This window comes from Collinsella aerofaciens, assembly GCF_027679495.1.
Classification (GTDB): domain Bacteria; phylum Actinomycetota; class Coriobacteriia; order Coriobacteriales; family Coriobacteriaceae; genus Collinsella; species Collinsella aerofaciens_AK.
Map to the genome: position 1 here is coordinate 1 of NZ_JAQEKC010000019.1, position 48,190 is coordinate 48,190.

Genomic DNA, 48,190 nt, shown 5'->3' on the forward strand with positions numbered 1-48,190 from the left:
GAGAAGGGGGAGGCCTCGCGGCCTCCTCCTTTTTTGCGTTATATACACGTTGTACTTTGGGACCTAGTTCCCCCGTATGCGCTCTTACTGTTTGGCTGTATTTTGAGTCCTTCTAGTGTATTTGAGCGATAATTACTCGCATTGGCGTTAGGGAGGGCTTGATGTTTACCGTATTTGTCTTGGGCAATATTGCTTCGGGTAAGTCGACTGCCTGCCGCTATTTCGAATCTCGTGGCGCTATGCTAATCGATCTGGATGAGCTTGCAAAATCGCTGTATGTGCCGGGCTCTGATATCGTCAATGCTCTCGCGGATGAATTCGGTTGGGACATTTTGGATGAGGATGGCGGCATTCGCCGCAACATCCTCGCTTCTCGAGCTTTTGCTTCTCCTGATTCGGTCGCACGGCTCAATGGCATTGTGCATCCCGTTCTCATTGAACAGCTTTCGCTTAGGATTCTCGATCCGGTTTGTTGTACGGTTTCGTCTCCCCGTTATCCCTTTGCGGTGGTCGAGGTTTCTGCTCCGACTGGTTTTGAGGATGCATTTGGCTTGGCTGATGAAATTTTGGTCATCAGCGCCCCTTTGTCAGTTCGTCGCGAGCGCGCTATTCAACGTGGCATGGAGCCATCTGATTTCGATGCCCGTTCTGCTTGCCAGCCCGAAGAGTCTGCGCTGTGCAATCTCGCTACAACTGTGATTGACAATGCGGCAGGCGATAACTCGCTCTTTGAACAACTGGACGCATGGCTTGCGCGTCATGGCTTCGGGGATGTAGCGGATAGGGAGGAGACCGATGCCTAAGACACGTTTCTTTACGTGGTATCGCGTGGCGCCACTTGCCGTTATGTTTGTTTTCGGCCTTATTTCGCTCGTCTACTCGTATGCCCCTGCCGCCTTCTTTAAGCCTTTGTATCCAATTGACTACGAGGCGTACGTAAAGCAATCGAGCATTTCGCACAATCTTGATCCGTATCTAGTGTGTGCTGTCATAAAGTCGGAATCGAATTGGGATCCCGAGGCTGAGTCGAATCAAGGCGCACAGGGATTGATGCAGCTGATGCCCGAGACTGCCCAGGATATGATTGCCAAGGGTCTTGTCGATGGCAGCGAGTATTCAGCCGGCGACCTTAACGATCCCGCTACGAACATCGAGTTTGGCTGTGCGTATCTTTCGTATCTTCTAACGTATTTTAACGGGTCGACTGACAGTGCCATTGCCGCCTATAACGCCGGCATGGGCAATGTCGACGGATGGGCGCAGCAGAGCACGTCGCTTCATAATGCAATCACCTTTCCCGAGACGCAGGCGTATCTGATTCGTGTCAATAATGCCTGGGTTCGCTACAAGACCCTCTATCCCGATCGGTTCGTATAGGACTATGCCTGCCGCCTGCGTATACTGCAGATATATGAGTTAGGAGTATCCATGGCGGAATTTGAAGTTGAGCGTGTTGGAGGAGAGCTCAAACGTTTTGGCGTTGAGGGCTCTGAGGTGCCGTTTGAAGTCGTTTCTCCCTATGAGCCGGCTGGATCCCAGCCCAAGGCTATTGAGTCGCTTGTGCAAGGCGTGAGGGACGGAGATCGATACCAAGTTTTGCTGGGCGTGACTGGTTCGGGTAAGACCTTTACGATGGCTAAAACTATTGAGGCCTTGGGTAAGCCGACGCTTGTCATGGCTCCCAATAAAACGCTTGCCGCTCAGCTCGCGAGCGAGCTCAAGGAGTTTTTCCCCAATAACTCCGTAGTCTATTTCGTATCGTATTACGATTACTATCAGCCCGAGGCGTATGTGCCGCAAAGCGACACCTATATCGAAAAGGATTCTTCGATCAACGAAGAAGTCGAGATGCTGCGCCATCAGGCGACCGCCTCGCTGCTCTCTCGACGCGATGTGATCGTCGTTGCATCGGTCTCGTGTATCTATGGCATTGGCTCTCCAGAGGACTATGCGGGCCTAGCTCCAAACGTCGACAAGAAGGTGCCGCTCGAGCGCGATGACTTTATCCATGCACTTATCGACATTCAATATGATCGTAATGACTATGACCTGGCACGCGGCACGTTCCGCGTGCGCGGCGATGTTGTCGACGTGTATCCGCCTTATGCCGAGCATCCGTTGCGGTTTGAGTTTTTTGGCGACGAGGTCGAGTTGATTGCCGAGATCGATGAGGTCACCGGTGAGATGCTTCGTGAGTACGAGGCCATCCCCGTATGGCCGGCATCGCACTACGTGACCGAGAAGCCGAAGGTCAAGGCGGCTCTGAAATCGATCAGCGAAGAGTGCGAGAAGCGCGTCGCAGAGCTCAAGGCGACCGACAAGTTGCTCGAGGCGCAGCGTCTGCAGCAGCGCACCGATTATGATCTTGAGATGCTCGAGACGATGGGCTTTTGCAACGGCATCGAGAACTACTCGCGTCATCTGGACGGTCGCAAACCGGGCGAGCCGCCGTTTACCCTAATCGATTACTTTCCCAAGGATATGCTCTGCATCATCGATGAGAGCCATGTGACGGTGCCGCAGATTCGCGGCATGCACGAAGGTGACCGCTCACGTAAGGTTACGCTGGTGGAACACGGTTTTCGCCTGCCCTCGGCGCTCGATAACCGCCCGCTTCGTTTCGATGAGTTTGAGGCGAGGATTCCCCAGTTCATCTACGTCTCGGCTACGCCGGGCGACTATGAGTTGCGCGTGAGTCAAAACGACGTTGAGCAGATCATTCGTCCGACCGGCCTGCTTGATCCCAAGATCGACGTTCGTCCTGTCCGAGGCCAGATTGACGATCTTGAGGACGAGATTCGCGAGCGCGTGGCCCGCAAGGAGCGCGTGCTGGTGACCACGCTCACCAAGCGCATGGCCGAGGACCTGACCGACCATCTGCTTGATGCCGGCATTAAGGTCAACTACATGCACTCTGATACGGCGACAATGGACCGTGTCGAGATCCTGCGAACGCTGCGCGAAGGCAAGATCGATGTTCTCGTTGGCATCAACCTGCTTCGCGAGGGCTTGGATCTCCCCGAGGTCTCACTGGTGGCAATTCTCGATGCCGATAAGGAAGGCTTCTTGCGCAACCGCCGTTCGCTGATTCAGACGATTGGCCGTGCGGCCCGTAACGCCGATGGCGAAGTCATCATGTATGCAGACGTTGTGACCGATTCGATGAAAGAGGCCATCGAGGAGACGCAGCGCCGTCGTGAGATTCAGATGGCATATAACGAAGAACATGGCATTGTGCCCAAGACAGTGCGCAAGGCCATCAACGACATCTCAAGTTTTATTGCCGAGGCCGAAAAAACCGTGGGCTCCAAGGGACGCTCGAAGGGCGACTCTCTTGGCCATGGCGCATTCTATACGCCCGATGAGTCGGGCGAGGGCGGTGTGCCGGAAACGGTGGCGCCCGAGCAGACACTTGCGGAGCAGTTGGAAGAACTGCCGCATGACGAGCTTGTGCGGATCGTCGAAACCATGGAAGAGGATATGCGTAACGCTTCTGCCGCTATGGACTTTGAGGAGGCGGCGCGCCTGCGCGATGCCGTCGTTCAGATTCGGGCGATGCTCGAGGGTGCGTCTGAGGACGAGACGATCGAGCGCTTACGCTCGCAGGCCCGCAAGGGTTCCACGTTCGCATCGGGCAGAAAACGCCAGGGTGCACGGTTTAAGAAATAGCGAACAGGCCCCGAGTTCTCTGTGGAGCTCGGGGCCTATGTCTTTTGCGCGCTGGAATTTGTGCGTTAGAGGTCTGCGATCAGGGCTTCAGCACAACGGATGCCGTCGGTGGCCGCGCTCATGATGCCGCCGGCATATCCAGCTCCCTCACCACAAGGGTAGAGGCCCGGGGTCGACACGGCATGGCACGTTCGGTCTCGGGTAACAGTGACCGGTGAGCTCGAACGAGTCTCCACGCCGGTAAGAACGGCATCGGGACGGTCGTAGCCTCGTAGCTTTTTTCCGAGTAGGGGAAGTCCCAGGCGGAGCGACTCGACGATATGCTGCGGTAGGGCTTCGTCAATTGCCGTCCAGGTCACACCGAGCGGATAGGTGGGCTTTACCTTTCCGGGCGCCTTGCTGGCGCGTCCTGCGAGGAAATCTCCGACGAGTTGTGCCGGTGCGTTCCAGTTGGAACCGCCCAGGCGATAGGCGGCCGCCTCGCAGGCACGCTGGAGCTCGATGCCGGCGAGCGGGTCATCGTTGGGAAGGTCCTCAGGCGTGACGTTAACGAGCAGGGCGGCATTTGCGTTGCGTCCGTCGCGGGCATTGAGACTGGCCCCGTTGACGCACAGATGGCACGGTTCTGAAGAGGCGGCAACAACCTGTCCGCCGGGGCACATGCAAAACGAGAACACGCTGCGGCCGTTGGGAAGATGGGCAACAAGTTTGTAGGGGGCCGCCCCGAGCGCTGGATGTCCCGCCGAGGCTCCATATTGGGCTCTGTCGATGTCGCGTTGCGGATGCTCGATGCGAACGCCCATGGCAAAGGTCTTTTGTGCGAGGGCCACGTTGTGGTCCTTAAGGAGCTCAAAAATATCGCGAGCAGAATGCCCGCAGGCGAGGATGAGGTGCTTTGTCTCGATTGGCTCGTAAGCGGCGTCTTGGGACGATTGGACATCAATACCGGTGATGGCGCCAGACGCGTCGATGCGAATGTCGACGAGCTTCGTTCGATAACGGACGACACCTCCGAGCTGCTCGATGCGCTGGGATATAGCGGTGACAACCTTGGGAAGGATGTCGGAGCCAATGTGCGGCTTGGCATCCCACAGAATATCGCGGGGCGCACCCGCCTCGACGAAGGTTTCGAGGATAAGGCGATGGGCGGGATTTTTTGTTCCCGTATTGAGCTTGCCGTCCGAGAAGGTCCCCGCGCCGCCCAGACCAAACTGAATATTGCTCTCGGGGTCGAGGATGCGCTCCTTTAGAAAGAGGTCGATCGCCTGCGAGCGGCGAAATGCCGGGTCGCCGCGCTCGATAAGCAAGGGCTTAAGACCTGCTTTGGCGAGCGTGAGCGCAGCGAAAAGGCCGGCGCATCCGGCGCCGACAACGACAGGGCGTTCTTGAGGTGCGTCGGAGACGGGGGAGGGGAATGAAGGCTCATCGTCTTCTATCGCGCGTACGCGCGAGCGGTCACGCTCGGCAACGCTGTCGACCGCTTCTCGCTCGAGGTGGGGACTAGTCAGCTCAACACGAAAGCTCAGGATAAAATGGACGTCTCGTTTTTTGCGAGCGTCGATTGACTTGCGGTGGAGTTCGATGGACTTGATCTCGGAGTCCTTGCAACGTAGGATGCGCTTGGCGACTCGCTTGCCAACAATGAGGCAGGTATTTTCATCGCCGGCTTCATCGAGCGACACGTTGACTTGGGTGATTTCGATCATCGAGGTCTCCTTAGAGGCAAGAAAGAGGCCGTCCGGTATCCCAGACGGCCCGAATGCGTTTTTGATTATAGACTGCGCGGCTACAGGCTGCTTGCAGCGCGAATGCCCGAGAGCCATGCCCACGCAAGGTTAAAGCCTCCGCAATCGGCGTCGATGTCGAGCGCTTCGCCGCAGACGTAAAGCGGGGCGTCGACAACGCTGCGCGCGCGTAGGCTGGGTGTTGAGATGCTCTCGACAGATATGCCACCACGCGTGACCTGCGCCGAGCGCTCCTCGGCTGTTCCCTCGACGAGCAACTTAAAGTGCTTGAGGATCGAGACCAGGTGGATGACATCGTTGGAGCCTGGATGGCACTGCTCGAACGCTGTGCAGACGACGCGGGAGAGTTGCGGGGCGAGCATGCCGTCGAGCCAACGGGGATCGCGGGGCGAAAAGCAGCCGAGCAGCTCAACGCGCCGGTTGAGCATATCGAGCAGCTCGTCTTTGGAGAGGTCGGGGAAAACGTCGAGCAAGATCGTATCGCCGTGCTGGATACGACGGGAGAGGTTGAAGACAGCGACGCCCGAGATACCGAAGGTTCGAAACAGGACTTCACCGTCTTCGTGCCAGAGCTCATTATGATTGCGGGCGAGCGTCAAGCGGGCGCGGACGCGCAGGCCATCCAACGTCTTGAGTGCCGCCCGATCGCCGACGACCGTTGCCGATACGGGGCAGAGGATGGGGCGCAGCGAAGTGAGGGGGAGGCGAAACGTATCGGCGATACCGGTGGGGTTGCCACCCGTGGCGATAATTACGGTATGTGCCTGCAGGGCCTCGTTCTTGCGAGGGACATCGGCGAGCGCTTTCCGAAGCGAGCGGAGCTCCGATTTTCGGTCGTCGTGCTTTTTTGCCTTGAGTGCCCGCGCTGGACGGTCTATTTGGAGTGTCCAGCCTTCGGAAGCTTTGTGCGCCGAGGCAACGTTGGCTCCGCAGATTAAGGTGATACCTAGGCGGTCGCAAACGTTGAGAAGCGCGTCGCGCACCGATTCGGCGCGAAGGGAGCGCGGGTACAGTCGGCCTTCCTCGGAGGTTGTCATGATGCCCAGCGAGGAGAAGAAACCCATAAGCTCTTGTTCGGGTTGGGGGCCCATGACAGATTCGACGAATGCGGGGTGGTTATACCGCTGAGGATCAATCGATTCGTTGGAGAGGTTGCAGCGGCCGTTGCCGGTCGCAAGGAGCTTAAGGCCGCAGGCGACATCGCGCTCAACGATGCAGACGCTTTTGCCAGCACGTGCGGCCATAATGGCGGCGGCGAGGCCTGAAGCCCCGCCGCCGATTACCAGGACGTCATAGAAGGCGCTCGTGTTCACTTAGGCCTCGTCGGTCTCGTGCGGGGTAATAGCCTCGACGGCAGAGACTGCCTTGGGCAACATGCCATCGGGCAGCGCGGTCTCGACCTCGCCCTTATCGCAGGCCTCGGCGAGTGACGGATTGATGGGAAGCGTGCCCAAGATGTCGAGGTTATAGCGCTCTGCGACCTCGGGGAGCTTGCTCTTGCCAAAGACCTCGATCTTCTTGCCGCAGTCGGGGCACTCAATATAGCTCATGTTCTCGACGATGCCCAGAATGGGGACGTTCATCTTCTCGGCCATGTTGACCGCCTTGGCGACGATCATCGAGACCAGATCCTGCGGGCTCGTGACGATAACGATGCCGTCGACGGGCAGTGACTGGAAGACGGTGAGCGCGACGTCGCCTGTTCCCGGAGGCATGTCGACCAGCAGGTAGTCGATGGGGCCCCACGAGGTCTCGCTCCAGAACTGCCTAATGGCGCCTGCGATGACCGGACCGCGCCAAAGGACGGGGTCGGTCTCGTTTTGGAGCAGCAGGTTGGAGCTCATGACCTTGACGCCGTGCTCGGAGATTTCAGGCAGCATGAGGTTGCCAAGGGCATGGACGTGGCGTCCGCTCATACCGAACATCTTGGGGATAGAGGGACCGGTGATGTCGGCATCGAGGACGCCGACCTTGTGGCCGTGACGGGCAAGCTCGGTGGCGATGGCACCGGTGACAAACGACTTGCCGACACCGCCCTTGCCGGAAAGCACGGCGATGACGCGTTTGACCTCGGACAGCGTATTCTCCTCAAATTGCGACGGCGACGTTTGTCCGCCGGCGGCCTGTGCGTGCTCGCAACCCATGTATGACTCCTTTGTATATGTTGGGGCCGGGGCCCCGTGATGTGACACGAGCGTCATTGTACCCTCGTTTGCGAGCGGGAGTCATTTACGATGCATTTGGGCCGAGCGTGCTTGCAATACGATGGGTCCAAGCGAATGGGCGGGCTTACTGAACTTTGCTGGCGAACTCGAGGTATTGCATGCGCTGCAGCTTGTCGATCGTCGAGGCGTATGGGCTGTCTTCAGATTCCAAGTCGTAGCGCAGCCCGTCGGCACCAAGGTAGCCGGCGACATTGATGGTGGGCACATCTGACCTTGTTGCAAGCAGAGCCTTTTGATAGTCGGTGAGCGGGGCGCCGATCTTATTAAGGGTAATGGCTGCAACCTCGTTTGCCCCGACGGTGTCGTAGACGTTGAGCTCGGTATTGCCGGCGATTTCATAGTTAGCCCAGACAAAATATGTCGACTGATAGATACGGAAAGCGTGGCTTGCCGTATCTTCCTGAGGGTACAGCTCGTCGTTGAGAGCCGTTGCGGCGCTCGGCTGATGGTCGCCAAAAAAGACAAGGACAACCGGTCTGCCGATATTGCGGAGCTCGTTGATAAAGTACTCGAGGTCCCGGTCGGATGCGTTGATGCAAGTAAGATAGGTATTGAGCGCGCTATTGGCGCCCTCGCTGGCTCCCTCGACCCAATAGTTTGTCAACTCTTCGGCGGGAACGGTGCCATAGTCGTAGCCGCCGTGATTTTGCATCGTGACGTCAAAGATGAACTGCGGGGCTTCGTCGGTTCTAAGCAGGTCGAGTATCTTGTCGTAGGTGGCGTAGTCGCATACGCCGGCATGGTAACAGGGCGCACCTTCGAAATCGCCGATTGAAAGAAAGTCTCCAAAGCCCAGCTGCTGATAGATTTTATCTCGATGGTAGTTGACGGGGTTTTGCGGGTGCATAGCGGTAGCGGTATACCCAAGCTCTTTAAGGTCCTTTGCCAGGCTGTTGACGCCATTCATCTGATACAGCTGATAGGGGATTTTGCCTAATCCGACAAAGGCCGTTGTCGCTCCGGTCAAAAATTCGAATTCGGAGTTCGCCGTTCCGCCACCGGCGACCGAAGCGAGCATGGTGCCGCGAACAAGTGTGTCGGGAAGCGAGTTGTAGAATGCGGGGCCGGTGTACCCGGCCGCCTGGAGCTGCTCAAAGCACGAAAGGTCGCTAAAACTCTCATTCATGACGGCAACAATCGTCGGCTTGATTTCATTGAACTGGGCAACAGCCGCCGCGCGCTGCTCGCTCGAGCCATACGTGCTGTCGTAGGTGGCGGCGAGCTCCTGCTCGATGCTCTGCGCCTCATCGGGCGTATAGTCTTCGGGCTTCTCAATGGGCAACTCGTTGACCATTTCGGTGAACGAAGTGATAAAACCCTGAGACGCATACGTGGTGATGGGCTGCCAACGGTCAAATCCAAAATTCAGCGCCTGCTCCAAGTCGATGCTGGAAAAGCCCGAGAGCCCCACAACGGTCACTAGCAGAAAAGCGCAGAGGTTAGCGGCGATTGCGGGGAAGACATGGGTGGGCGTACGGAGCTTTCTCGGTCGGATAAGCGAAAGAAGCCCCAGGGAAATCTCCAGCAGGGCTAGAGAGGTTACGATTCCGGCGGTAAAGGTAAACTCGTATCCCTCGCTCACTTCCATTGCGGTGCCAAGGGCCAAGATATCGCTTGGCAGGATGGCCTCGCCTTTAAACGTTATGACGAAGTGCTCGGCAATGCCAAGGATGCAACAGGCGACGGGCACGAGGGCCATGACGCCTCCATGACGCTGTCCCAGCAAATAAAGGGAGAGCAGAACCGTCGCGAGCAGCCCGACGGAAAACCCGAATGAGTTGGCGGGAATGCGATAGAACGTTTCGTTGCAGGCAATTTCGAGTGAAACGAACGAGAGCGCTGAAACAGCGGCGATGACAAGGATGTCACGGCAAATACAGGCAACCGTTCCCGTCGCAAGATCGGTTTGGTCGATAAGTCCCGAAACCAAGGGCTCGACAAGAAGTATGACGGCGGCAGCACCGAGCGCCGAATAAGAAAGGACCCATAGGGAACTGTCCTCATTTACGAGCAATTGATTCGTAATCCATGCAGCTACCATGCCGAGCGGGATGAGGAGCGTCGCGCACCAAAAGACGCGGGCAATGGGTGGCTTTTCATTGTGTTTGATTGAAAAATACACGCGCACGACGACGGTGGCCACGATAAGGATGGCGATGAATATGGGCAGATTGGCCATGTCACTCGAAGTGATTTCAAGGGGGATATCTTCGGTCATGGACGTTCCTCTGTTACGGCAAATTAAGTCCAGTATTAGATTACTGTAACCTTTCCACGGCATTTCGAGAAACAAAGCGCCCGATACGCAAAGCTAAAGGTCTGCGAATCTTGTATTACGAACATCTGTGCGCGTCGAGTGCGCTAAACTCATCGACAGTATGATTCGATGCAATAGGAGGCAAGGAGCTTCCATGTCTGATTCTTCTATCGTTATTCGCGGCGCTCGTGAGCACAACCTCCGTGATATCGATGTTTCCATTCCGCGTGACCAACTCGTGGTCATTACCGGTCTTTCTGGCTCGGGCAAGAGTTCGCTGGCATTTGACACTATCTATGCCGAGGGCCAGCGTCGATACGTTGAGAGCCTTTCGAGCTATGCGCGCCAGTTCTTGGGCCAGATGGACAAACCCGACTTGGATTCAATCGACGGCCTTTCGCCGGCGGTGTCGATTGACCAAAAGACGACGTCTAAAAACCCTCGCTCGACGGTTGGCACCGTAACCGAGATTTATGACTATCTGCGCCTGCTGTTCGCCCGTGTGGGCACCCCGCACTGCCCCGAATGCGGCCGCGTCATTGAGCGTCAGACGACCGACCAGGTTGCCGACAAGGTCTTGGCGGCGGGGGAGGGCCGCCGCGCGTTTGTGCTGGCACCGGTGGTGCGCGGGCGAAAAGGCGAGTACACCAAACTGTTTGAGGACCTTCGCGCCGAGGGCTTTAGCCGCGTGCGTGTCGACGGTGAAGTGCGCTCGCTCGACGATCCGATCGATCTGGACAAGAAGTTCAAGCACGATATCGAGGTCGTGGTCGATCGCATCGTGATCCGTGAGAACTCTCTGGGCCGTATCGCCGAGTCTGTTGAGCAGGCGACCGCGCTGGCTCACGGCAATGTAAACGTGTACATGCTGCCCAATCGTGATGCTCCCGAGGGGACCGAGGGCGAGCTGCTGGAGTATTCGTTGGCCTTGGCGTGCCCGGAGCATGGTCACTCCATTGACGATCTTCAGCCGCGTGATTTTTCGTTCAACGCTCCCTATGGCGCATGTCCTGAGTGCGACGGCCTGGGCTTTAAGAAAACCGTTGATGCCGAGGCGCTGATCGAGGACCCCTCGAAGTCCATTGCCGACGGAGTCTTTGGTAGCCTGTTCGGCAATTCGAACTACTATCCGCAGATTTTTGCTGCGGTCTGCAAACACTTTAAGGTGAGCACCGATACGCCGTGGGAGGACTTGCCCCCTCGCGTGCGTCGTGCATTCTTGGATGGCCTGGGCGATACGAAGATCTCGGTCGACTACCAAAAGCTCGACGGACGTCGCAGCCAGTGGGATACCAAGTTTTCGGGCGTTCGCAACATTCTGTACGAACGCTATACCGAGACGACGAACGAGAACACCAAGGCGCGCTTGGAGAAGTACATTCGCGAGGAACCGTGCTCGAGCTGCCACGGCGCTCGTTTGCGCCCTGAGATGCTCGCCGTCACCGTGGGCGGCAAGTCCATTTACGAGGTTTGTTGCCTGTCGTGCCGTGAGTCGCTCGAGTTTTTTGAGGGCCTGGAGCTCACCGAGCGCCAACAGTTTATCGGCGGGCGCATCGTCAAGGAAATCCTGGAGCGCTTGCGTTTTCTGGTCGATGTTGGACTCGACTATCTGACGCTCGATCGTGCCTCGGCGACGCTTTCTGGTGGCGAGGCGCAGCGTATTCGCCTGGCAACGCAGATCGGCGCGGGTCTCATGGGCGTGCTCTATATTCTGGATGAGCCCTCGATCGGTCTTCATCAGCGTGACAACGAGCGCCTGATTAAGACGCTCGAGCGCCTGCGCGATATCGGCAATACCGTTATCGTCGTCGAACACGACGAGGATACAATCCGTGCCGCCGACTACGTGATCGACATGGGGCCCGGCGCCGGCGTCAACGGCGGACACGTAGTCGCGGCGGGAACGCCTGCCGATATCATGGCTTGTCCTGAGTCGATGACGGGCGCTTATCTGACCGGCAAACGAATGATCCGGGTGCCTGATGAACGGCGCAAGCCCGGTCGTGGCTGCCTTAAAATTACGGGCGCTCGAGCCAACAACCTCAAAAACGTTACCGCCAAGATCGAGTTTGGTACGCTTACGGTTGTTACCGGCGTGTCGGGATCGGGCAAGAGCTCCCTGGTTACCGACACCATTGCGCCTGCCCTTACGAATGCTATTCACCGTTCGACGCGCCCTGTGGGTCCGTATAAAAAAATCGAGGGCATCGAGTGTGTCGATAAGGTTATTGATATCGACCAGTCGCCGATTGGCCGCACGCCGCGTTCCAACCCTGCTACTTATATCGGCCTGTGGGATGATCTTCGCGCACTGTTTGCGAGTACGCCGGAGTCGAAGGCGCGCGGCTACTCGCCAGGTCGTTTCTCCTTTAATGTGAGTGGCGGGCGCTGTGAGGCGTGCAAGGGCGACGGACAGATCAAGATCGAGATGCACTTCCTTCCCGATATCTACGTTCCCTGCGAAGTTTGCGGCGGTAAACGCTACAACCGCGAGACACTCGAGGTCACCTATCGTGGCAAGACCATCTCGGACGTGCTCGACATGAGCGTTACCGAGGCGCTGGCCTTCTTTGGGAATATCCCGCAGATTAAGCGCAAGCTCCAGACGCTGTACGATGTAGGCTTGGGCTACGTGAGCCTGGGCCAGCCCGCCACGACGCTTTCGGGCGGCGAGGCGCAGCGTGTGAAGCTCGCCAAGGAGCTTCATCGACGCCAGACGGGCAAGACGTTCTATATTTTGGACGAGCCGACGACCGGCCTTCATTTTGAGGACGTCCGCCAGCTGCTCGATGTACTGCAGCGCTTGGTCGATGCGGGCAACACGGTGCTGGTGATTGAACACAACCTTGATGTCATCAAGGTTGCCGACCGCCTGATCGATATGGGTCCCGAGGGCGGTAACGGCGGCGGAACCGTCGTGGTTTCGGGTACACCGGAGCAGGTTGCGGACTGTCCGCAGAGTTATACGGGCAAGTTTTTGGCGCCGTTGCTCAGGCGTGACCGGGAGCGCCAGGCTCAACTTGATGCTCAATAAATAGGCGATTCAGTTTATGGGCGCCATCGACTCCTTGTGATTCGATGGCGCTTGCTGTGCCGAAGTGACGTATGCAGCCGAATTGGACATATACTTAATCCTTGCGTCCGAATGCGAGGGAAAGGATATGTCATGGCAAAGGCTGTAAAGACGCCAAAAACCAATGCGATGCGCGAGCTGGAAAGCGCCGGCATTTCCTATGTTCTACATACGTACGAAGACGATGGCGATGAGTCGGTGGGCCTGGGGGTCGCGATTTCGGAGCAGCTTGGCGAGGAGCCCGGTCAAGGATTTAAGACTTTGGTCTGTGTGACACCGTCCAACGACTATGTCGTGTGCTGCATCCCTGTTGCCGACGAGCTCGATCTAAAGTCCGCCGCGCGTGCCGCGGGGGAGAAGTCCTTGGCCATGATGCATGTGAAGGATTTGCTTGCGGCGACTGGCTACGTTCGCGGCGGCTGCAGCCCGGTCGGTATGAAAAAACGCTACCGGACGCTCATTGATGAGACATGTGTCCTTTGGGATACCATTTTTATTTCGGGAGGCAAGCGTGGTTATCAGCTCGAGCTTGCACCCGATGATTTAATTGCATTTTGCGGGGCGACGGTTGCCGCGATTACGAGAGAGGACTGAGCGATGCCGCAGGAAGAATTGAAGCGCGGAGCTCATTTTGCAAAAGAATCTGCGCCTCAGACACCCTCATCCGAAGCTTCTTCGTCGCGAGATGACACTGACGACATGGGCTCGTCGGACTACTCCACGGTTGGTCGTTCCGCCGGGCTTATGACCATCCTGACTATCGTGTCTCGCGTCACCGGTTTTATCCGCACGTGGGCAATGGCGGCCGCTATCGGCATGTCGCTACTCTCGTCCTCCTATCAGGTCGCCAACAACCTGCCCAATATGCTCTACGAACTCGTGATGGGCGGCATGCTCGTGACGGCGTTTTTGCCCGTGTACATGGGCGTGAGGCGTGAGCAGGGTCGCGAGGCCTCAAACGAGTACGTGGGCAACCTGCTCGGCATTCTGCTTTTGGTGCTGGGTGGCATTTCGTTGCTGGGGACCGTGTTCGCCCCGGGCTTTATCTGGACGCAATCGTTCCTTTCGGGTGACGGCGGCAGCATGGATACCGCTGCGTTCATGTTCCGTTTCTTTGCCATCCAGATTCTGTTTTATGGTTTGGGCTCGGTGTTCTCGGGCGTTCTCAACGCACACCGCGACTACTTCTGGTCGACGTTTGCTCCGGTCCTCAACAATGTGATCGTCATTGCGAGCTTTATGGGTTTTGCGCCCGTGTCCGCACAGTTTGGCGAACGTGCCGGCATCATCTTGATTGCGGCCGGTACGACCCTCGGTGTCTTTGTTCAGATGGCATGTCAGATCCCCGCGCTTGGCAAGCACGGCGTGCATCCCCATATCCATATCGACTTTAAGGACCCCGCACTGCGGCAGACGATTGCGCTCGGTATCCCGACGCTGCTCGCCACGGTGTGCATGTTTGTCTCGACTTCTATCACCAACGCTGCCGCGCTGGTGGTCCAGCCCGAGACTGGTCCTTCCGTCATCGCCTATGCGCGCCTGTGGTACACGCTGCCCTACGCGCTGATTGCCGCCTCGCTTTCGACGGCGCTCTATACCGAGCTCTCTCACGACGCACAGGAGAAGGATTACGACAGCGTTCGCACGGGCATTTCGCGTGGCGTCGCCCAGATGCTGTTCTTCCTGATTCCGTTCGCGCTGTACCTGATTGTCTTCGCGCGTCCGCTCAACATGATCTACTGTGCTGGCAAGTTCGATGAATCCGGCGTGACGCTGGTGTCCGAGTACCTTGTCTACCTGGCGCTCTCGCTGCCGCTCTACGGCGTGGTCGTGTTGATGCAGAAGAGCTTCTCTGCCTTGCTCGACATGAAGCCCTATAGCCGCTATTGCCTGTATTCTGCCATCGGCCAGGCCGGCTCGGTTCTGCTGTTTGGCGTTGTGCTGGGCTTCGGCATGCCGGCAATCGCGCTTTCGTATGTCGTCGACTACGTGATCTTGGTCGGTTGTTCGCTGTGGTGGCTGCGTCGTCGTCTGCGTGGCCTTCAGGTCAAATCTATCCTACATGGCGGTTTCTTTGGCCTTTTGCTCGGTGGCCTGGGTGCTGCCGCAGGCGCCGGCGTCATGTGGGCGCTTGAGCACTTTGTCGGGGCGCTTGGCGGTTCGATTCTGATTACTCTTGGCTATGTTTGCGTTGCGGGTGTCGTCTCGCTTGCTGTTACCTTTGGCCTTGCCGTCGTCCTTAAGATGCCCGAGGTCTCGGCGCTGCTTCGTCGCAAGTAGGTGCGCGTGGCCGGTCACGACAACATTCCAACGCTTGCCGAGCAGGTTTCGCGCGTTCCCACACAGCCCGGATGCTACCTTTGGAAGGATGCCAAGGGCGATGTCATCTACGTGGGCAAGGCGAAAAACCTACGCGCCCGCATGCGTCAATACGTGACACTGCAGGATGAGCGTCAAAAGATTCCGCTGATGATGCAGCTGGTGGCGAGCTTTGACTATATCGTGGTGGAGACCGAGCATGAGGCGTTGGTGCTCGAGCGCAATTTGATTGGTCAGTACCATCCGTACTTTAACGTCGACCTCAAGGATGACAAGAGCTACCCCTTTATCGCCATTACAAAGGGCGACCTGTATCCCGCTATCAAATATACGCGTGAGCGTCATAAGCCGGGAACGCGCTATTTTGGACCCTATACCGATAGCCGTGCGGCACGTGAGACGATAGATACGCTGCGCAAGGTTATTCCCATCTGCTCCGCATCCTGTGCGGAGTGGCGTCGTTGTCGCCGTATCGTTGAGTCCCACAAGGGCGAGGAAGACATCGTCAATATGATTTGCGCGCAAAACGGGCGTCCCTGCTTTGACTACCATGTCGGGCGCGGCCCGGGTGCGTGTGTCGGCGCGATTTCCCCGGCAGACTATGCCAAGAACGTCAAGCGTGTCGAGCGCTTTTTGTCGGGCCATCGCAAGGATGTCGTCGATGAGCTGACCTCCGAGATGACGGATGCCGCCGAGGCGCTCGACTTTGAGCGCGCGGCACGCGTCAAACGTCGTTTGGAGGTCATCAGGGGTCTGGACGATCGTCAGCAAGTCGTTTTTCCCTCCAGTGTCGATATCGATGTCATCGGGTTCTATCGCGAGGAGACCATCTCCGCCGCTTGCGTCTTCGTCGTTCGCGAGGGCCGAACAGTTCGCACCTGCGAGTTCATTCTCGACAAGGGTCTTGATGTTGACGAGGAAGAGCTCCAGTCGGGCTTTCTTAAGCGCTATTACGACGAGACGGCCGATATTCCAGCTGAGATAAACCTCTCTGTCGAGCTTGAGGATGCGGAGGCGCTGGGGGAGTGGCTTGCAGGCAAGCGCGAGCGTTCCTGCCATCTCCATAGGCCGCAGCGTGGCGAAAAGCACCGTTTGCTCGATATGGCATCCAAAAATGCGCGCCATGCCCTCATGCGCTACATGATGCGAACGGGGTACGCTGACGACCGCACCAATCAAGCGCTCCTGGAGCTCGAAAGCGCGCTGGCGCTGCCGGCGCCGCCGATGCGTATCGAGTGCTTCGATATCTCGACGCTGCATGGAACCTTTACCGTCGCCTCGATGGTGGTGTTTACCAACGGACGCGCCGACAAGAGCCAGTACCGTCGTTTTAAAATTCAGGCCGAATTGGACGAGGCAAACGACTTCGTGTCGATGTCCGAGGTTTTGGGACGACGCTATGCTCCCGAGCGCATGGCCGACGAGCGCTTTGGCTCGCGCCCCGATTTGCTCGTTGTCGATGGCGGTAAGCCGCAATTGACCGCTGCGATCAAGCAACTTGAGGCTCTTGGGCTCGATATACCAGTTTGTGGCTTGGCAAAGGCCGATGAGGAAGTTTTTGTGCCTTGGGACGAGACTCCCGTCGTGCTGCCGACCGGGTCTGCTTCGCTCTATCTAATTAAACAGGTGCGCGATGAATCGCACCGTTTTGCAATCACATTCCATCGTGAGTTGCGCGATAAAGCCATGACAGTTTCGGTACTCGATGACGTTCCAGGCGTGGGACCCACCAGAAAACGTGCCCTTATGCGCCATTTTGGTTCGATGAAGCGTTTGCGCGCGGCGAGCGAGCAAGAGATCGCGGAAGTTCGCGGCATACCTGCCGATGTTGCCAAGGCGGTCCACGAGGCGCTCGTTGCGTGGAATGCCGAGCGCGCCGAGGCGGCGGCTGGCCATTCCGATAGCTAAACACGAGCCTAAACTACTGATATACATGATTGCGTGATTTTCAACCATTTATTTCGCCATGATTGCATGCTGGTTTCGGGTTTTATTAACGCTAAAACGTTTGACTAGTCATGGTGAACAACCCTGCTATCCTGCGGGTTGACGAAGACTGATATCTCACCTCGTCGATACATACTGTCTGGCGAATCATTTGTCAATGAATTCGGTGAACGGTAGTAAATACCGTTCAAGCGTATGTATGTATCGGTCGCCGAGCGCGGCACCTCAGTTGGGTTCGTCGGTAGGTAAGGTATATATCGTCCGCAAGTTGCGCGGGGGCAAGTCTAGGTGCTCCCGAGTAAGATTCTCTATTGATAGGAGAAGACATGGCCATCATCAACAAGGGTATGTCCAGGCGTTCGTTCCTCGGCCTCACCGGCAGCGTCGCTGCTGTCGCCGGCCTTGGTCTCACTGGCTGCGGTGGCAGCTCTAGCGACGAGGGTTCCGCTTCCGGCTCCACCGATTCCGCCAACCGTGGCGGCGGCGTGATCACCGCTGGTTCCGCTTACGCTCCGTCCAGCTTCGATCCCGCCAGCACCGGCTCCGCTGTGGGCCTGGGTGCTAACTGGCACGTCGTCGAGGGCCTCTACGGCATCGATTACCACGACTACAGCACCTTCAACGAGCTCGCCACCGACGATCCCAAGTCTGTGGACGACACCACTTTCGAGGTCACCATCCGCAAGGGCGCCAAGTTCTCCGATGGCACCGAGGTCACCGCTGACGATGTCGTTGCCTCCTACACCGCTTGCGCCGCTTCCGCTACCTATGCTCCGTTCTTCCAGCCCTTCGAGTCCATCGAGGCCAAGGACGCCAGCACCGTGACGGTCAAGACCAAGGTCCCCAACTTCTCCCTGCTCAAGGATCGTCTGGCCATCGTCCGCGTTACCCCGGCCACCCAGACCGAGGAGGATCGCGCCAAGCAGCCGATCGGCTCCGGCCCCTGGATGTACGACTCTATCTCCGATACCGAGATCACCCTGGTTCCCAACCCCGAGTACAACGGTGAGTATGCTGCCGAGGATAAGAAGATCCAGTACAGCATCCTGACCGACCCCACTGCTCGCGTTACCGCTCAGCAGGAGGGCTCCACGCTCGTTATGGAGCTCGTTACCGCTGACGCCGTCGACCAGCTCGAGAGCGCCGGCTGCAAGATTGACAACGTTCAGGGTTTCGGCACCCGCTTCATCATGTTCAACGTCGCCAAGGAGCCTTGGAACAACGTCAAGGTCCGTCAGGCTGTCATGTATGCGCTCGACACCGAGAAGATGGTCAGCAACACCTTCGCCGGCCTTGCCACCGCTGCCAGCTGCTACCTGCCCAAGAGCTTCACCAACTATCATGAGGCTTCCACGGTGTACAAGACCGACACCAAGAAGGCTAAGAAGCTCATCGAGGAGTCTGGCATCACCCCGGGTGCCATCACCCTGCGCACCACCGACAACGAGCAGATTAAGGGCATGGCCGCCCAGGTCAAGAACGACCTCGACGCTCTCGGCTTCGATGTGACCATCCAGACCGATACCTCGCCGGCCACCTACGCCGCCATCGACGGCGGCGAGGCCTACGATATCCTCCTTGCCCCTGGCGATCCTTCCTGCTTCGGCGCCGACCCCGACCTGCTGCTCAACTGGTGGTACGGCGACAACGTCTGGATGCAGACCCGTTGCCCGTGGAAGGAGTCCGCTGAGTGGCAGAAGCTCCACGGTCTCATGGACGAGGCTCTTGCCGCCGAGGGCGACGAGCAGCAGAAGAAGTGGAACGAGTGTTTCGACATCATTGCCGACAACGCCGTTCTGTACCCCGTTGTCCACGTCAAGACCGTCTCCGCTTCTTGGGACGATCCGTCCACTGCGCCCAATGGCGAGGCCCTCGATGGTTTCAAGGGCATCGGCACGACGAGCATGTCCTTCAGGGGCGTTGCGACCGTCAAGGCGTAAGACTCGCTTGAGTCTATATGCAGGATGTCGGTCGTTGGGACCGTATCCTCATAGTTGAAACAAAGACCCGGGCGGCAACGATGTCGCTCGGGTCTTGTAATGAGTATCCGTACTCATATACCAGTTGGTCCTACCGACAAAAGAAAGGGGAGAGAACGTGAACAACTTGCTACGTTTGATTGGAAGGCGTCTTGTGGCGCTGCCGATCATGGCATTGGGCGTCACCGTCCTGGTGTTCTTCCTTATGTCGTTCTCCAAGACCGACCCCGCCTACACGGCGTTGGGTGACGGTGCCTCGCCCGAGGCGGTTGCCGAGTACCATGAGAAGTATGGTCTGGACGACCCCTGGCCCGTGCGCTACGTGCGCTATATGGGCGATTTGATCCATGGCGACATGGGCACCTATGGTGCTGCCCGCAACTCCGTTGCCAAGCGCATCTCCACGGCCCTGCCCGTCACGATGCAGCTGACCTTCATCGGTCTTGCCATCGGTGCGGTCGTTTCGTTTTTGCTCGGCGTCATCGCGGCACTGTATCGCGACAAATGGCCGGACCAAGTAATCCGTGTCTTTTCCATCGCCGGCTTGGCAACCCCGTCGTTCTGGCTTGCCGTTCTGTTGATCCTGCTGTTCTCTTCCTACCTTAAGGTGCTCCCGGCATCGGGCGCTCTGCCTCACTTCACCACGAATCCGGTTGGCTATCTGGGGCGTATGATCATGCCCGCTATCGCCTTGGCATTTCCGCTGACGGGCCAGATGACTCGTATCGTGCGTACCGCCATGGTCGAGGAGCTCGACAAGGATTATGTCCGTATGGCTCGCGGCGCCGGCGTTCCCGAGAAGGTCGTCGTCGGCATCAACGTTCTTCGCAATGCGCTGATCACCCCGGTCACCACCCTCGGTCTTAAGATCGGTTACCTCATGGGCGGCGCCGTCGTCATCGAGGTTATCTTCAACCTCCCCGGCATGGGCACCGCGATTCTGCAGGGCGTTCAGGGCAACGAGGCGAACCTGGTTCAGGGCGTCGTCATCGTCGTTGCTCTTGCCTTCATCATCATCAACATCGTGGTTGACATGCTCTACCTGCTCATCAACCCGCGCATCAGGACGGTGTAGATTATGGTAAAGATTCGAGAGAAGCAAACCGAGCAGCTCGAGAAGGCTGCCTCCAAGGGGCTCAAGCTCGGTGGCTGGAAGAAGATGACGCTGTCTTCTAAGATTGCCGCCGTCGTGCTGGTGCTGGTCGCCCTGACTGCGATTCTGGCGCCCCTTCTTGCCCCCTATAGCCCGGTCGAGATCTTTACGGCTCGCCAGGCTCCCGGCAACGGATTTATCTTCGGTACCGACGATAAGGGTCGCGACATTCTGTCGCGTATGCTCTACGGTGGTCGTTACTCGCTGATTATCGGCTTTGGCGCCACCGCCATGGCTCTGGTCTGCGGCTCGGTCGTGGGCGCCCTTGCAGCGGTTTCGCGCAAGGCCGTCTCCGAGACGATCATGCGTATCTTGGACATCATCATGTCCATCCCGGGCATCGCCCTCGCGGCCGTCTTCGTCTCCATCCTGGGCAACTCCGTGCCGTCGATCATCTTCGCCATCGGCTTTATGTACACTCCGCAGATTGCCCGTATCGTACGCGCCAATATCGTGTCCGAGTACGGCGAGGACTATGTCCGCGCGGTCATCGTTTCCGGCGCCAAGGCTCCGTGGATTTTGATTAAGCATGTTCTGCGTAACTGCATCGCCCCGATCATGGTCTTCACCGTTACCCTGGTCGCCGACGCCATCATCTTCGAGGCCTCGCTGACCTTCATCGGCGCTGGTATCCAGGAGCCCACCGCTACCTGGGGCAACATCCTCGCCGACGCCCGCGGCGGCGTGCTCGCCGGTCGTTGGTGGCAGGCGCTGTTCCCGGGCCTAGCCATCATGATCACCTGCCTGGCGCTCAACATCCTCTCCGAGGGCATTACCGACGCCATGGCCGCTGCTCCCTCCGCTGCCCTGGATCCTACCGATTCCTCCAAGCGTCGCGAGGCCGACCTGCTGGTCTCCGACCCCGTTCGCGCCTACAAGGAGCAGGCCCAGTCCCTCTCCGCTCGCCTTGGCGCCCTGCGCGATGTCGAGCTCAAGCGTGACGATCGCCACGTGCCCGACGAGTCCGTTGAGCCGATTCTCTCGGTCCGTGACTTCTGCATCCAGTTTGAGCATCACGGTGATATCAACGTCGTCGACCATGTCAACTTTGACGTTCGTCCTGGTCAGACCATGGGCCTGGTGGGCGAGTCCGGTTGCGGTAAGTCCATCACCACGCTGGCCATCATGGGCCTGACCGACGATGACGAGCATCTTTCCGGCGAGGTTCTCTGGGAGGGTCGCGACCTGCTCAAGATGAGCAAGAAGGAGTGGTTCGGCCTGCGCGGTACCGATATCGCTATGGTCTATCAGGACGCCCTGTCCTCGCTTAATCCCTCCATGCTCATCTCTGCCCAGATGAAGCAGCTCACCAAGCGCGGCGGAACCCGCAGCGCCGAGGAGCTCCTGGAGCTCGTCGGCCTCGATCCCAAGCGCACGCTCGAGAGCTATCCGCACGAGCTTTCCGGCGGCCAGCGTCAGCGTGTCCTGATCGCTATGGCCCTTACCCGCGACCCCAAGCTGGTCATCTGCGACGAGCCCACGACCGCTCTGGACGTTACCGTCCAGAAGCAGGTCATCAAGCTGCTCAACGATCTTCAGGCCAAGCTCGGCTTTGCCATGATCTTTGTTTCGCATGACCTGGCTCTGGTCGCCGAGGTTGCCCATAACATCACGGTTATGTACGCTGGCCAGGTTATCGAGCAGGCACCCACCAAGGAGCTGCTCACCAACCCGATCCACGAGTACACCCGCGGTCTTCTGGGCTCCGTTCTGTCCATCGAGAGCGGCTCGGGCCGTCTGCACCAGGTCCCCGGCGCCGTTCCCAGCCCGCGCGATTTCCCCAAGGGCGATCGCTTCGCACCCCGCTCGAGCCATCCGCGTATTGGCCTGGATACCCGTCCGGTCTTCAAGCGCGTGCCCGGCACCGAGCACTTCTATTCCGAGCTCCCCGACGAGGTGCTCAAGGCAAATGGTTTGACCCCTCACGCGGAGGTGATGTAGATGAGCGATACCGCAGTCAACGGCGTCGAGCCGATCATCTTCCTTGATGACGTCCACGTCACCTTTAGGACCCGTACCGGCTCGATTCTGCACCCCAACCTGGTTCACGCCGTCCAGGGTGTAACGATTAAGCTCATGCCCGGTCAGACGATCGGCATCGTCGGCGAGTCCGGTTGCGGTAAGTCCACCACCGCTAACGTCATGTGCGGCCTGCAGGCCCCCACGAGCGGCAAGGTCTACTTTAAGGGCAAGGACGTTACCAAACGTACCGCCGAGGACCGTCGCCACATGGGTCGCGTCATCTCGGTCGTGTTCCAGAACCCGGCCACGGCGCTCAACCCCCGCATGGTCGTTCGCGAGCAGCTGCTCGACCCCATGCGCGTCCACAACCTGGGTACCGAGGCCGAGCAGGAGAAGCGCGTCAAGGAACTCTTGGAGCTCACCGGTCTGCCCAGCTCCGCTGCCGAGGTTCTTCCCGGCCAGCTTTCGGGCGGCCAGCGTCAGCGCGTCGCAATTGCCCGTGCCCTGTCGCTGAACCCCGATGCCATCATCGCCGACGAGCCCACCTCGGCTCTGGACGTTTCGGTCCGCGCGCAGATTCTGAACCTGCTGACTGACCTTAAGAAGGAGCTCGGCCTGGCCATGGTGTTCATCAGCCATGACATCCAGACGGTCCGCTATATCTCTGACGACATCATCGTTATGAATGGCGGCAAGATCGTCGAGCAGGGCGAGGCCAAGCAGGTCTTCCAGCACCCCCAGGACCCCTACACCAAGATGCTGCTCGGCGCTGCGCCGTCGCTGCTGCATCCCAAGCTCGGCGAGTAACCTCGCTTTCCCTCCCGTGCGCCCGGTTCCCTTGCCGGGCGCACCTCCGTTGCGATTTCGAAAGGTTGGGTTCACGAGCCATGCCAAGTGCTCAGGAGCTACAACATCAATTTGGTGAATATCGAGGCGCCATGCCCCGTCCATCAGATTTCGATCTCTTTTGGAAGGATCGCATGGCCGAGGCCGACGCCGTCGGGCTTGACTATGCGATCGAGACGGCATCGGTCACCGATGCCGCGACCTGCCAGCTTTTCGACCTCTGGTATACCGGCATGTGTGGCGCTCGCCTGCATGCCAAGTACCTTAAACCCGTCTCGGACGAGCCCGTGCCATTGGTGCTTCAGTTTCATGGGTATCCGGGTGCAAGCCGCAGCTGGTTTGAGCAGGCGTCGTTTGCGGGCATGGGCATGGCACTCATCGCCCTCGACTGCCCCGGCCAAGGAGGTCCCTCCGAGGACATTGGTGGATTTGAGGGCACAACGGTTGCCGGGCATATCGTCGCCGGCATCGACGGCGACCCGGCCAACCTCTACTATGTCCGCTTACACCAAGATATTCGAATCCTGTGCCGTATTGTTCGTGAGCTCGAGGGCATCGATCTTGCCCGTGTGTTTGTGAACGGCGCGTCGCAGGGCGGCGGTTTGGGTATTGCGACCTGTGCGCTTAATAGCGAGCTTATCAATCGTGCCGCCATCCTCTATCCCTTCCTGTCGGATTTCCGCCTGGTCTGGGATTTGGATGCCGACGACATTGCCTACGAAGGCCTGCGCTATTGGTCTCGCTGGTTTGATGAGGACTCGACTCGTATTGACGAAGCCTATGCCAAGCTGGCGTACTTCGATTCCAAGAACTTTGCCCCTATGGTCAAATGCCCCGTGCTGTTTGGCACTGGCACAGCCGATATCGTCTGTCCGCCAGCGACGCAGTTTGCGGTCTATAACAACCTGACCTGCGAAAAGCGTCATGAGTTCTTTGAAGGCTTTGGCCACGAGGAGATTCAGGATTTTGACGATTTGATCATTCCGTTTTTCTGCAAGGGAGGGGAGGCTCATGTCTAAGTGCGAGAGCAATGTTGACGAGCTGATTGTCCCCGGGCTCGTGGGAATTCCTGGAACGGTTTCGTCAAGGCTCGCAGAATATCGGGACTGGCGCGGTGATGTCCAAGCAGATGTTTCTGATTTAGAGACATGCGCTTCGAATCTTGAGATTCAAGGCTTGGCCATTACGGCGATTGACTTTGTTAACCCCTGCGCCCGTTACTCGGAGGTCTCCTTTGAGCTCGGTGACGATGCGATTCACGCTCGTTTGATCGAGCCTGTCGGTCGTGCCCGAGTATCTGAGCGCGTGCCGCTGTGCCTGATGTTCCACGACATCGATCGGCCTGTGCGCGGCTGGCATCACATGACGAGATTTGCCGCCATGGGGTATGCCGTCCTCGCGCTGGATGACGATGTTGCTGGTGCGGACGACCTGCAGCGGGGGATTTCTTCGTCCGCTTTTGTCGAGCGCGTCCGTTGGGGTTGCGCGTTGGCGAAGGTGGCGCGCAATCTTGATGGCATGGACCCCGACCGCATCTTTGCATGGGGCGAGGGCCTTGGCGGCGGAGTCGCGCTGGCGGTTTCTGCTCTGGACGAGCGGGGCCTCGCCTGCACGGCGGTTGCCAATCCAATTCCCGGTGGCCTTGAGGCGCTGTCGTCTCGGGTGCGCGGATCGGTGCTCATGGGCACATCGCTCATGGATGCCGCGAGCGACCCCAAGGGCCAGTTTGCCGTATTCAACGGTCTTGAGTGTGACCGGAGGCATATCGTCTATGCCAAATACGCTCACGAGCGCATCAATGCGTTCGAAAACGAAGTCGTCGACTTCTTTAACCAAACGTTCTACCCGTGTTCTTTGGCCTAGGCGGCCTGGACACTGCCAACAAGAGTGGGCGGCATAGGGCTGCCCGCCAGACAACTAAGGAGATTCTTGTGGCAACTCAGAAATTCACCGGCGTTATCCCTCCCGTCGTTGTTCCCGATACCGAAGATCACCAGCTCGACGTTGCCTCCTTTGAGCGCAGCATCAACCGCATGATCGATGCCGGCGTCGATGGCTTGTTCTTCCTGGGCTCCTCGGGCGAGGTCGTCTTCTCCACCGACGAGCGTCGCCGTCAGATCATCGCCGAGGCCGTCCGTATCGTCGACCACCGCGTTCCCGTTCTGGTCGGCATCATCGACACCGAGACCGAGCGCATGATCGAGCACGGTAAGGTCGCTCAGGAGCTGGGCGCCGATGCTCTCGTCGCCACCTGCCCGTTCTATGCCCTGCAGGGCATGACCGAGGTCGAGGAGCACTTCCGCATCCTGCATGAGGAACTCGACCTGCCCATCTTCGCCTACGACATCCCCGTGTGTGTCCACACCAAGCTCCCCTGGAAGCTCCTTGCCAAGCTCGGTGCCGAGGGCGTTCTGGCCGGCGTCAAGGATTCCTCGGGTGATGACATCTCGTTCCGCTACCTCGTTCAGGAGAACGAGAAGAACGGCCATCCGATGAGCATCCTCACCGGTCACGAGGTTGTTGTCGACGGCGCTTACCTCGGTGGCGCCGACGGTTCCGTCCCGGGTCTCGCCAACGTTGAGCCCGAGGGCTACGTGCGTCAGTGGAAGGCCGCTCAGGCTGGTGACTGGGCTACCGTCAAGGCCGAGCAGGATCGCCTCAATGAGATTTCGCATATCTGGGATGTCACCTCGGGCGTCCAGGGCTATGCCGGTGGCGTCGGCGCCTTCAAGACCGCTATGAACCTCATGGGTATCTTCGACAGCCCGACCATGCCGCGCCCGGTGAAGGCCATGACCGGCGAGAACGTCGAGGCTATTAAGAAGGTCCTCCAGGACAACGGTCTCCTGTAAAGCTTCCCCGGGCACCCGATCTTGGGGCTCAAGCGGTCGAGCGTGACCCATTAGGTCAACGCCCGACCGCTTTCACCCCAACCTCGGACACCCGGGAAACCTTTACCAAGCTGCGGCGATAACGCAGCCTTCATTTCCTGTAGTTGTTTTTATCTCCTAAGGAGAGCGACATGGAGAACAAGTACGTCTGCTCTGTCGATATCGGCGGAACTAAGATCGCGACTGCCATCATGGAGTACCCGGCTGACGGTAGTGTGCCCCGTCCCGTCTTTGAGGCCGAGGTTCCCACCGAGGCCCAAGAGGGCGGCGAGGCCGTCTTCCAGCGTATCGAGGCGTCCATCAAGGCCGCTCTCGAGGCGAATCCCGATGTCGAGGTCCTTGGCGTCGGTATCGGCGCCGCCGGCGTCGTCGATCCCAAGACGGGCGCCATCGCGTATGCCAATGAGATCATGCCCGGCTGGTCCGGCGTTCAGTTGGGGCCGCGTCTGCGCGAGGACCTCGGTCTTCCCGTTGCCGTTGTGGGCGACGTGCAGGCTCATGCTCTGGGCGAGGCCCACTGGGGCGTCGGCAAGGGCAAGTTCTCCGTCTTGTGTCTTGGCATCGGCACGGGTATCGGCGGCGCATATGTCGAGAGCGGCCGCGTGATGCAGGGCTTCCATGGTGCTGCCGGTCATATGGGCCACATTGAGTGTTCGGCTGCCGCCGGCATTCCCTGCGCCTGCGGGCGTTCCGGCCATCTGGAGTCGGTTGCTTCGGGCACTTCCATTGGTCGAATGTACGATGAGCGTTTTGGCCGCGTCGACCCCAGCCGTCCTTCGGTCGGTCGCGATGTGAACGATCTGTGCCGTGCGGGCGACGCAAAGGCGACCGAGGTCATCCATGACGCCGGCTTTGCGCTGGGGGCCAGCTTGGGCTCGCTCGCTAACATCCTGGACCCTGAGGTCATCGTGCTTTCGGGCGGCGTGATTCACCAAGGTCCCGATTGGCGTTCGCAGACGTGGAAGGATTCGGTGCACAAGGGCTATGCCAGCCAGGCGCTCGATCCGCTTCAGGACACGCCGATCCTCATCGGTTCTCTGGAGGGCGATGCTCCGCTCATCGGTGCCGCCGAGCATCTTCTTGCTTCGTTGAAGTAAACATAACTACCAAGTGTGCCTTCTGAGGTGCCGCAGATTGACGTGAAAGAGGAGCGAAGCGTACTTCGGTACGCGAGCGACGGTTTGAACGTCAAGGTGCGGCGTCTCAGAAGGCTGTTTTGAGAAAGGTTGAGTCGAACATGACCGTTGATCCTTTGATCCAGTCCCTGAAGGGCAAGCTCGTCGTGAGCGTTCAGGCGTATATGGGCGAGCCGCTTCGTACGCCCGAGACCATGGCGCAAATGTCTCGCGCTTGCGAGCTCGGCGGCGCCGCCGCCATTCGCTGCCAGGGCCTTGCCGACATTGCCGCCATTAAGGGTCGCTGTGAGGTTCCCGTCATCGGCCTGTGGAAGGATGGGCACGAGGGCGTTTACATCACGCCGACGCTGCGTCACGCTCGCGCCTGCGTTGCTGCCGGTGCCGATATCGTGGCGATCGACGCCACCGATCGTCCGCGCCCCGATGGCAAGACGGTCGAGGATACCTTCCGCCCGCTGCACGAGGAGGGTGTGCTCCTGATGGCGGATTGTGCCACCATCGAGGATATTCGCCGTGCTGTTGATATGGGCTTTGACCTGGTATCCACCACGCTTTCTCACGGCGTCGCCGCCATCGACTGCACCATGGCCGATGGCCCCGACCTGCCGCTCCTGCGTCAGGCGACTGAGGAATTCCCCGGCCTTCCTATCATTTGCGAGGGTCGCGTGCATACGCCCGAGGAGGCTCGCGCCGCGATCGATGCTGGCGCCTGGGCCGTTGTCGTCGGCACCGCCATCACGCACCCCACGAGTATTACGAGTTGGTTCAAGGCTGCACTTGAGGCGTAAGACAGGCCTCGTATCCGCTCGGGGCGGTATACTCAATATAGGCAATTGACCGCGCGGGATCCGGGTTGCTGGGTCCCGCGCTTGTTTTCGGGAGGCAGCACATGCAAAAGGGAGATGCCATGGATGCGGCGGAGCGCTCGGAGCGCATCCCCGATATCGTCATCATCACCGGAATGTCCGGATCGGGCCGCACACAGGCCATGCACGTGTTCGAGGACATGGGCTATTTTTGCATCGATAACCTGCCTCCGCGTCTCATCGCCCAGCTTGCCGAGCTCGTCGGCATCAATACGGGCGTGGGCAGGCATCTCGCCGTCACCTGTGACCTGCGCAGCCAGGGCTTGTTCGATGAGCTGCTCGATGCCGTTGCCGCACTCGAGGAGCGCGAGATGAGCTGTGACATCGTGTTTCTCGAGGCCTCTGACGAGGTGCTGATCCGTCGTTATAGCGAAAACCGCCGCCGCCATCCCATTGCCAAGCCGGGGGAGACTACGGCCGATGCGATTCAGCGCGAGCGCCTGCAGCTGCAGGGTGTGCGCGACCGAGCCGATATGATCATCGACACGAGCCGCCTGCGTACCTCTGCCCTGCGCAACAAATTGCGCATGGCGTTCTCCGAGTTGTCCGACCAGCAGCTCATGGACGTTCACGTGTTCTCGTTTGGCTTTAAGCACGGTATGCCCGTTGAGGCGGACATTATGATCGACGTTCGCTTCCTGCCCAATCCGTTCTACGATCCCGAGATGCGCACCATGACCGGTCTCGATAAGAAGGTCTCCGACTTTGTTCTGGACCATCCCAAGACCCAGGAGTTCTGGAAAGCTTGGACGCAGCTGCTCGATACGGTGATGCCGGGCTATATCGCGGAGGGCAAGCCACAGCTTTCTATTGCCATCGGCTGCACGGGCGGTCAACACCGCAGCGTTGCCATCGCCGAGGCCACGGCACGTTATTTGGAAGGCGCTCAATATCACGTGAGCATTTCCCACCGCGACCTGTCGCGCGCCAACACGAAAGCATAGGCCTGCATGTCGTTTACCGCCGAGGTGCGTGACGAACTCGCGCGCTGCGAACCCGAATGTGAATACTGCGATTTGTCGACGCTTGCCGCCCTGACGCGTGTGAGCGGTACACTTTCGCTGGCCGGCTCCGGGCGGTATCGTTTGACGGTCGCGACCGAGACGGGCGCCGTCGCGCGCACGATGATCACACTGACGCATCGCATCCTTAAGCTCAAAACGGAATTCACCGTTCGTAAATCTGTATTGCATAAGGTTCGAAACTACCTCATCACCTTGCCTGATCAGCCAGACCTGGATAAGGCTCTGGTGCTGCTGGGCATCCTCGACCGCAGGGGAGGACTTGTCGCCGGCGTGCCCCGACATATCGTTGCCCGTCCCTGCTGCAGGCTTGCCTATATCCGCGGCGCGCTCATCGCGGGCGGCTTCGTGGCCGATCCACGCGGCGATTTTCATTTGGAGATCGCGGTGCAGGGCGAGCAATATGCCAAGGGGCTTTGCGATCTGTTGGAGCAGATTGGGGTCCATGCTCGTGTTAATGCGCGGCGGGGGTCATATGCCGTGTACATTAAGAGCGCCGAGGAGATCGAGCAGCTCCTAAAGCTGGTCGGCGCCAAGCGCAGCGTTGCCGAGATCGAGGAAGCGCGCGCGGTCAAATTGGTTAAGAACGACGTAAACCGTCGCGTGAACGCCGAGCTCGCCAACCAGACCAGAAGCGCCGGTGCCGCCCAGCATCAGCTTGCGTTGATCGATGAGCTCGAGCAGCGTGGCCTTCGCGATGCGCTTCCGGATGCCTTGGCGGTCTTTTGCGACCTGCGCGAGCGCTACCCCGATCTGTCACTGCGTGATTTGGGGGAGATGGCTGACCCTCCCTTGTCGAAGTCGGCCCTCTACCATCGTGTTTTACGGCTTGAAAAGCTCATTGAAGCAAACAGGTAGTTTGAAGTATCGACTTATATATGGATTTAACTGCTATTTTAGTCTTTAAAACGTTTTAACGTAAATTTGATTTTCAATTTCGAGCATTCTCGTGAAATTCAAGTCAAAAAAAAGGTATATTAGGCGAGTGGTTAGTTTGTGGGCCTCAACGGCGGGCGCTGTAGCTCGCGGGGGCCTTACGAAAGGAGACACAATGGCAGTAAAGGTTGCTATTAACGGCTTCGGTCGCATCGGTCGTCTGGCTTTCCGTCAGATGTTCGGTCATGAGGGCTCCGAGATCGTCGCTATCAACGACCTCACCTCTCCCGATATGCTCGCTTACCTGCTGAAGTACGACTCCACGCAGGGCAACTACGCTCGCGATCACGAGGTCGTTGCTGGCGAGGATTCCATCACCGTTGACGGCAAGGAGATCAAGATCTACAAGGAGGCCGACGCCAACAACCTGCCTTGGGGCGACCTCGACGTTGACGTCGTTCTCGAGTGCACCGGCTTCTACACCAGCAAGGCTAAGGCTCAGGCCCACATCAACGCTGGCGCCAAGAAGGTCGTCATCTCCGCTCCGGCTGGCAGCGATCTGCCCACCATCGTGTACAACGTCAACCATGAGACGCTGACCGCTGAGGACAACATCATCTCCGCTGCTTCCTGCACCACCAACTGCCTCGCCCCGATGGCCAAGGGTCTGAACGACTTCGCTCCCATCGTGTCCGGCATCATGACCACCATTCACGCCTGGACTGGCGACCAGATGCCGCTCGACGGCCCGCAGCGCAAGGGCAACAAGCGTCGTAGCCGCGCCTGCGCCGTTAACATCGTCCCCAACACCACCGGTGCTGCCAAGGCTATCGGCCTGGTTCTCCCCGAGCTCAACGGTAAGCTCATCGGTGCCGCCCAGCGCGTCCCGACGCCGACCGGCTCCATCACCAACCTCTACGCTGTCGTTGACAAGAAGGTCACCGTCGACGAGGTCAACGCCGCTATGAAGGCCTACGCTGCCACCATCTCCGAGACCTTCGGCTACAACGAGGACGACATCGTCTCCACCGACATCATCGGCGAGACCCACGGCTCCATCTTCGACGCCACTCAGACCATGTGCTCTGACCTCGGCAACGGTCAGACCCTCGTTCAGGTCACCTCTTGGTACGACAACGAGAACTCCTACACCTCTCAGATGGTCCGCACCATCAAGTACTTCGAGAAGTTCGTTGCTTAATTTAGCTTTTAGCGAATAGCTCGTTGAGCGTCTAAAGAAGGGCGCGGCCTTATAGGGCTTACACCCTAAGGTCGCGCCCTTTTTATAAGAAATCGTCTGCCGTAATGGGAGGCAGACACGTACGAAAGGTAGAAGCAAACATGGCCTTTACCAAGAAGACCGTTCGCGACATCGATGTCGACGGCAAGCGCGTTCTCGTCCGCGTTGACTTCAACGTGCCTATCAAGGATGGCGTCGTTGGCGACACCACCCGTATCAAGGCTGCCCTGCCCACCATCAACTATCTCGTTGAGCACAACGCTCGCGTCATCCTCATGAGCCACCTCGGCCGTCCCGAGGGCACCGGCTTCCAGCCCGAGCTCTCCCTTGAGCCTGTCGCCAAGAAGCTCGCCGAGCTCTCTGGTCTCGACGTTGCCTTTGTCGCCGACACCTACGGCGAGAAGGCTGCTGAGGCTGTTGCCGCCGTCGAGCCGGGCAAGGTCCTCGTTCTCGAGAACGTCCGCTTCGATAAGCGTGAGAAGAAGAACGATCCCGAGATCGCCAAGAAGCTCGCTTCCTATGGTGACGTCTTCGTTCTCGATGCCTTCGGCACCGCTCACCGCGCCCAGGGTTCCGTCGTGGGCCCCGCCGCTTACCTGCCTGCCGTCGCCGGCTTCCTGCTCGAGAAGGAGGTCGACACGCTGACCGGCATCTTCGCCGAGCCCGAGCGCCCCTTCGTCGCCATCGTCGGCGGTTCCAAGGTTTCCTCCAAGATCGGCGTTCTCGATCACCTCATCGACTCTGCTGACACCCTGATCATCGGTGGCGGTATGGCCTACACCTTCTTCCTGGCTCAGGGCCTGTCCGTCGGTCAGTCCCTCAAGGAAGAGGACTGGGTCGAGCGCGCTGGCGAGATGCTCAAGAAGGCCGAGGAGAAGGGCGTCAAGATCCTGCTCCCCATCGACAACCGCGTTGCCGATCACTTTGGCGAGGACGCTGTCCCCGAGGTTGTCGCTTCCGACGCTATCCCCGACGATCGTGAGGGTATGGACATCGGCCCCAAGACCGAGGAGCTTTACGCCGAGGCCGTCAAGGGCGCCAAGACTGTGTTCTGGAATGGTCCCATGGGCGTCTTCGAGTTCGACAACTTCGCTCACGGCACCCAGGCTATCGCCGAGGCTGTCGCCGAGGCCGACTGCACCTCGATCATCGGCGGTGGCGACTCTGTCGCAGCTGTCAACAAGTTCAACCTGGCCGACAAGATGAGCTGGATCTCCACCGGTGGTGGCGCTTCCATGGAGCTCGTCGAGGGTAAGGCCCTGCCCGGAGTGGAGGCGCTTCTCGATGCCTAATCGCACCCTTCTTATCGCTGGTAACTGGAAGATGAACAACGACGTCGCCGAGGCCGCCAAGCTCGCCGACGAGCTGGCTCAGGCTCTGCCCGAGGTTCCGGCCGGCGTCGAGGTGCTCGTCTGCCCTCCGACCATCGACATCACCACGGTTCATGACCGTATTCAGGCTGCCCCCATTGCCCTCGGTGCACAGAACGTGTACTGGGAGGCCAAGGGTGCCTTCACCGGTGAGTCCTCTTGCGACATGCTCAAGTCCGCTGGCTGCACCTACTGCATCATCGGTCACTCCGAGCGTCGCGACTACTTCCACGAGACCGACGAGGACCAGAACAAGAAGGCTAAGGCTCTCGTTGCCGCCGGCCTTGTTCCCGTCTTCTGCTGCGGCGAGTCCCTCGAGGTCCGCGAGGCTGGCACCTATGTCGAGCACGTCGTGAACCAGGTCAAGGCTGGCCTTGCTGGTCTTGAGATCACCTGCCCCAAGCAGGTCGTCGTCGCCTACGAGCCCATCTGGGCCATCGGCACCGGCAAGACCGCTACCGCCGAGGACGCTCAGGAGGTCTGCGGTGCTATCCGTGAGACCCTCAAGGAGATGTTCGGCGAGGAGCTCGCTAACGGCATCCGCGTGCTGTATGGCGGTTCCGCCAAGCCCGGCAACATCGCCGAGCTCGTCGCCAAGCCCGACGTTGACGGCGCCCTCGTGGGCGGCGCTTCGCTCAAGGCTGCCGACTTCGCCTCTATGGTCGTCAAGGCAGGCGAGTAGGACATATGGCACAACGTCATCTTCCTGCACTCCTGATTATCATGGATGGCTGCGGCCTTGCTCCGGCCGATGGCGAGAACGCCGTCGCCGCTGCCAAGACGCCCTTCCTTGATGGCCTGTACGAGAAGTACCCCCACACCACGCTCGGTGCTTCGGGCGAGGACGTGGGCCTTCCCGACGGCCAGATGGGTAACTCCGAGGTGGGTCACCTCAACATCGGTGCCGGCCGCATCGTGTTCCAGGAGCTTTCGCGCATCAACAATGCCATCAAGGACGGTTCCATCGCCAAGAACGAGGTTTTCGTCAAGGCTATGGACGATGTCAAGGCTGACGGTAAGACTCTCCACCTCATGGGCCTTATGAGCCCTGGCGGTGTTCATTCTCACATGAACCACGTCGAGGCTCTGGTCAAGATGGCTGCCGAGCACGGTGTCAAGACCGTTCGCGTCCACGCCTTCATGGATGGTCGCGACGTTGACCCGCAGTCCGGTGCCGGTTACATGAGTGAGTTCTGCGCTTTCCTGGCTAAGATCTCCGAGGAGACCGGTTGCGACGCTCGCGTTGCCACCGTCTCGGGCCGTTATTGGGCCATGGACCGCGATAATCGTTGGGAGCGCATCCAGCGCGCCTACGACGTCATGGTCAACGCGTCCGATGCTGATACCGACCCCGTTGCCGGTATCAAGGCCTACTACGAGAAGGACCCGCGCGGCGACGAGTTCGTCGAGCCCTTCGCTGCCCACAACGAGGGCATTCACGAGGGCGACGCGGCCATCTTCTTCAACTTCCGTCCCGACCGTGCTCGTCAGATGACCCGCGTGTTCACGGACAAGGAGTTCGACGGCTTTGAGCGCGAGCAGATCAAGCTTTCGCACTTTGTGACGATGACCGAGTATGATCCGACGTTTGACGTCGAGGTCGCCTTCCCCAAGACGTTCCCCGAGAACGTCCTGGCCGACGTTATCGCCGCCAATGGCCTGAAGCAGCTGCACACTGCCGAGACCGAGAAGTACGCCCACGTGACGTTCTTCCTCAACGGTGGCATCGAGGAGCCCAAGGAGGGCGAGGAGCGCGTGCTCGTCGCTTCCCCCAAGGTTGCTACCTACGATCTGCAGCCCGAGATGAGCGCTCCCGAGGTTACCGAGAAGCTCGTCGCCGCCATCAACGAGGATCGCGCTGATTTCTACATCGTGAACTTCGCGAACTGCGACATGGTTGGTCACACCGGTGTCTTCGACGCTGCCGTTAAGGCCGTTGAGGCTGTTGACGATGCCCTGTCCAAGGTTGTCCCGGCGATTCTCGCCAAGGGCGGCTTTGCACTGATTACCGCCGACCACGGCAACGCCGATCACATGTTTGACGTTGCTTCCGACGGCTCCAAGCATCCGTTTACGGCTCACACCACCAACCGCGTGCCGTTCATCATCGTTGATGAGAAGGCCAAGCTCACCGGTATCGAGGACGGCCGTCTTTCCGATATCGCTCCGACCATGCTCACCATGGCTGGTATTGAGCCTTCCGCCGAGATGACGGGCCGCGTGCTCGCTACCGAGGCCTAATAGAAAACAAATACCGTTTTCTAGCAAGGGGGTTGTCCACAACCGGACAACCCCCTTTTTGGTATTTCTGCCATTTCCACCCCGTCCTTGAGTGGCAGGTAGGGGAGAGCGGGGGATTGTGGTACAGTACTGGAGTTTGAACTGTTCTATTAAGGAGCTTATCTATGGGTCCGTTCCAAATTCTTCTGTTTGTCGTTTGGGCTGTTTCTGCCGTGGCGCTGACGATTCTCGTCCTGATGCATTCCGGTAAGGGTACCGGCGTTTCGGATATGATTGCCAGCTCGCTGTATAACTCCAGCTCTGCCACGGGCGTTATGGAGCAGAACCTTGACCGCCTGACCGTCATCATGGCTGTCGTGTTTGCCGTGTGCGTCGTGCTGTGCATGTTCTTCTTCCCGCAGGGCATCGTGGGCTACTAATCACGAACCGCATAAATACTTGAAAAGGGTCCCGCAAGTGCGGGACCCATTTTGTTTACATATTTGTAACAGAGTCAAAATATCCTCATATACTTCGCCCAACTAAAGAAAATCTCGACCGTTAACCGGAATTAGCCCCAAATCGTGCATAAAATGCGCTACTGTATTGCAATACGTTGGTCCGCTTTGTATAACCAGCCAAAACGGCGGACCGCGTTTGAATGGTTCGATTGGGCTGTCTTGACGTTGCCCGACCGAACTTACTTTGTCCTATCTCATAAGGAGGATGGCATGGCTGATTCTATGTTCCACCAGCCCGTTATGGGTCGTCGCGCCTTTGTCGGCGGTACCCTTGCTGCGAGCTCCATGGCTTTTCTTGCCGCATGCGGCAAGAAGGGTGGCGACGCTTCCGGTTCTGAGTCCGGTTCGACGCTGAACTTCTACATCAACAACCCGGTCTGCATCGACCCCTATAACGTCCAGGAGGACCAGGGCACTCAGGTCGAGTACCAGCTCTTTGATGCTCTGACCTCTTATGACGCCGAGAAGGGCGAGATCGTTCCGCTGGCTTGCGAGTCCTTTGAGGCCAACGACGACGCCACCGAGTTCACCTTCAAGATCAAGAAGGCCAAGTTCCACAACGGTGACGACGTTACCTCCAAGTCCTTCAAGCTCGGTTGGGAGCGTCTGGTCAACACCAAGTCGGCCATCGCTACCGAGTACGGCCCTTCCGAGGTCTCCTATCACCTTTCTATGGTCGAGGGCTATGACGACCTGCTTGCCGGTAACGCTACCGAGCTCAGCGGTGTTACTTGCCCCGACGATGAGACGCTCGTCGTCAAGCTGTCTTCCGCTTACGCCGACTTCCCCTTCGTCGCCTCTCACCCGGCTCTGGCCCCGGTTCCCGAGTGCGCCGAGTCCGATGTCAAGAGCTTCTATCTTGCACCGGTCGGTAACGGCCCGTTCATGATGGACGGCAAGTGGGAGGATGGTCAGGAGATCAACCTCAAGAAGTTCGACGATTACTATGGCGACAAGGCCAAGATCGATGGCATCCACTTCCAGGTCATCAAGGACATGGAGACTGCTTACAAGGAGTTCCAGGCCGGTAACCTCGATGTCTGCGACGTTCCCGTCGCTCAGATCGATGCCGCCAAGAAGGATCGCGGCGTGTCCAAGGACGGCTACACCATGGGTGACGGCGAGCGCATGCTGCTCGGCGCCGAGCCTTCCACGTACTATCTGACCTGCAACACCACGGCCGAGCCGTTCAACAACGCCGACCTGCGCAGGGGCATCTCCCTGGCCATCAACCGTGAGGCCATCTGCAAGACCATCTATAAGGGTACCCGTACCCCTGCCGACGGCATTGTTCCTCCGGGCATCGATGGCTACAAGGAGGGCGCATGGGAGTTCTGCGCCTACGATGTCGACAAGGCTAACGAGTACCTCGACAAGGTTGCTCCCGCTGGCGCTAACGGGGATCGTGGCATTAGCGTGACCCTTTCCTACAACCAGGACGGCGGTCACAAGGAGATCATGGAGTCCATCATCGGCGACCTCGCCAAGGTTGGCGTTACCGCTGTCTCCGATACCCCTGAGTGGTCTGCCCTGCTCGAGCAGTATCAGAACTTTAACTATCAGTTCGGTCGTCTGGGTTGGATTGCCGACTACCCGATCATGGACAACTTCCTGTATCCGCTGTTCCACTCCGACTCCCTCGGTGGCGATAACCGCTCCGGTTACAACAACCCCGAGTTCGACGCCAAGGTCGACGAGGCTCGTACTATTGTTGACGACGAGGAGCGCGTCGCTAAGATGCAGGAGGCCGACGCAATGGTCGCTGCCGACTGCCCGGTCATCCCGATTATGTTCTACACGCACACCATCGTCGGCTCCGATCGCATCAAGCACCTCTATGTCGATCCGCAGAAGCATGCCGAGCTGGGTACCGCTGAGCTCGCCTAAGAGTTTGCAGCTTCCGTGAGGGTCAAGTATTTACGTAGACCTCATGGGAAACATACAGTTCTCCCTAACCTGGGGTAAACTGGCTGATGGTAATTTTGGGATGCCGGTCTGGCGATCGGCATCCCATTTAGGTTAATCCCTAGATAGGGGAGTGGTATGGGTAAGTACATCGTTAAACGTGTGCTTCAGTTCATCCCGGTGTTTTTGGGCGTTACGCTGATTCTGTTCGCCCTCCAGAATATCGTGCCGGGAGATCCGATCAAGCTGATCGGTGGAGACAAGGCTCTGTCCCCCGAGGTGGAGCTTCAGCTTCGCGTCCGCTATCACCTGGTCCAGTCGGACGAGGACGGCAACGCGATCCTTGACGAGAACGGCGACCCCGTTCAAACGTCGCTCGTGGACCGTTACTTGTATTACATGAACGGCCTGCTTCATGGCGATCTGGGCAATTCGTATCAGCGCAAGCTGCCGGTTACGGAAATCTTTGCCCAGAAGTATCCGTATACGGTCAAACTTGCCGCGTGCGCCATCGTGCTCGAGGCAATCATGGGTATCGGTGCGGGTATCATTTCGGCGGTTAAGCGTTATTCCTTCTGGGATATTTTGGTAACGCTCACCACGTCGATTCTCGTTGCCGTCCCGGCTTTCTGGCTCGGTATGTTGCTGCAGCTGTTCTTTGGCGTCATTCTCAAGGACGCCACGGGCGGTGCATTCTCCATGCCGATCTCGGGTGCCGGCGGTTCCAGCTCTCAGTATCAGGATTGGATGCACTATGTGCTTCCGACCATTACGCTGGCTTCGGTTTCGACCGCTTATGCCGCCCGCATTATGCGTTCGCAGCTGCTTGACGTCATGAACCAGGATTACATCCGTACGGCAAAGGCCAAGGGTCTCTCCAATCGCGCGATCATCATCAAGCATGCGCTTAAGAATGCACTCATCCCCGTCGTTACCTATATTGGTGTCGACTTTGGCGGCATGCTTTCGGGCGCCATCCTGACCGAGACGGTCTTTAACTGGCCCGGTATCGGCTATGAGGTCTATCGCGCCATTAGCATGCGTGACTGGCCCATCGTTATGGGCGGCGTTACGCTCATCGTCGTCGTCGTCATGGTGATCAACCTGCTCGTCGACATTAGCTATGCATTCCTCGACCCGCGCATCCGCCTTGGCGGTCCGTCGGATAAGGCCTAAGGGAGGTACGTCTCATGCAGGAAACTGATTCTCAGTCTCAGGAGCAGGCTACCGCCACCAAGGCCGCATCTGCTCCCGCCAAGTCCCGCACGCTGTGGGGCGACGCTTTTAAGCGTCTCCGTAAGAACAAGCTCGCCGTTATCGGTGTCTGCTGGATCATCATCGTCGTTGTGGTTGCCCTGACCGCAGATCTGTGGGCTAAGCCCTGGCTCGGTTCGCCGACGGCTTCCGACTCGACCACCATGGCTCAGACGTCGCTGCTGGCTCCGTGTGCCGAGCACCCGTTTGGCACCGACGCCCTAGGTCGTGACATTCTCGTCCGCGTTATCTACGGTGCACGTGTTTCGCTGTCCGTCGGCATTATGGCCACCGCGATCTCCACGCTGATCGGTCTGGTCATGGGTGCTCTGGCGGGTTTCTACGGCGGCATCTGGGATACGATCATCATGCGCTGTGCGGACATCTTCCTGGCGTTCCCGTACGTGCTGTTCGTTGTCGCCATGATCGCCGTTATCGGCCGTGGTCTTCAGAACGTCTTTATCGCCATCGGTATTCTCGGCTGGCCTTCGATTGCGCGCGTCTTCCGCTCTGCAATCTTGACGGTCAAGGAAAACGACTATGTTGACGCTGCACGCGCGATGGGTGCATCCGATGCTCGTATCGTCGTGCGTCACATCTTCCCGAACTCCGTCGCCTCCATCGTGGTCTACGCGACCATGAACATTGGTGGCGCCATTCTGACCGAGTCCGCTCTGTCCTTCCTCGGCATGGGCGTTATTCCGCCTACGCCTTCGTGGGGCTCCATGATTCAGGACGGTCAGCAGTATCTTCTGACCGCTCCCTGGATGATGATCATGCCCGGTCTGGCAATTCTCTCGACGGTGCTCGCCTTCACCCTGCTGGGTGACGGTCTGCGCGACGCCCTCGACGTCAAGATGAAGGACGCATAAGGATGAAGAAGAACAAGAACTATGTGGACCTGAAGGACCAGCCGGTTCCCGAGGGCCAGCATCTGCTCGAGGTCGATGACCTTAAGATGTATTTCCACACCGAGGATGGCATTGTTCGCGCTGTCGACGGTGTCTCCTACACGCTCGATCGCGGCGAGACCCTGGGCGTCGTCGGCGAGTCCGGCTCTGGCAAGTCCGTGACCGCCATGACCATCATGGGTCTTATCTCGATGCCTCCGGGAAAGATTGAGGGCGGCGACGTTCGCTATCGCGGTCGTTCTATCCTTGAGATGACCGAGGAAGAGATGCAGCACATTCGCGGTAACGATATCGCGATGATCTTCCAGGATCCTATGACCTCCTTGAACCCGGTCTATAAGATCGGCAAGCAGGTGGGCGAGGGCCTTCGTCTGCATCGCGGTTACTCCAAGCAGGAGGCGCTCAAGCGCGCCACCGAGCTTTTGGACCTCGTTGGCATTCCTGAACCCGAGAAGCGCGTCAATGAGTATCCGCACCAGTTCTCTGGCGGTATGCGTCAGCGCGTCATGATTGCCATGGCTCTTGCCTGCGATCCCGATATTCTGATTGCCGATGAGCCCACGACTGCCCTGGACGTTACCATCCAGGCTCAGATTATTGAGCTTATGCAGGAAATGCAGGAGAAGAACGGCAACGCCATCATCATGATTACCCATGACCTGGGTGTTGTCGCTGATATGGCCGACAAGATCATGGTTATGTACGCCGGCCGTCCCGTCGAGTTCGGTACTGCCGAGGAAATCTTCTACGAGAGCCGCCACCCCTACACCTGGGGCCTTATCCGCTCCATCCCGGAGCAGGCCATCGATGAGAAGAAGCCGCTTACGCCGATTCACGGCAATCCGCCTTCGCTAATGAACCTGCCCGAGGGCTGCGTGTTCTCGCCTCGTTGCCCTTATGCAACCGATAAGTGCCGCAAGCAGCGCCCCGAGCGTGTTGTCACCGAGTCCGGTCACTATTCTGCGTGCCACTATTCCGGTGACCCCGAGTTCCTCAAGAACGCTCCTGAGACGTCCCGTACGCGCATGGATTCCAAGAAGGGAGGCGAGGCGTAATGGCAGATACCAACGAGCGTACTCCGCTGCTGAAGGTCGAGCACCTCTCTAAGGAGTTCCCCGCTGAGTCCGGCATGTTCGCCAAGCGTTTTTCCAAGCGCGTCGTCTCTGCTGTAAACGACATCTCTTTTGAGATTTATCCTGGCGAGACCTTTGGCCTAGTCGGCGAGTCTGGTTGCGGTAAGTCCACCACGGGCCGTACCATCATGCGCCTGACCAAGCCGACCGCCGGTAAGGTGTTCTTCCAGGGTAAAGATGTTGCCGAGATGAGCAAGCATGAGATCAAGGACATGCGTCGCGAGATGCAGTTTATCTTCCAGGATCCCTATGCTTCGCTGAATCCCCGCATGACCATCGGCGAGATCGTCTCCGAGCCCATGACCATTCATGGCGTGGGTACCAAGGAGGAGCGCATTGAGCGCGTCCGCGAGCTTCTCGACGTCGTTGGACTGAACCCCGAGCACATCAACCGCTATCCGCATGAGTTCTCCGGCGGTCAGCGTCAGCGTGTCGGCATTGCCCGCGCTTTTGCGCTGAAGCCCAAGCTGATTATCTGCGACGAGCCGGTTTCCGCTCTGGATGTGTCCATTCAGGCCCAGGTTCTGAACCTACTGAAGGAGCTCCAGGACAAGTTTGGTACCGCATATCTGTTTATCGCCCACGACTTGTCCGTCGTGCAGCACATCTCCGATCGCGTTGCCGTTATGTATCTGGGTAAGATGGTCGAGGTTTCGGACTGGAAGACGCTCTACAGCGAGCCTCACCATCCGTACACGCAGTCGCTGCTGTCTGCCGTGCCGGTTCCCGATCCTGATATCCAGAAGACCCGCAAGCGCATCATCCTCGCTGGCGACCCGCCGTCGCCGCTGGATCCGCCGACCGGCTGCCGTTTCCACACGCGCTGCCCGATCGCGCAGGGCATCTGCTCTGAGAAGCTTCCCGAGTTTAAGGAAGTCGCACCGGGCCACTGCTGCGCCTGCCACTTCGCGGAGCCGTTCCCGATCAAGGAATCGCACATCGACCTGTAGTCGGTTGTTCTCGTCCGGGCCCGTGCTGGACTTAGTTTTCAGAACGTCCTCGACCATGGAAACCCCCTTACCCTGCTCCTTCGGAGCTGCGGATAAGGGGGTTTCCTGGTCTGCGGAATGTTCTGAAAACTAAGTCCAGCACGGGCCCTGCGGTAACTCGGCAGGGGGAGTGCGATTCCCTGATCGCTCACTTAATCTAATAAGAAATTGAGTGAGGCCGGAGCTTTAGCTCCGGCCTCCTTATATAAGGGCTCGGCAAAGCCGAGCCACTAAATTTATATCAGCCCCCAGAACATGTTTGAGAACTGTGCCTGAAGTACGTATTTGCAGGCCCCGAATCGGTGTTGCCTCCCGGCGCATTCCGCAGGGGGAGAGATATTTTGCAGCACGAAGTGCGCAGCAAAATATCTCTCATGCCCGAGGACGCGCCGGGAGGCAACACCGATTCGGGGCCGGACACACGGATCTACCTGCGCATTTACAAATTCGTAAACTTTTTTGAAAAAAGTGCTTGCACAGTTCTCGAATCATAGGTTATTATCTTCCTCGTTGAACGCGCGGGTCCGACAAAACGAACCGCGAATCAACAACATAGCATGTCGGAGTGGCGGAATTGGCAGACGCGCTAGCTTGAGGTGCTAGTGACCGCTTTTTGGTCATGCGGGTTCAAGTCCCGCCTCCGACACCATCGCATTTTAGAAGCCTCTTCGGAGGCTTTTTTGTTACCGATAGACGGTGAGGTCCACGATGGAAACGCTTGAGCGCAACGAGTGGGCAGACGTTGCCCAACTGGTCGAGATCACGAGCGATGCTGTCATCATCTGTGAGCTCGACGGATCCATTCTGCATGTGAATAATCGTTTGCTCGACCTGATGTGCGAGGAACGCGCTGACGTCATCGGCGGTGATGTCAAAGACGTTCTGTACTCGTCTGCCTTTGAGCGCGCGACCGAACATCGTCTGCCGTTTGAGACCGATGGCTCCGAGAGCGAGCTGATGCTCAAGCTGAGCGACGGGTCTTTTATTCCCGTCTTGGTTCGCGCGGGCTCCGTTACGCCTCCGCGTATCTTTGGACGTCGTGCACCGCGTGTCCTGGTGGCGCTTCACAGCATCGAAGAGCAGTATTCCCACGACCGTCAGCTCAAACGCGCGCTATCGGAGCTTAGGGTGGCGAATAAACGCCTTTCGGGCACCCTTTCGGTCATTATGAGTACTGTGGGCTCCGATGAGCTCCCCAGCTTGCTCGATACCGTTTTGAATCAGCTCGTTGGAACGCTCGATGCCTCCGGTGCGGCTATCTATTTTTCCGAGAGTGGCGGCTTTAAGCTCCGCGGTGTTTCTAAGGAGCTTGAGGACAGCTATCTGCCCGAGTTTATGCCGTACGGCGCGGGCATTCCGACCTACGTGCTTCGCGAGTCGCGTGCCTGTCGCCTGTCGATTCAGCAGGACCTTGAGGGCGACCGGGTTGCTTCGGGCATGTTCATGGATTTGGACAATCGTTCCAAGCACTTGCTGCGCGTGCAGGATATGCCCCCGTATCGCAGCGAGATCTGTCTTCCCGTGTTTTACGGCACGCAGGTCCTTGGCGTGTTGGAAGTTGGCTGGAAACGTCCCCAGGCGCCACTTGCCTTTGACGTTAACGTACTCGAGGTCATCTGCGATTACCTGTCTATTCAGCTTGTCGGCATGGCGTCGAGCTTACGTTCGCGCCGCACGGCGGAGCTCGGCCGCTCACTCAATTTGCTGCGCGACGAACTGTTTACCTATCTCGATGATCCCGTTGCCGCTTCGCGAGCGGTGTCGACGGAAATCTGCACGGTGCTCAATTGTCATTTCTGCCCCGTGGAATATGACGCGAGTCTTGACACCTATGTTATCGATTTTGAGGGCGGCAGTCGCGTGGCGCTGCCGGGAGACCCTGAGTCGCTCTTCTTTTCCACCACCGCACCGGCTGCGCGTTTGGGGGTTGCTTCCGATGGTTTTGGGCAGTCGGTGCTGGGCGGTGCGAGTGCTGATGATCTTAAGCATGTGCGCTTGACCCGCGTCGACGAATCCATGCCTATGGGCGGATGGTTGAGGGCTCATGGCCTGCCGTGCCAGGGCCTCTATGTCGATTCCGGCTTCGAGGCGGGACGCGTTCGCTCGGAGGGCGGCGGTCAGCGGAACAACAATGCAATCGTTCCCGCCGACGTTGCCAAGGGGCCGACGAGGCGCGCTTTGCTGCTCCGTGATGGCAGCCAAGAACCAATTGACGACCTTGAATACGACTACCTGGTGCATCTGGCGCATGACTTTGAGCTGATTTATGAAGGCGAATCTCAAAAGCGCGAGGAGCGTCATATCGCTCAGACGCTTCAGATTGGCATGAGAAATTCGCTTGGTGACGTTCCGGGCATTGCAACCGATTCGGTATACCTATCGGCAACGAATTCTGCGTTGGTCGGTGGTGACTTCTATGCGCTTGTCCGACTTCCCGACGATTGCGCCGTTATGATTTTGGGTGATGTATCCGGCAAGGGAATCGAGGCGGCGTCGATGTCGGCGCTTGTCAAGACAGCGCTGACGGCCTATGCCTGGGAGGGTGCGGGGCCTGCCCGTATGGCACGCTCGCTCAATAGCATGCTCATGGGCTTTTCGAGGGTCGAGACGTTTGTGACGGCGTTTATCGCCAAGATCGATCTTAAGGCGGGCCGCGCTACCTATTGCTCGGCGGGACATCCTCCCACTATGGTCATTAGGCCGTCGTCGACGCCGCTTGGCGGCGGCGATACCTGCGGGGGAGAAGTGGAGCTCCTTGGGTGCCAATCGGGCGTGATCGGTGCCTTTGAGAGCATGGTGTACGAGACAGGCACGTTTACGTTCGCTCCTGGTGACATGCTATTTATGTATACCGACGGAACGATTGAAGCGCGCGATCGCTCGGGTGCTTTCTTTGGCGAGCAGCGCCTTCGTGACCTTTTGCTCTCTGTTTCGAGTGAGGGCGTATCGGGAATCTGCGGTAAGGTCTTGATCGAGCTTGACCGCTTTACCGAGTCGGCGCTGAACGATGACATCGCGCTGGTTTCCCTTGAGTTTTTACGGGGTCGATCGTAGGTCACGACGCCTGACGGGCGAAATCTGCGCGGTTGCAGATACGTGTGCATCGAGCGAGCTCTTTTGGGGAACCATGGTCGTATGAATGAGTGGAATGACATAGCGGTTTTGACGCCACCGGGCGATATCGACATCGCCTCGGTGCCCGCACTGCGCCGACGGTTGGATAATTTGATCGACCGGGGCGTGCGTCGTGTTGTCATCAATTGCCAGACCGTGGGCTTTATCGACTCGACGGGTTTGGCGTTTTTGCTTACACGTGCCAGAGAGCTTATGAGGCATGAGGGGCTGCTTTCGCTCGTTAACGCCTCCGATGAGGTTGTTCGCTTTTTGGAAATTGCCCGACTTGTCGACATCCTGCATGTCGCGGGCCCGGCGCGGGAGTCGATTCCCGCCATTCCGGTGGGGGAGTTGCCACGATGGAGCAAGAGCGTCGAAGTGCAACGGGGCATCGAGAATCTCCCGTATTATCGGCACCGTGTGGCCGAGCTTCTCGAATCACTTCCCCTGAGGCGTGATGAACGTTATGACGTCGCATTGGCGCTAGGGGAGGCATTGGGTAACGCGTATGACCATGCGGGCGGTGTTGGCTGCGTCCTGACGGTTCAGGCCTATGGGGACCGTGTTGTGCTCGAGGTGCTTGATCGGGGTGCTGGCTATTCTATCGATGGGGCGAGCGAGCCGGTGGCATCCGAGGAACGCGGACGTGGTATCAAGCTCATGCGCATGCTCGTCGATAATGTTGAGGTTGTCCGGCGCACGGATGGCGCCGGCACACGCGTTCGGATGGTGAAGCTGTTTGGCTCAGCATTGGAATCGTGCGCATAGCGCCTTGACTTGGCGTTATTTACCTGTACGAACTTGCTTTGAGCAACTTTTTTGAAAAAAGTACTTGCGTCTTTAGGACAACTCGCGTAAATTAATAACCCGCAAGCGGACATGGCTCAGTTGGTAGAGCACAACCTTGCCAAGGTTGGGGTCGCGGGTTCGAGCCCCGTTGTCCGCTCCATTGCGTTTCCGGACCGTCTCAAGCGGTCCTTTTTCGGCGAAGTGGCCAAGTGGTAAGGCAGAGGCCTGCAAAGCCTTTACCCCCGGTTCGAATCCGGGCTTCGCCTCCAGGCAACATCCGGGCGCTCCGGCGCCCGTTTTGTTTTACATATGCGGACATGGCTCAGTTGGTAGAGCACAACCTTGCCAAGGTTGGGGTCGCGGGTTCGAGCCCCGTTGTCCGCTCCAAACGCAACAGCCCGGCTACTACGGTAGCCGGGCTTTTTTGTATCCATCGCATGGGCTCGAACCCGAGAGGGAGCGAGCGTTAAGCAAACGCGGAGCGTTTGTAGCGAGCTGGCGAGGTCGCCGGCAGGCGGCCGAAGCCGGTGCGGATCCGCGAAGCGGATACGCGGACGCCCCGTTGTCCGCTCCAACTATCTTACGCGGTTCTAACGAACCGCGTTTTTTGTTGACGCTGCGCGAGCCCCGGGCACCCCATCTTGCCCCTCAATCGTCGGTCGCGTACATAAAGTACGCTTCCCTCCTCTTTCGCGGCAACCTGGGGCACCCGGAGCCCGCTCGCTGTCGTGGCCGGGAAAGTGGGTCTTCCGTTCTTTTCACTAATCGGTCGATTCGTCCCAGGAGGCTTGAACCCGAGAGGGGGCGATCGTTTTGGGGCGTGGCTGTGGCGTTGTTTGTCGCGAATGTCCGCTTTGGGCGTATCATCGTGGGCATCTCGCATAACCTCGTTGCAAGGGAGATACGCCCCATGGCTACAGAAAAGTCTTCTTCGCGCTCATGGATGTCCGATGCCGCGATCTATCAGATCTACCCGCGCTCGTTTAAGGATTCGACTGGTTCGGGTCTGGGCGATATCGCGGGCATTACCCAGCAGATGGACTATCTTGAGCGACTGGGTATCGAGGCCATCTGGCTGAGCCCGTTTTATCCATCGCCTCTTGTCGATGGCGGCTATGATGTGGCGGACTACTGCGATGTCGACCCGCGTCTCGGCTCGCTTGACGACTTCGATGACATGATCGCTGCGGCTCACGCGCGCGGCATCAAGGTCATCGTCGACATCGTGCCCAACCATTCATCCAACCAGCACCCCTGGTTCAAAGCCGCTCTTGCCGCCGGCCCCGGATCGCCCGAGCGCGCCCGTTATATCTTCCGCGATGGTCGCGGCGAGCATGGCGAGCTGCCTCCCACCAATTGGAATGCCAACTTTGGTGGCCCCGCATGGACGCGTGTTGCGGACGGTCAGTGGTATCTGCACATGTTTACGCCCGAGCAACCGGACTTTGACTGGTCATGCCCCGAGGTTCATGCGCTCTTTTGCGACGTCCTGGCGTTTTGGAGCGATCGAGGCGTCGACGGCTTTCGCATTGATGTGGCGCAGGGTCTCGCCAAGGATCTCGACCGCGATGACCTCGACCGGTGGCATCTCGCCGAGGGCGATGACATGGTTGACGACGGCACCCATCCGCTGTGGGACCGCAATGAGGTCCACGAGATCTATCGCGAGTGGCGCCGCGTGTTCGACCGCTATAATCCGCCGCGCAGTGCCGTTGCCGAGGCGTGGGTGCTGCCCGAGCGCCAGTATCTCTATGCGCGTCCCAGCGAGCTTGGCCAGACATTCAACTTTGAGTTTGCCAAGGCCACTTGGACCTATGATGACATGCACACTGCAATCGAGAAGGGCTTGAAGGCAGCCGTCGAATCCGATTCCGCCTCGACCTGGGTACTCTCCAACCACGACGTGCCGCGCGTGGCGACACGCTATGCCCTGCCGCAAATCAAGGCGACGCGCTACCACCAGATTACGCTCGACTGGCTCTTACGCGACGGGTTGTCTTATGACGAGGACCGTGAACTCGGCGAGCGCCGCGCGCGGGCGGCCCTTTTGCTTGAACTGGCGCTTCCGGGCTCGGCATACGTGTATCAGGGTGAGGAGCTCGGCCTTTTTGAGGTGGCTGACATCCCGTGGGCTGCACTCGAAGATCCTACTGCGACCAATACGCGCGGACCGAAGCGTGAGAAGGGGCGCGACGGCTGCCGTGTGCCCCTGCCGTGGGTGGCGGCGGACGATCCCGCGCAGGGCGGATCGTTTGGGTTTTCGCCGGCGGACGCCGATGCGGCGCCCCATCTGCCGCAACCTGCATGGTTTTCCGATTACGCTGCCGATAGGGAAGAAGCGGACCCGACATCGATGCTTGCGCTCTATCGTGACGCCCTCTGGCTTCGGCGCAAGCTGCGCGGTTGCGCCAACGATTTTGCGTGGCTCGATCTTGACGGGCGCACCGGTCTTGCGGATGGTGCCGAGGGCGCCGAGGGCGGCGTCATCGCCTATCACCGCGACAACGGCTGGGCGTGTGTGACGAACTTCGGCGCAGCAGCCGTGGAGCTGCCGGCGGGCAGGGTCCTGCTCACCTCATCACCGCTTGCAGACGGCAGGCTCGCGCAGGACAGCTCTGCCTGGATCATGCTCGGTGAGATGTAGGGGTCTCTTGCGGCGAGATTGCGTTTGCCCGCGCCTTCCGTGGTGGCTGATGTCTTCGCGAGGTTCGCGAGGGCGGGTTGATTTCCGATCTCAGCCGAACACATTGAGCGAATAGGCCATTCCCGCAGTTAGCC

At 58.7% G+C, this 48,190-nt stretch carries 35 protein-coding genes and 4 tRNA genes; 35 read left to right on the forward strand and 4 right to left on the reverse strand.

What is annotated here, in order from left to right; translation table 11 throughout:
- The first annotated feature begins 161 nt into the window (after positions 1-161).
- Genes coaE through uvrB form a run of 3 tightly spaced genes read left to right on the forward strand, consistent with a single transcriptional unit; the run spans position 162 to position 3,669 of the window.
- A complete protein-coding gene (gene coaE, locus PGW49_RS07555) occupies positions 162-803 on the forward strand; it encodes a dephospho-CoA kinase (RefSeq protein WP_270226136.1) in 642 nt (213 codons plus the stop codon).
- Positions 796-1,377, forward strand: a complete 582-nt coding sequence (locus PGW49_RS07560) for a lytic transglycosylase domain-containing protein (RefSeq protein ID WP_270226137.1) — start codon at positions 796-798, stop codon at positions 1,375-1,377. Before coaE ends, PGW49_RS07560 begins: the two co-directional genes overlap by 8 nt.
- A 51-nt stretch (positions 1,378-1,428) precedes the next feature.
- The gene (gene uvrB, locus PGW49_RS07565) at positions 1,429-3,669 is read left to right on the forward strand and encodes an excinuclease ABC subunit UvrB (RefSeq protein WP_270226138.1); all 2,241 of its coding nucleotides are present in this window, start codon (positions 1,429-1,431) and stop codon (positions 3,667-3,669) included.
- 65 nt (positions 3,670-3,734) lie between these two features.
- Here the strand turns inward: uvrB and PGW49_RS07570 are convergent, their stop codons facing one another.
- The 4 genes from PGW49_RS07570 to PGW49_RS07585 all read right to left on the reverse strand — a co-directional run bounded on the left by PGW49_RS07570 (position 3,735) and on the right by PGW49_RS07585 (position 9,857).
- Positions 3,735-5,375 (reverse strand): NAD(P)/FAD-dependent oxidoreductase, encoded by a 1,641-nt coding sequence (locus PGW49_RS07570; protein ID WP_215693429.1) that lies wholly within the window; start codon positions 5,373-5,375, stop codon positions 3,735-3,737.
- Positions 5,376-5,455: 80 nt separating this feature from the next.
- Positions 5,456-6,727, reverse strand: coding sequence for an FAD-dependent oxidoreductase (locus PGW49_RS07575; protein ID WP_270226139.1), 1,272 nt, complete (start codon positions 6,725-6,727; stop codon positions 5,456-5,458).
- Positions 6,728-7,558, reverse strand: coding sequence for an Mrp/NBP35 family ATP-binding protein (locus tag PGW49_RS07580; protein WP_055310500.1), 831 nt, complete (start codon positions 7,556-7,558; stop codon positions 6,728-6,730).
- Between the two features lie 145 nt (positions 7,559-7,703).
- Positions 7,704-9,857 (reverse strand): LTA synthase family protein, encoded by a 2,154-nt coding sequence (locus PGW49_RS07585; RefSeq protein WP_270226140.1) that lies wholly within the window; start codon positions 9,855-9,857, stop codon positions 7,704-7,706.
- A gap of 193 nt (positions 9,858-10,050) precedes the next feature.
- Between PGW49_RS07585 and uvrA the strand changes: the two genes are divergently transcribed.
- From uvrA to PGW49_RS07745, 32 genes are all read left to right on the forward strand, one after another.
- Positions 10,051-12,930, forward strand: a complete 2,880-nt coding sequence (gene uvrA / locus PGW49_RS07590) for an excinuclease ABC subunit UvrA (protein WP_270226142.1) — start codon at positions 10,051-10,053, stop codon at positions 12,928-12,930.
- Positions 12,931-13,062: 132 nt separating this feature from the next.
- Positions 13,063-13,563: a Cys-tRNA(Pro) deacylase gene (gene ybaK / locus PGW49_RS07595; RefSeq protein ID WP_006236166.1), complete on the forward strand. Its 501-nt coding sequence runs from the start codon at positions 13,063-13,065 to the stop codon at positions 13,561-13,563.
- 105 nt (positions 13,564-13,668) lie between these two features.
- A complete protein-coding gene (gene murJ / locus PGW49_RS07600; RefSeq protein WP_161144834.1) occupies positions 13,669-15,249 on the forward strand; it encodes a murein biosynthesis integral membrane protein MurJ in 1,581 nt (526 codons plus the stop codon).
- Positions 15,250-15,255: 6 nt separating this feature from the next.
- The gene (gene uvrC, locus PGW49_RS07605; protein WP_333494011.1) at positions 15,256-17,196 is read left to right on the forward strand and encodes an excinuclease ABC subunit UvrC; all 1,941 of its coding nucleotides are present in this window, start codon (positions 15,256-15,258) and stop codon (positions 17,194-17,196) included.
- Between the two features lie 365 nt (positions 17,197-17,561).
- Positions 17,562-19,175, forward strand: a complete 1,614-nt coding sequence (locus PGW49_RS07610; RefSeq protein ID WP_161144836.1) for an ABC transporter substrate-binding protein — start codon at positions 17,562-17,564, stop codon at positions 19,173-19,175.
- A gap of 157 nt (positions 19,176-19,332) precedes the next feature.
- Positions 19,333-20,289: an ABC transporter permease gene (locus PGW49_RS07615; protein WP_035138896.1), complete on the forward strand. Its 957-nt coding sequence runs from the start codon at positions 19,333-19,335 to the stop codon at positions 20,287-20,289.
- 3 nt (positions 20,290-20,292) lie between these two features.
- Complete coding sequence (locus PGW49_RS07620; RefSeq protein WP_035138893.1) at positions 20,293-22,308, forward strand: dipeptide/oligopeptide/nickel ABC transporter permease/ATP-binding protein; 2,016 nt, start codon at positions 20,293-20,295, stop codon at positions 22,306-22,308.
- Complete coding sequence (locus tag PGW49_RS07625) at positions 22,309-23,136, forward strand: ABC transporter ATP-binding protein (RefSeq protein ID WP_138112022.1); 828 nt, start codon at positions 22,309-22,311, stop codon at positions 23,134-23,136. It begins immediately after the preceding gene.
- Positions 23,137-23,216: 80 nt separating this feature from the next.
- On the forward strand, positions 23,217-24,194 hold the full coding sequence (locus PGW49_RS07630) for an acetylxylan esterase (protein WP_195246822.1): 978 nt from the start codon (positions 23,217-23,219) through the stop codon (positions 24,192-24,194).
- Positions 24,187-25,038 carry an acetylxylan esterase gene (locus PGW49_RS07635; protein WP_195232148.1) on the forward strand — a complete coding sequence of 284 codons (852 nt, stop codon included), beginning with the start codon at positions 24,187-24,189 and terminating at the stop codon, positions 25,036-25,038. Before PGW49_RS07630 ends, PGW49_RS07635 begins: the two co-directional genes overlap by 8 nt.
- Positions 25,039-25,106: 68 nt before the next feature.
- Positions 25,107-26,027: a dihydrodipicolinate synthase family protein gene (locus tag PGW49_RS07640; RefSeq protein WP_035138887.1), complete on the forward strand. Its 921-nt coding sequence runs from the start codon at positions 25,107-25,109 to the stop codon at positions 26,025-26,027.
- 170 nt (positions 26,028-26,197) lie between these two features.
- The gene (locus PGW49_RS07645; RefSeq protein ID WP_195246821.1) at positions 26,198-27,163 is read left to right on the forward strand and encodes an ROK family protein; all 966 of its coding nucleotides are present in this window, start codon (positions 26,198-26,200) and stop codon (positions 27,161-27,163) included.
- A 140-nt stretch (positions 27,164-27,303) separates the two neighbouring features.
- The gene (locus tag PGW49_RS07650) at positions 27,304-27,990 is read left to right on the forward strand and encodes an N-acetylmannosamine-6-phosphate 2-epimerase (protein ID WP_022094877.1); all 687 of its coding nucleotides are present in this window, start codon (positions 27,304-27,306) and stop codon (positions 27,988-27,990) included.
- Positions 27,991-28,091: 101 nt separating this feature from the next.
- Positions 28,092-29,012, forward strand: a complete 921-nt coding sequence (gene rapZ / locus PGW49_RS07655; RefSeq protein ID WP_022094878.1) for an RNase adapter RapZ — start codon at positions 28,092-28,094, stop codon at positions 29,010-29,012.
- A 6-nt stretch (positions 29,013-29,018) separates the two neighbouring features.
- On the forward strand, positions 29,019-29,948 hold the full coding sequence (whiA, locus tag PGW49_RS07660) for a DNA-binding protein WhiA (protein WP_195246818.1): 930 nt from the start codon (positions 29,019-29,021) through the stop codon (positions 29,946-29,948).
- Positions 29,949-30,141: 193 nt separating this feature from the next.
- On the forward strand, positions 30,142-31,167 hold the full coding sequence (gene gap / locus PGW49_RS07665; RefSeq protein WP_022094880.1) for a type I glyceraldehyde-3-phosphate dehydrogenase: 1,026 nt from the start codon (positions 30,142-30,144) through the stop codon (positions 31,165-31,167).
- Positions 31,168-31,307: 140 nt separating this feature from the next.
- Positions 31,308-32,498: a phosphoglycerate kinase gene (locus tag PGW49_RS07670; protein WP_006236149.1), complete on the forward strand. Its 1,191-nt coding sequence runs from the start codon at positions 31,308-31,310 to the stop codon at positions 32,496-32,498.
- Complete coding sequence (gene tpiA, locus PGW49_RS07675; protein ID WP_022094882.1) at positions 32,491-33,258, forward strand: triose-phosphate isomerase; 768 nt, start codon at positions 32,491-32,493, stop codon at positions 33,256-33,258. The genes PGW49_RS07670 and tpiA overlap by 8 nt, the downstream gene beginning before the upstream one ends.
- 5 nt (positions 33,259-33,263) lie before the next feature.
- Positions 33,264-34,817, forward strand: a complete 1,554-nt coding sequence (gene gpmI / locus PGW49_RS07680; RefSeq protein WP_055310511.1) for a 2,3-bisphosphoglycerate-independent phosphoglycerate mutase — start codon at positions 33,264-33,266, stop codon at positions 34,815-34,817.
- Between the two features lie 164 nt (positions 34,818-34,981).
- Positions 34,982-35,236: a preprotein translocase subunit SecG gene (gene secG, locus PGW49_RS07685; protein ID WP_006236144.1), complete on the forward strand. Its 255-nt coding sequence runs from the start codon at positions 34,982-34,984 to the stop codon at positions 35,234-35,236.
- Between the two features lie 291 nt (positions 35,237-35,527).
- Positions 35,528-37,204 carry a peptide ABC transporter substrate-binding protein gene (locus PGW49_RS07690; RefSeq protein WP_138375020.1) on the forward strand — a complete coding sequence of 559 codons (1,677 nt, stop codon included), beginning with the start codon at positions 35,528-35,530 and terminating at the stop codon, positions 37,202-37,204.
- Between the two features lie 156 nt (positions 37,205-37,360).
- Positions 37,361-38,398: an ABC transporter permease gene (locus PGW49_RS07695; protein WP_117877270.1), complete on the forward strand. Its 1,038-nt coding sequence runs from the start codon at positions 37,361-37,363 to the stop codon at positions 38,396-38,398.
- A gap of 14 nt (positions 38,399-38,412) precedes the next feature.
- Positions 38,413-39,348, forward strand: a complete 936-nt coding sequence (locus PGW49_RS07700) for an ABC transporter permease (protein ID WP_022094886.1) — start codon at positions 38,413-38,415, stop codon at positions 39,346-39,348.
- 2 nt (positions 39,349-39,350) lie between these two features.
- Positions 39,351-40,442 carry an ABC transporter ATP-binding protein gene (locus tag PGW49_RS07705; protein ID WP_138375019.1) on the forward strand — a complete coding sequence of 364 codons (1,092 nt, stop codon included), beginning with the start codon at positions 39,351-39,353 and terminating at the stop codon, positions 40,440-40,442.
- On the forward strand, positions 40,442-41,470 hold the full coding sequence (locus tag PGW49_RS07710) for an ABC transporter ATP-binding protein (protein ID WP_022094888.1): 1,029 nt from the start codon (positions 40,442-40,444) through the stop codon (positions 41,468-41,470). The genes PGW49_RS07705 and PGW49_RS07710 overlap by 1 nt, the downstream gene beginning before the upstream one ends.
- A gap of 598 nt (positions 41,471-42,068) precedes the next feature.
- A tRNA-Leu gene (locus PGW49_RS07715) sits at positions 42,069-42,158 on the forward strand.
- Positions 42,159-42,217: 59 nt separating this feature from the next.
- Positions 42,218-44,563: a GAF domain-containing SpoIIE family protein phosphatase gene (locus PGW49_RS07720; protein WP_270226149.1), complete on the forward strand. Its 2,346-nt coding sequence runs from the start codon at positions 42,218-42,220 to the stop codon at positions 44,561-44,563.
- 81 nt (positions 44,564-44,644) lie between these two features.
- Positions 44,645-45,391 carry an anti-sigma factor antagonist gene (locus PGW49_RS07725; protein WP_270226150.1) on the forward strand — a complete coding sequence of 249 codons (747 nt, stop codon included), beginning with the start codon at positions 44,645-44,647 and terminating at the stop codon, positions 45,389-45,391.
- Positions 45,392-45,496: 105 nt separating this feature from the next.
- Positions 45,497-45,572: transfer RNA gene (locus tag PGW49_RS07730), tRNA-Gly, on the forward strand.
- 35 nt (positions 45,573-45,607) lie between these two features.
- Positions 45,608-45,681, forward strand: a tRNA-Cys gene (locus tag PGW49_RS07735).
- A gap of 42 nt (positions 45,682-45,723) precedes the next feature.
- Positions 45,724-45,799, forward strand: a tRNA-Gly gene (locus tag PGW49_RS07740).
- A gap of 523 nt (positions 45,800-46,322) precedes the next feature.
- Positions 46,323-48,056: a glycoside hydrolase family 13 protein gene (locus tag PGW49_RS07745; RefSeq protein WP_270226152.1), complete on the forward strand. Its 1,734-nt coding sequence runs from the start codon at positions 46,323-46,325 to the stop codon at positions 48,054-48,056.
- Positions 48,057-48,190: the final 134 nt, after the last annotated feature.

Excerpts from the sequence above, each read along its gene's own strand:
- coaE (WP_270226136.1), top strand. The coding sequence starts at position 162 with ATGTTTACCGTATTTGTCTTGGGCAATATTGCTTCGGGTAAGTCGACT.
- PGW49_RS07560 (WP_270226137.1), top strand. The coding sequence starts at position 796 with ATGCCTAAGACACGTTTCTTTACGTGGTATCGCGTGGCGCCACTTGCC.
- uvrB (WP_270226138.1), top strand. The coding sequence starts at position 1,429 with ATGGCGGAATTTGAAGTTGAGCGTGTTGGAGGAGAGCTCAAACGTTTT.
- PGW49_RS07570 (WP_215693429.1), bottom strand. The coding sequence starts at position 5,375 with ATGATCGAAATCACCCAAGTCAACGTGTCGCTCGATGAAGCCGGCGAT.
- PGW49_RS07580 (WP_055310500.1), bottom strand. The coding sequence starts at position 7,558 with ATGGGTTGCGAGCACGCACAGGCCGCCGGCGGACAAACGTCGCCGTCG.
- PGW49_RS07585 (WP_270226140.1), bottom strand. The coding sequence starts at position 9,857 with ATGACCGAAGATATCCCCCTTGAAATCACTTCGAGTGACATGGCCAAT.
- uvrA (WP_270226142.1), top strand. The coding sequence starts at position 10,051 with ATGTCTGATTCTTCTATCGTTATTCGCGGCGCTCGTGAGCACAACCTC.
- ybaK (WP_006236166.1), top strand. The coding sequence starts at position 13,063 with ATGGCAAAGGCTGTAAAGACGCCAAAAACCAATGCGATGCGCGAGCTG.
- murJ (WP_161144834.1), top strand. The coding sequence starts at position 13,669 with ATGGGCTCGTCGGACTACTCCACGGTTGGTCGTTCCGCCGGGCTTATG.
- PGW49_RS07610 (WP_161144836.1), top strand. The coding sequence starts at position 17,562 with ATGGCCATCATCAACAAGGGTATGTCCAGGCGTTCGTTCCTCGGCCTC.
- PGW49_RS07620 (WP_035138893.1), top strand. The coding sequence starts at position 20,293 with ATGGTAAAGATTCGAGAGAAGCAAACCGAGCAGCTCGAGAAGGCTGCC.
- PGW49_RS07625 (WP_138112022.1), top strand. The coding sequence starts at position 22,309 with ATGAGCGATACCGCAGTCAACGGCGTCGAGCCGATCATCTTCCTTGAT.
- PGW49_RS07630 (WP_195246822.1), top strand. The coding sequence starts at position 23,217 with ATGCCAAGTGCTCAGGAGCTACAACATCAATTTGGTGAATATCGAGGC.
- PGW49_RS07635 (WP_195232148.1), top strand. The coding sequence starts at position 24,187 with ATGTCTAAGTGCGAGAGCAATGTTGACGAGCTGATTGTCCCCGGGCTC.
- PGW49_RS07645 (WP_195246821.1), top strand. The coding sequence starts at position 26,198 with ATGGAGAACAAGTACGTCTGCTCTGTCGATATCGGCGGAACTAAGATC.
- PGW49_RS07650 (WP_022094877.1), top strand. The coding sequence starts at position 27,304 with ATGACCGTTGATCCTTTGATCCAGTCCCTGAAGGGCAAGCTCGTCGTG.
- rapZ (WP_022094878.1), top strand. The coding sequence starts at position 28,092 with ATGCAAAAGGGAGATGCCATGGATGCGGCGGAGCGCTCGGAGCGCATC.
- whiA (WP_195246818.1), top strand. The coding sequence starts at position 29,019 with ATGTCGTTTACCGCCGAGGTGCGTGACGAACTCGCGCGCTGCGAACCC.
- gap (WP_022094880.1), top strand. The coding sequence starts at position 30,142 with ATGGCAGTAAAGGTTGCTATTAACGGCTTCGGTCGCATCGGTCGTCTG.
- PGW49_RS07670 (WP_006236149.1), top strand. The coding sequence starts at position 31,308 with ATGGCCTTTACCAAGAAGACCGTTCGCGACATCGATGTCGACGGCAAG.
- tpiA (WP_022094882.1), top strand. The coding sequence starts at position 32,491 with ATGCCTAATCGCACCCTTCTTATCGCTGGTAACTGGAAGATGAACAAC.
- gpmI (WP_055310511.1), top strand. The coding sequence starts at position 33,264 with ATGGCACAACGTCATCTTCCTGCACTCCTGATTATCATGGATGGCTGC.
- secG (WP_006236144.1), top strand. The coding sequence starts at position 34,982 with ATGGGTCCGTTCCAAATTCTTCTGTTTGTCGTTTGGGCTGTTTCTGCC.
- PGW49_RS07690 (WP_138375020.1), top strand. The coding sequence starts at position 35,528 with ATGGCTGATTCTATGTTCCACCAGCCCGTTATGGGTCGTCGCGCCTTT.
- PGW49_RS07695 (WP_117877270.1), top strand. The coding sequence starts at position 37,361 with ATGGGTAAGTACATCGTTAAACGTGTGCTTCAGTTCATCCCGGTGTTT.
- PGW49_RS07700 (WP_022094886.1), top strand. The coding sequence starts at position 38,413 with ATGCAGGAAACTGATTCTCAGTCTCAGGAGCAGGCTACCGCCACCAAG.
- PGW49_RS07705 (WP_138375019.1), top strand. The coding sequence starts at position 39,351 with ATGAAGAAGAACAAGAACTATGTGGACCTGAAGGACCAGCCGGTTCCC.
- PGW49_RS07710 (WP_022094888.1), top strand. The coding sequence starts at position 40,442 with ATGGCAGATACCAACGAGCGTACTCCGCTGCTGAAGGTCGAGCACCTC.
- PGW49_RS07720 (WP_270226149.1), top strand. The coding sequence starts at position 42,218 with ATGGAAACGCTTGAGCGCAACGAGTGGGCAGACGTTGCCCAACTGGTC.
- PGW49_RS07725 (WP_270226150.1), top strand. The coding sequence starts at position 44,645 with ATGAATGAGTGGAATGACATAGCGGTTTTGACGCCACCGGGCGATATC.
- PGW49_RS07745 (WP_270226152.1), top strand. The coding sequence starts at position 46,323 with ATGGCTACAGAAAAGTCTTCTTCGCGCTCATGGATGTCCGATGCCGCG.